General features: G+C 40.4%; 55 protein-coding genes (1 of these 55 running past the window's edge). 24 read left to right on the top strand and 31 right to left on the bottom strand.

Going from position 1 to position 57,671, the window contains the following annotated elements; genetic code table 11:
- A protein-coding gene (locus A6E03_RS17445) for a sporulation protein (RefSeq protein WP_065594576.1) crosses the window boundary here: on the bottom strand, positions 1-145 show its start. The gene continues 644 nt to the left of window position 1, outside the view; only the first 145 of its 789 coding nucleotides appear in the window; its start codon is at positions 143-145; its stop codon lies beyond the left edge, outside the window.
- Positions 146-394: 249 nt separating this feature from the next.
- Between A6E03_RS17445 and A6E03_RS20145 the strand changes: the two genes are divergently transcribed.
- From A6E03_RS20145 to A6E03_RS17425, 5 genes are all read left to right on the top strand, one after another.
- The gene (locus A6E03_RS20145; RefSeq protein WP_176703502.1) at positions 395-553 is read left to right on the top strand and encodes a hypothetical protein; all 159 of its coding nucleotides are present in this window, start codon (positions 395-397) and stop codon (positions 551-553) included.
- A gap of 117 nt (positions 554-670) precedes the next feature.
- Positions 671-934 carry a YihD family protein gene (locus A6E03_RS17440; protein ID WP_065594575.1) on the top strand — a complete coding sequence of 88 codons (264 nt, stop codon included), beginning with the start codon at positions 671-673 and terminating at the stop codon, positions 932-934.
- A gap of 264 nt (positions 935-1,198) precedes the next feature.
- A complete protein-coding gene (ccoG, locus tag A6E03_RS17435) occupies positions 1,199-2,617 on the top strand; it encodes a cytochrome c oxidase accessory protein CcoG (RefSeq protein ID WP_065601403.1) in 1,419 nt (472 codons plus the stop codon).
- 57 nt (positions 2,618-2,674) lie between these two features.
- Entirely contained in the window at positions 2,675-3,658 is a 984-nt protein-coding gene (locus A6E03_RS17430) for a serine/threonine protein kinase (protein WP_065594573.1), read from the top strand.
- A gap of 52 nt (positions 3,659-3,710) precedes the next feature.
- On the top strand, positions 3,711-4,310 hold the full coding sequence (locus A6E03_RS17425; protein ID WP_176703504.1) for a thiol:disulfide interchange protein DsbA/DsbL: 600 nt from the start codon (positions 3,711-3,713) through the stop codon (positions 4,308-4,310).
- Positions 4,311-4,383: 73 nt separating this feature from the next.
- Here the strand turns inward: A6E03_RS17425 and A6E03_RS17420 are convergent, their stop codons facing one another.
- Together A6E03_RS17420 and A6E03_RS17415 are read right to left on the bottom strand one after the other, a co-directional pair.
- The gene (locus A6E03_RS17420) at positions 4,384-5,241 is read right to left on the bottom strand and encodes an acyltransferase (RefSeq protein WP_176703503.1); all 858 of its coding nucleotides are present in this window, start codon (positions 5,239-5,241) and stop codon (positions 4,384-4,386) included.
- Positions 5,242-5,340: 99 nt separating this feature from the next.
- Positions 5,341-6,867, bottom strand: a complete 1,527-nt coding sequence (locus A6E03_RS17415) for a YifB family Mg chelatase-like AAA ATPase (protein WP_065594570.1) — start codon at positions 6,865-6,867, stop codon at positions 5,341-5,343.
- A 404-nt stretch (positions 6,868-7,271) separates the two neighbouring features.
- Between A6E03_RS17415 and ilvG the strand changes: the two genes are divergently transcribed.
- The 5 genes from ilvG (at position 7,272) to A6E03_RS17390 (ending at position 13,069) form a co-directional block, all read left to right on the top strand.
- On the top strand, positions 7,272-8,918 hold the full coding sequence (ilvG, locus tag A6E03_RS17410) for an acetolactate synthase 2 catalytic subunit (RefSeq protein WP_065601402.1): 1,647 nt from the start codon (positions 7,272-7,274) through the stop codon (positions 8,916-8,918).
- Entirely contained in the window at positions 8,918-9,163 is a 246-nt protein-coding gene (gene ilvM / locus A6E03_RS17405; RefSeq protein WP_065601401.1) for an acetolactate synthase 2 small subunit, read from the top strand. Before ilvG ends, ilvM begins: the two co-directional genes overlap by 1 nt.
- Before the next feature lie 25 nt (positions 9,164-9,188).
- Positions 9,189-11,045: a dihydroxy-acid dehydratase gene (gene ilvD / locus A6E03_RS17400; protein WP_065601400.1), complete on the top strand. Its 1,857-nt coding sequence runs from the start codon at positions 9,189-9,191 to the stop codon at positions 11,043-11,045.
- Between the two features lie 4 nt (positions 11,046-11,049).
- A complete protein-coding gene (gene ilvA, locus A6E03_RS17395; protein ID WP_065601399.1) occupies positions 11,050-12,582 on the top strand; it encodes a threonine ammonia-lyase, biosynthetic in 1,533 nt (510 codons plus the stop codon).
- Positions 12,583-12,859: 277 nt separating this feature from the next.
- Positions 12,860-13,069 carry a cold-shock protein gene (locus A6E03_RS17390; protein WP_060993481.1) on the top strand — a complete coding sequence of 70 codons (210 nt, stop codon included), beginning with the start codon at positions 12,860-12,862 and terminating at the stop codon, positions 13,067-13,069.
- 153 nt (positions 13,070-13,222) lie between these two features.
- Here A6E03_RS17390 and glmU read toward each other — a convergent pair whose 3' ends face one another.
- From glmU to A6E03_RS17280, 23 genes are all read right to left on the bottom strand, one after another.
- Entirely contained in the window at positions 13,223-14,581 is a 1,359-nt protein-coding gene (glmU, locus tag A6E03_RS17385) for a bifunctional UDP-N-acetylglucosamine diphosphorylase/glucosamine-1-phosphate N-acetyltransferase GlmU (RefSeq protein WP_065594565.1), read from the bottom strand.
- A gap of 231 nt (positions 14,582-14,812) precedes the next feature.
- Positions 14,813-15,235, bottom strand: a complete 423-nt coding sequence (locus A6E03_RS17380) for a F0F1 ATP synthase subunit epsilon (protein WP_065594564.1) — start codon at positions 15,233-15,235, stop codon at positions 14,813-14,815.
- 18 nt (positions 15,236-15,253) lie between these two features.
- The gene (gene atpD / locus A6E03_RS17375) at positions 15,254-16,657 is read right to left on the bottom strand and encodes a F0F1 ATP synthase subunit beta (protein ID WP_065594563.1); all 1,404 of its coding nucleotides are present in this window, start codon (positions 16,655-16,657) and stop codon (positions 15,254-15,256) included.
- A gap of 33 nt (positions 16,658-16,690) precedes the next feature.
- Positions 16,691-17,557: a F0F1 ATP synthase subunit gamma gene (gene atpG, locus A6E03_RS17370; protein WP_065594562.1), complete on the bottom strand. Its 867-nt coding sequence runs from the start codon at positions 17,555-17,557 to the stop codon at positions 16,691-16,693.
- A gap of 45 nt (positions 17,558-17,602) precedes the next feature.
- Complete coding sequence (atpA, locus tag A6E03_RS17365; protein WP_065594561.1) at positions 17,603-19,144, bottom strand: F0F1 ATP synthase subunit alpha; 1,542 nt, start codon at positions 19,142-19,144, stop codon at positions 17,603-17,605.
- Between the two features lie 13 nt (positions 19,145-19,157).
- Positions 19,158-19,691 carry a F0F1 ATP synthase subunit delta gene (gene atpH, locus A6E03_RS17360; protein WP_065601398.1) on the bottom strand — a complete coding sequence of 178 codons (534 nt, stop codon included), beginning with the start codon at positions 19,689-19,691 and terminating at the stop codon, positions 19,158-19,160.
- Between the two features lie 17 nt (positions 19,692-19,708).
- A complete protein-coding gene (atpF, locus tag A6E03_RS17355; RefSeq protein ID WP_065594559.1) occupies positions 19,709-20,179 on the bottom strand; it encodes a F0F1 ATP synthase subunit B in 471 nt (156 codons plus the stop codon).
- A 56-nt stretch (positions 20,180-20,235) separates the two neighbouring features.
- Entirely contained in the window at positions 20,236-20,493 is a 258-nt protein-coding gene (gene atpE / locus A6E03_RS17350) for a F0F1 ATP synthase subunit C (protein ID WP_004411110.1), read from the bottom strand.
- A 46-nt stretch (positions 20,494-20,539) separates the two neighbouring features.
- Positions 20,540-21,337: a F0F1 ATP synthase subunit A gene (gene atpB, locus A6E03_RS17345; protein WP_065594558.1), complete on the bottom strand. Its 798-nt coding sequence runs from the start codon at positions 21,335-21,337 to the stop codon at positions 20,540-20,542.
- Positions 21,338-21,345: 8 nt separating this feature from the next.
- On the bottom strand, positions 21,346-21,735 hold the full coding sequence (locus tag A6E03_RS17340; RefSeq protein WP_065594557.1) for a F0F1 ATP synthase subunit I: 390 nt from the start codon (positions 21,733-21,735) through the stop codon (positions 21,346-21,348).
- A gap of 183 nt (positions 21,736-21,918) precedes the next feature.
- Complete coding sequence (locus A6E03_RS17335) at positions 21,919-22,809, bottom strand: ParB/RepB/Spo0J family partition protein (protein ID WP_065594556.1); 891 nt, start codon at positions 22,807-22,809, stop codon at positions 21,919-21,921.
- Positions 22,802-23,599 (bottom strand): ParA family protein, encoded by a 798-nt coding sequence (locus A6E03_RS17330; RefSeq protein WP_065594555.1) that lies wholly within the window; start codon positions 23,597-23,599, stop codon positions 22,802-22,804. The genes A6E03_RS17335 and A6E03_RS17330 overlap by 8 nt, the downstream gene beginning before the upstream one ends.
- 15 nt (positions 23,600-23,614) lie before the next feature.
- Positions 23,615-24,244, bottom strand: a complete 630-nt coding sequence (rsmG, locus tag A6E03_RS17325; protein WP_065594554.1) for a 16S rRNA (guanine(527)-N(7))-methyltransferase RsmG — start codon at positions 24,242-24,244, stop codon at positions 23,615-23,617.
- Position 24,245: 1 nt separating this feature from the next.
- Positions 24,246-26,135 carry a tRNA uridine-5-carboxymethylaminomethyl(34) synthesis enzyme MnmG gene (gene mnmG, locus A6E03_RS17320; protein ID WP_065594553.1) on the bottom strand — a complete coding sequence of 630 codons (1,890 nt, stop codon included), beginning with the start codon at positions 26,133-26,135 and terminating at the stop codon, positions 24,246-24,248.
- 422 nt (positions 26,136-26,557) lie between these two features.
- Positions 26,558-26,992 (bottom strand): FMN-binding protein MioC, encoded by a 435-nt coding sequence (gene mioC, locus A6E03_RS17315; protein WP_065594552.1) that lies wholly within the window; start codon positions 26,990-26,992, stop codon positions 26,558-26,560.
- A gap of 58 nt (positions 26,993-27,050) precedes the next feature.
- Positions 27,051-28,418, bottom strand: coding sequence for a tRNA uridine-5-carboxymethylaminomethyl(34) synthesis GTPase MnmE (mnmE, locus tag A6E03_RS17310; protein WP_065601397.1), 1,368 nt, complete (start codon positions 28,416-28,418; stop codon positions 27,051-27,053).
- 98 nt (positions 28,419-28,516) lie between these two features.
- On the bottom strand, positions 28,517-30,142 hold the full coding sequence (yidC, locus tag A6E03_RS17305; protein ID WP_017020783.1) for a membrane protein insertase YidC: 1,626 nt from the start codon (positions 30,140-30,142) through the stop codon (positions 28,517-28,519).
- A 2-nt stretch (positions 30,143-30,144) separates the two neighbouring features.
- On the bottom strand, positions 30,145-30,402 hold the full coding sequence (yidD, locus tag A6E03_RS19915; RefSeq protein ID WP_081091604.1) for a membrane protein insertion efficiency factor YidD: 258 nt from the start codon (positions 30,400-30,402) through the stop codon (positions 30,145-30,147).
- Positions 30,369-30,722: a ribonuclease P protein component gene (gene rnpA, locus A6E03_RS17300; protein ID WP_083201875.1), complete on the bottom strand. Its 354-nt coding sequence runs from the start codon at positions 30,720-30,722 to the stop codon at positions 30,369-30,371. Before rnpA ends, yidD begins: the two co-directional genes overlap by 34 nt.
- Positions 30,723-30,738: 16 nt before the next feature.
- Positions 30,739-30,873, bottom strand: coding sequence for a 50S ribosomal protein L34 (gene rpmH, locus A6E03_RS17295; protein WP_065594549.1), 135 nt, complete (start codon positions 30,871-30,873; stop codon positions 30,739-30,741).
- A gap of 186 nt (positions 30,874-31,059) precedes the next feature.
- Positions 31,060-31,797, bottom strand: a complete 738-nt coding sequence (locus A6E03_RS17290; RefSeq protein ID WP_065594548.1) for an amino acid ABC transporter ATP-binding protein — start codon at positions 31,795-31,797, stop codon at positions 31,060-31,062.
- The gene (locus A6E03_RS17285) at positions 31,794-32,465 is read right to left on the bottom strand and encodes an amino acid ABC transporter permease (protein WP_065601395.1); all 672 of its coding nucleotides are present in this window, start codon (positions 32,463-32,465) and stop codon (positions 31,794-31,796) included. Before A6E03_RS17285 ends, A6E03_RS17290 begins: the two co-directional genes overlap by 4 nt.
- Positions 32,466-32,609: 144 nt before the next feature.
- Positions 32,610-33,362: an amino acid ABC transporter substrate-binding protein gene (locus tag A6E03_RS17280; protein WP_065594546.1), complete on the bottom strand. Its 753-nt coding sequence runs from the start codon at positions 33,360-33,362 to the stop codon at positions 32,610-32,612.
- 294 nt (positions 33,363-33,656) lie between these two features.
- Here A6E03_RS17280 and dnaA point away from each other — a divergent pair, with 294 nt between their 5' ends.
- From dnaA to ibpA, 5 genes are all read left to right on the top strand, one after another.
- Entirely contained in the window at positions 33,657-35,063 is a 1,407-nt protein-coding gene (gene dnaA, locus A6E03_RS17275; protein WP_065594545.1) for a chromosomal replication initiator protein DnaA, read from the top strand.
- 31 nt (positions 35,064-35,094) lie between these two features.
- The gene (gene dnaN / locus A6E03_RS17270; protein ID WP_065594544.1) at positions 35,095-36,195 is read left to right on the top strand and encodes a DNA polymerase III subunit beta; all 1,101 of its coding nucleotides are present in this window, start codon (positions 35,095-35,097) and stop codon (positions 36,193-36,195) included.
- A gap of 13 nt (positions 36,196-36,208) precedes the next feature.
- Positions 36,209-37,288 carry a DNA replication/repair protein RecF gene (gene recF / locus A6E03_RS17265; RefSeq protein WP_065594543.1) on the top strand — a complete coding sequence of 360 codons (1,080 nt, stop codon included), beginning with the start codon at positions 36,209-36,211 and terminating at the stop codon, positions 37,286-37,288.
- Between the two features lie 17 nt (positions 37,289-37,305).
- A complete protein-coding gene (gene gyrB / locus A6E03_RS17260) occupies positions 37,306-39,723 on the top strand; it encodes a DNA topoisomerase (ATP-hydrolyzing) subunit B (RefSeq protein WP_065594542.1) in 2,418 nt (805 codons plus the stop codon).
- 421 nt (positions 39,724-40,144) lie between these two features.
- Complete coding sequence (gene ibpA, locus A6E03_RS17255; RefSeq protein WP_023604444.1) at positions 40,145-40,579, top strand: small heat shock chaperone IbpA; 435 nt, start codon at positions 40,145-40,147, stop codon at positions 40,577-40,579.
- 329 nt (positions 40,580-40,908) lie between these two features.
- Here the strand turns inward: ibpA and A6E03_RS17250 are convergent, their stop codons facing one another.
- The gene (locus tag A6E03_RS17250; RefSeq protein WP_065601394.1) at positions 40,909-42,156 is read right to left on the bottom strand and encodes a valine--pyruvate transaminase; all 1,248 of its coding nucleotides are present in this window, start codon (positions 42,154-42,156) and stop codon (positions 40,909-40,911) included.
- A gap of 218 nt (positions 42,157-42,374) precedes the next feature.
- Between A6E03_RS17250 and glyQ the strand changes: the two genes are divergently transcribed.
- From glyQ to A6E03_RS17230, 4 genes are all read left to right on the top strand, one after another.
- Complete coding sequence (gene glyQ / locus A6E03_RS17245) at positions 42,375-43,307, top strand: glycine--tRNA ligase subunit alpha (RefSeq protein WP_023604442.1); 933 nt, start codon at positions 42,375-42,377, stop codon at positions 43,305-43,307.
- Between the two features lie 2 nt (positions 43,308-43,309).
- A complete protein-coding gene (gene glyS / locus A6E03_RS17240) occupies positions 43,310-45,376 on the top strand; it encodes a glycine--tRNA ligase subunit beta (RefSeq protein WP_065594539.1) in 2,067 nt (688 codons plus the stop codon).
- A gap of 143 nt (positions 45,377-45,519) precedes the next feature.
- Positions 45,520-47,157, top strand: a complete 1,638-nt coding sequence (locus A6E03_RS17235; protein ID WP_065601393.1) for an alpha-amylase — start codon at positions 45,520-45,522, stop codon at positions 47,155-47,157.
- Between the two features lie 151 nt (positions 47,158-47,308).
- Positions 47,309-47,569 (top strand): hypothetical protein, encoded by a 261-nt coding sequence (locus tag A6E03_RS17230; RefSeq protein ID WP_065594537.1) that lies wholly within the window; start codon positions 47,309-47,311, stop codon positions 47,567-47,569.
- 54 nt (positions 47,570-47,623) lie between these two features.
- Here the strand turns inward: A6E03_RS17230 and tusA are convergent, their stop codons facing one another.
- Complete coding sequence (gene tusA / locus A6E03_RS17225; RefSeq protein WP_065594536.1) at positions 47,624-47,875, bottom strand: sulfurtransferase TusA; 252 nt, start codon at positions 47,873-47,875, stop codon at positions 47,624-47,626.
- A gap of 171 nt (positions 47,876-48,046) precedes the next feature.
- Here tusA and A6E03_RS17220 point away from each other — a divergent pair, with 171 nt between their 5' ends.
- Positions 48,047-48,235, top strand: a complete 189-nt coding sequence (locus A6E03_RS17220; protein WP_065594535.1) for a hypothetical protein — start codon at positions 48,047-48,049, stop codon at positions 48,233-48,235.
- A 164-nt stretch (positions 48,236-48,399) separates the two neighbouring features.
- Positions 48,400-49,341 carry a LysR family transcriptional regulator gene (locus A6E03_RS17215; RefSeq protein ID WP_065594534.1) on the top strand — a complete coding sequence of 314 codons (942 nt, stop codon included), beginning with the start codon at positions 48,400-48,402 and terminating at the stop codon, positions 49,339-49,341.
- Between the two features lie 117 nt (positions 49,342-49,458).
- On the opposite strand, the gene A6E03_RS17210 is transcribed toward A6E03_RS17215, so the two are convergent.
- The 3 genes from A6E03_RS17210 to fadB all read right to left on the bottom strand — a co-directional run bounded on the left by A6E03_RS17210 (position 49,459) and on the right by fadB (position 54,567).
- Positions 49,459-50,439: an MDR family oxidoreductase gene (locus A6E03_RS17210; protein WP_065601392.1), complete on the bottom strand. Its 981-nt coding sequence runs from the start codon at positions 50,437-50,439 to the stop codon at positions 49,459-49,461.
- A gap of 776 nt (positions 50,440-51,215) precedes the next feature.
- Positions 51,216-52,379, bottom strand: coding sequence for an acetyl-CoA C-acyltransferase FadA (gene fadA, locus A6E03_RS17205; protein ID WP_065594532.1), 1,164 nt, complete (start codon positions 52,377-52,379; stop codon positions 51,216-51,218).
- A 13-nt stretch (positions 52,380-52,392) separates the two neighbouring features.
- Complete coding sequence (fadB, locus tag A6E03_RS17200; protein WP_065601391.1) at positions 52,393-54,567, bottom strand: fatty acid oxidation complex subunit alpha FadB; 2,175 nt, start codon at positions 54,565-54,567, stop codon at positions 52,393-52,395.
- A 242-nt stretch (positions 54,568-54,809) separates the two neighbouring features.
- On the opposite strand from fadB, the gene A6E03_RS17195 reads away from it, so the two are divergent.
- The 3 genes from A6E03_RS17195 to hemG are packed head-to-tail and all read left to right on the top strand — an operon-like array spanning position 54,810 to position 57,492.
- Complete coding sequence (locus A6E03_RS17195; RefSeq protein WP_065594530.1) at positions 54,810-55,424, top strand: YigZ family protein; 615 nt, start codon at positions 54,810-54,812, stop codon at positions 55,422-55,424.
- Positions 55,425-55,477: 53 nt separating this feature from the next.
- Entirely contained in the window at positions 55,478-56,935 is a 1,458-nt protein-coding gene (locus A6E03_RS17190) for a TrkH family potassium uptake protein (protein ID WP_065594529.1), read from the top strand.
- A gap of 32 nt (positions 56,936-56,967) precedes the next feature.
- On the top strand, positions 56,968-57,492 hold the full coding sequence (gene hemG / locus A6E03_RS17185) for a menaquinone-dependent protoporphyrinogen IX dehydrogenase (RefSeq protein ID WP_065594528.1): 525 nt from the start codon (positions 56,968-56,970) through the stop codon (positions 57,490-57,492).
- Positions 57,493-57,671: the final 179 nt, after the last annotated feature.

The raw sequence follows: 57,671 nt of genomic DNA, 5'->3' as shown, positions 1-57,671 counted from the left end.
CGATTTGTTGGGGTGAAGATCCACCAGTGACTTCAATCGTAATCTGCATTTTTTGCCCAGGAATTAATACTTCATGGTGAATGACCGTATCAACATTTGCAGATCCAATGCCTAATGACGCCAACGTTTTCTTAAAAAAAGACATTTTTACCTCCTAACTCATCCATGTTTTATACTGTTATTATTAACTAGATCGTAAAAATGCGTTGAGATGCATCTCGACTAATTGACAGTTTATGATACCCTTACTGGGTGTTTTTTAAACACATAATCCTGACTATTTATTTGGATTGCGAAAGCTAGAAACGAGTTCCATTTTGATGTAACTCATAAATAGTTAGGTCATTAATTTGGCCAAGGAAGTGCCTGGCTATAGAGATCGACAATGCGTCCTATGACTGTCAGGTTCTCACGCTCTGCTTCAACGCACAGCGTGGATCGTCGTCGCAGCCACTTTGTAAAAGTTGCTGTAACGAAAAAGAACGTCCCTGAAATGACTTTAATAGTTTCAGAAAAACCAGAAACTCTAAAAGAAATTTCATTCGCGGCATAATTAAAAAGCGTGACCTATTGGTTGCGCTTTTTTTTTCTGAAAACAACCGTTACATCCCACTTAACATCTTTTATAACTTAGATATACTAACCCTAATAATTATAGGGAGAATGCTCAATGAAATGCCACCGTGTTAATGAATTAATCGAATTAATCCATCCTGAATGGAAAAAAGAACCAGAACTAAATCTAATGCAGTTTATTATAAAGCTAGCAGAAGAAACTAGGTACGAAGGCAAACTTGAAGATCTAACTGATGATGTTCTTATTTATCATTTAAAAATGAGAAACAGTGAGAAAACAGAGATGATCCCAGGCCTTGCTAAAGACCAAGAAGATGATTTCAAAACCGCAATTTTAAGAGCTCGTGGACTGTTATAAGCCATAAAGACCTTAATACCAACTTCATACCCAAGTAATATTCAGAACTCGCGTCAACAATATTTACTTGGGTAGTTCAATAAATACATACGTTATCCTGCCACAAATAAAATACACTTTTTTAACTAAATTTGAACCTTCTTACGAATTCAACCTACTCATCAGGCTATAATTGAGCCGCAATGTCTTAATATCACCAACAAATAAGTGGTTACGCTCAATAAACCACGTTGGGATACCTCATAAAAATAATTAGGAAGAATAATGAGTCAGGATAAGATCGACATCAAAGATGTGACTCCAAAGCAGTTTAACCCCAAAACACATAAATCCAGCAGTGATCGCTTTAACCCAAATTCAGGTATTTACGTTCGACAAAGTAAAGGCACCTTCCAAAAATTACGTCGTTATGGCGGTTGGTTTTTATTAGCTCTTTTTGTTTTAACACCTTGGGTATCATTTGATGATCGCCAAGCTATTTTATTAGATATCGGCCACCAACAATTTAACTTTTTTGGTACTACGCTATTCCCTCAAGATCTCACCTTACTTGCTCTTCTTTTTGTTATTGCCGCCTTCGGACTCTTCTTTATTACCACCTTTTTAGGCCGAGTATGGTGTGGGTATCTTTGCCCTCAAACTGTTTGGACATTTATGTATATCTGGTTTGAGGAAAAATTAGAAGGCTCAGCCAATAAGCGACGCAAGCAAGATCAAATGCCTATGACCTCTAATTTATTGGTTAGAAAAATAATCAAACACATCGCATGGGTCGCTATAGCTATCGCTACAGGGCTCACATTCGTTGGTTATTTCGTTCCAGTAAAAGAGTTAGTCCTCGATTTTTTCACTTTCAGCAGTGACTTCTTACCCGCATTTTGGATTCTATTTTTTGCTGCCTGTACCTATGGAAACGCGGGTTGGATGCGATCTATCGTTTGTTTACATATGTGCCCTTATGCTCGATTCCAATCAGCAATGTTTGATAAAGATACCTACATCGTTGGTTACGACCCTAAACGAGGTGAGAGTCGAGGCCCAAGGTCTCGCAAGAAGGATCACAAAGAACTAGGCTTAGGCGATTGTATTGATTGCAACTTATGCGTCCAAGTCTGTCCTACAGGGATTGATATTCGTGATGGTCTTCAATACGAATGCATTAACTGTGGTGCTTGTATAGATGCATGTAATGAAACTATGGATAAAATGGGGTACGAAAAAGACCTTATTAGTTATACAACGGAGCATAAACTCGCCGGTAATAAAACTCATATAATGCGCCCAAAACTGATTGGTTATGGCTTGATCATGACATTAATGATGGGTTTGTTTTTTGCTCAAATAGCGACAGTAGACCCTATGGGGCTTGATGTATTACGAGATAGAAACCAGTTGTCCCGTATTAATAATGCTGGATTAGTGGAAAATACTTACACATTAAAAATCATTAATAAAACACAGCAGATACAACGTTATCAACTAACGGTCATTGGTCTAGAAGAGGTGACTTGGTATGGTTCAGAGAAGATAAGTGTCGAACCTGGAGAGGTATTTAGTTTGCCAATCAGTTTAGGGGTTAGCTCTGATAATTTAACAACAGCTATTACCACCATTATTTTTGAAATTAAAAATGATGACCAACAAGTGATAAAAGCAGAAAGCCGTTTCTTTAAACCGCTATAATCACACTATTATTGACTCAAAGGGCTCATAGTGAGTCCTTTTTATTTGAGAATGACCATGTCTGAACACGCCTTTAATTTCAGTACTCTTACCCCTGATATATTATGGAACGCTTTAGCTGATATTGGTGTTCGCGCTGAGTCTGGTTTTTTAGCTTTAAATAGCTACGAGAACAGAGTTTATCAATTTACTGATGAAGAAAAGCGTCGCTATGTCGTTAAGTTTTATCGCCCTCAACGTTGGTCTGAATTGCAAATATTAGAAGAGCACCTTTTTGCAAAACAACTAGTACAACAAGACATACCAATTGCCGCACCATTAGAAATAAATGGCAAAACACTCCATTTTGCTAACGGTTATTGGTTTGCATTATTTGATAGTTTAGGTGGACGCACATTTGAAGTGGATAATTTTGACCAACTTGAATGGGTAGGGCGATTCTTAGGCAGAATTCATAAAGTGGGAGAATCCGAATTATTCACTCACCGTCCAACACTTGGATTAGACGAATATCTATATCAACCTCGTAAATTATTAGAAAATAGCTCTTTTATTCCTTCATATTTAGAAAATAGCTTCTTCTCTGATCTTGATATGCTAATTAGTCGAATAGAAGATCATTGGCAACCAAGCAAAGCAATTCGCTTACATGGTGACTGTCACCCTAGTAATATCCTGTGGCGTGATGGTCCGCTGTTTGTTGATTTAGATGATGCGAGAAATGGTCCTGCCGCTCAAGATATTTGGATGCTATTAAATGGTGAACGACAAGATAAACTGGTTCAATTAGATATTCTGGTTGAGGCTTATTCTGAATATTGCGATTTTGACCACAACCAACTGAAACTAATAGAGCCTTTACGTGGTCTACGAATGGTACACTACATGGCATGGTTAGCTAAACGCTGGCAAGACCCGGCTTTTCCTGTTGCATTCCCATGGTTTGCCGACGCAAAATACTGGGAAGGTCAAGTTCTAAGTTTTAAAGAACAAATAGCGGCATTAAATGATGCCCCTTTAGAACTAATGCCACAGTGGTAATACCGCTAAAATAATAAAACAAACACAAATGGATTGGAGAAAGTTACACATGATGAAGAAAATGATGGCACTGTTTGGTGCTTTAGTACTAAGTTTTTCAGTTAATGCGGCAAATTTTACCGAAGGTGATTACTATAAAGTTCTAAACCTTCCTGAATCAAAAACACCAACTGTAAATGAATTTTTCTCTTTCTACTGCCCACACTGCAGCAGCTTTGAACCTCTAATTCAGGGATTAAAGAAAACACTGCCAGAAAATGCAACCTTTAAGAAAACTCACGTTTCTTTCATGGGTGGTAAAATGGGTTTATCAATGAGTAAAGCCTACGCAACAATGGTTTCTCTTGGCATTGAAGACAAAATGATTCCTGTTCTATTCAACCGTATTCATACAATGAACAAGCCACCACGTAACGATAAAGAACTTCGTCAAATCTTCCTAGATGAAGGTGTTAATGCTGATGAATTCGATGGGACTTACAATAGTTTTGCAATTAACTCTATGGTTAACCGTTTTGATAAAGCATTCCAAGACAGCGGTCTAACAGGGGTTCCTGCGGTTATCGTTAATAATAAATACCTTGTTGAAACAGCTAAAATTCAAAGCGCTGAAGAATACTACGAACTCGTTAACTGGTTACTTAAGAAATAATAAAACAGTCTAGTTTAAAAAAATAGATGCAAAAAGGGAGCGATAATTCGCTCCCTTTTTTATATTCCTAAATTCACTTTTTCAAAAGACCTTGCAGGTACTCATCTTTCTCTTTCCATAAATCATTTATCCACTTATGAAAGCTGCGTTTAAACGCTTTATCACCAAAGTAATCACCATTAACTCTTTCGTCATTTTCATGCAAGTTAATACGAACAACCACTTTAGTTAGTTTACCTTGAAGCATATCAATAAAAGGAGAGTCTTGATTGTTTGGGTATGCAAGAGTGACGTCCACAATACCATCAAATAATTCCCCCATAGCAGAAAGAGTAAATGCAACACCACCTATTTTTGGCTTAAATAGATGCTGATAAGGCGTACGAGCCTCTTTTAATTTTTCAGGTGTTGCACGTGTTCCTTCAACAAAGTTAACAACCGTTGTTGGTACCGCTCGAAAGTTTTCACACGATTTTTGAATCGCTTTAAAATCATCCTCACGGCGCTCAGGATCACGACGCATAAAAGGCATATCGGCTCCCCAGCACGCCAATCCCACAAAAGGGACATAAAGTAACTCATACTTCAAAAAGAATTTAGCCATTGGGATTTTATCTTTCATTACCGAAGACAAAATAACGATATCAGCCCAGCTAACGTGATTAGAAAGAAGCAAATACCAATTATCTTGGGATAATTCATCCCCACCATCAATAACCCACTCAATGTTGTTGTTCACATTCAACATCCAAAGGTTCAGCGTTGCCCATCCCCATAGTGTTTTATTTGCCATTGAAACAGTGATCTTTTTTATCACCGCAAAAGGGAGAATAAGCTTAATTACAGCAAAAAAACTGATAACCAAAGAGGTTAATGCCGTATTAAGCACAACAAGCAAAACACTGATAACCAGTCGAATATTAGCAAACATAGGATTCTTCATTTATTAGCAGGGTAGACATTAGTCATATCATAACAAGCCTCACTTTATTTTTGTAATCATCTTTATTTCTATCTAAATAAAAAGGCATTAAACAACTTGTGCGGACAGTTGTTTTAAAAGCCTATCCATTGCTCTATATCCCACCGCTTCAGCTAAATGAATTCTTTGGATGTGTTCTTCGCCAGCCAAATCAGCAATGGTTCTCGATACCTTAATAATACGATGATAAGCTCGGATAGAAAGACCAAGTTGATGAAGTGTATTTTCTAAAAATGCCGCATCTTCCTTTATTAATGGACAATATTTTTCAACCTCTCTACTACCTAATAATGCATTCACTTTATTACAACGTTCAAGCATTCTGGCACGAGCAACAAGAACTCTCGCCTTTACTTTCTCTGTAGATTCCCCTCTATCTCCTCCTTCTGTTAATGTTCCTTTAGGTAAGAGAGGTATCTCTAATGACATATCAAAACGGTCAAGTAATGGTCCTGAGATTCGATTAAGGTAACGAATAATTAATTGAGGATTAGTTCGCGTTTGATTCCCCTCATAATAGCCAGTAGGGCTGGGGTTTAATGCCCCTACTAATTGAAAACGTGCAGGGAATCGAGTCTTACTTGCTGCTCGAGAAATAACAATCTCTCCAGACTCTAATGGCTCTCTTAATGAGTCGAGTACTTTTCGCTCAAACTCAGGCATTTCATCTAAAAATAGAATGCCATTATGTGCTAATGATATTTCTCCCGGTCTAGGAATAGAACCACCACCAACCAACGCTGCCATAGAGCTGGAATGATGGGGAGAACGAAATGGGCGAGATCGCCAATTAGATTCATTAATATGTTGATGAGTAAGCGAAGCCACTGCGGCCGTTTCAAGTGCTTCATCATTAGTCATTTCAGGTAGTAAATCACTCATACGAGAAGCGAGCATCGTTTTACCTGTCCCAGGAGGTCCTAGGTACAATAAATTGTGTCCACCCGCCGCCGCTATTTCTAATGCTCTTTTTCCTTGTTGCTGGCCAATAATATCTTGTAGGTCACGTTCGAGGTACTTTACAGGCTCATCTATCACTGAAGATGTAAATAAACCAAGTTGTTGTTGCCCACATAAAAAAGCGCACACCGATAATAAATGAGGTGCAGATTTATGAATATCTTTACCCACCAGTGCCGCTTGATCCCCATTGTCATCAGGTACAATTAAACAACGGTTCGATTTTAGTGAAGCCAATGCTGCTGGTAATACTCCTTTAACTTTACGAAGCTCTCCAGACAAGGCTAGTTCACCGACAAATTCATGATCAGCTAACTTTTTTTCAGGGATCTGATCAGATGCTGCAAGAATTCCAAGAGCAATAGGGAGATCAAACCTCCCGCCTTCTTTGGGTAAATCAGCAGGCGCTAAATTTACCGTAATTCGTTTTGATGGAAATTCAAAGTTCGCATTAATTATCGCGCTTCTTACTCTGTCTTTTGCTTCTTTTACTGTGGTTTCTGGTAATCCAACCAAACTGAATCCCGGCATTCCATTACTAATATGCACTTCAACCGTGACTTCTGGAGCCTCTACACCTACGCATGCTCGACTATGTATGATAGCTAATCCCATTTTTTACCCAATTAGTTGTAAAGCGAGTATTTCGACGCTTTTTATTGATTTGTTATATATAAGCGCTAAATGAACGAGAATTGTGAATAAAATGAGAGTTTTTTCTTGTCATGGGAGCCATGTCTGTGTTACCACTAAGTTAATGTAACGAATTATCAAAAAAAATACGCTTACGGATAGATTAAATGACCTTTTTTGCTCAACTGAATATTCTAATTATTAACATTCTCGTGGTGATTCTGGTCACCGCGCGGGGATAAGTGAGCAAAAAGTAACAACAGCAACGCACACTTAAAACCCCCAAGCTTACAAGCAAGGGGGTTTTTTTATGGATTCAGGAAGAAATGGGAGCACATGATGTGCAAGAATAGAGAAGCAATCACTCACGCAGGGAGCGACAGTGTATGAATGGCTCACAGTTAGTAGTAAAAGCCTTAAGAGATGAAGGAATAAAAACAGTCTTTGGGTATCCGGGAGGCGCAATTATGCCTATCTATGACGCCCTATACGATGGTGGTGTAGAGCATATCCTCTGCCGTCATGAACAAGGTGCAGCCATGGCCGCCATTGGTATGGCTCGGTCAACGAAAGACGTTGCTGTTTGTTTAGCAACTTCCGGACCTGGAGCTACTAACCTTATTACTGGTCTTGCTGATGCAATGCTGGATTCCATTCCTCTTGTCGCCATCACAGGCCAAGTCGCCAGTCATTTAATAGGTACTGATGCCTTCCAAGAGATGGATGTGATTGGAATGTCCCTCTCTTGTACTAAACACAGCTACCTTGTTACCGACATCAATGAACTAGCCCCTGTAATTGCAGAAGCTTTTGAAGTAGCTAAAGCCGGTCGACCTGGCCCTGTGCTTATTGATATAGCTAAAGACGTACAAGTTGCTGAAGCACCAGTAACAACCCTCCCATATTTTGAACCACCAGCGATTCCTGTAGCCCCTCAAGAAAGTATTGAAGCCGCTGAAGCCATTCTAAAAAACAGCGTTAAACCTGTTCTATATGTCGGTGGTGGTGTGCAGCTTGCCCATGCTACGGATTCAGTTCGTGAGTTTTTACGTAATAACCCGATGCCATCAGTAAGTACACTCAAAGGTCTAGGTTCGATAGAAAGGCACGACCCACATTATTTAGGCATGGTAGGAATGCATGGAACAAAAGCCGCCAACCTTATCGTTCAAGAGTCAGATCTATTGATTGTGGTTGGCGCTCGTTTTGATGATCGTGTAACAGGAAAGCTAGAAAGTTTTGCACCACATGCCAAAGTCATTCATATCGATATTGATGCCGCCGAATTCAATAAACTTCGTCACGCTCACTCAACATTGCGCGGTGATATCAATGTTATTTTGCCTCAACTGAATGTAGATCAAGACCTAACTCCTTGGTTAAAACACGTATCATCGCTTCGTACTGAATTTAAGTGGTGCTACGATCATCCCGGAGACCTTATCTACGCCCCATTATTGCTTAAGCAATTATCAGATATGATGCCTGACAGCTCTATTGTTGCCACCGATGTTGGCCAACACCAAATGTGGGCTGCACAGCATATTCAGCCTCGCGCTCCAGAAAATTACCTCACCTCAGCAGGTCTTGGCACCATGGGTTTTGGCTTACCGGCTGCCATGGGCGCAAAAGTTGCTCGCCCAGATGATGAGGCTATTCTTATCACCGGAGATGGTTCGTTCATGATGAACGTTCAAGAACTAGGCACGCTAAAGCGCAAACAGATCCCCGTAAAAATGGTTTTATTAAACAACCAACGTTTAGGTATGGTACGCCAATGGCAATCCCTGTTTTTTGATGGACGACATAGCGAAACTATCTTAGACGACAACCCTGATTTTGTTGCATTAGCTGCCGCCTTTAATATTCCAGGAAAAACCATCACACGCAAAGAAGAAGTAGAGCCAGCACTAAAAGAGATGTTAGAAAGTAAAACCGCTTATATGTTGCACGTGCTTATTTCTGAAGAAGAAAATGTATGGCCGCTTGTTCCGCCAGGGGCTGCAAACCAAGACATGGTGGAGGGTGAATAATGCAACGTTATATTTTAGAAATTGAAGCAACTGATAAACCGGTATTATTAGAACGCGTATTGCGAGTGATCCGTCACCGTGGATTTGCAATCAAACAGGTACTTGCGACTCAAAACCAATCAAGTGGAATTGCTGCTATCGAAATTATTGTAGAAAGCGATCGTCCTATCAGCCTGCTTACGAATCAAATTGAAAAACTTTGGGATATTACCGCGGTTCATGTATCTACATTGAATCGCGCATAAGATAAAAATTTAAAGGATTAATGACATGCCTACATCACCTAAAAACAGATACCGTTCAGCCACCACAACTCATGGCCGTAACATGGCAGGAGCTCGCGCACTATGGCGTGCAACTGGCGTAAAAGAAGAAGATTTTGGTAAACCTATCATTGCCGTGGTTAACTCATTTACCCAATTTGTTCCGGGTCACGTTCATCTAAAAGACATGGGACAATTGGTTGCTGGTGAAATTGAAAAAGCAGGCGGTATCGCTAAAGAATTTAATACCATTGCAGTTGATGATGGCATTGCAATGGGTCACGGTGGCATGCTTTATTCTCTGCCATCACGTGAACTTATTGCTGATTCAGTTGAATACATGGTTAATGCGCACTGTGCTGATGCAATGGTATGTATCTCTAACTGTGACAAAATCACTCCAGGAATGATGATGGCAGCAATGCGTCTTAACATTCCAGTGATCTTTGTGTCTGGCGGCCCAATGGAAGCAGGTAAAACGAAGCTTTCAGATCAAATCATTAAACTTGATTTAGTTGATGCCATGATCCAAGGTGCTGATCCAACGGTTTCTGATGCACAAAGTGAGCAAATAGAACGTTCAGCGTGTCCAACTTGTGGTTCATGTTCTGGTATGTTTACCGCCAACTCAATGAACTGTTTAACCGAAGCATTAGGGTTATCTCAACCAGGTAACGGGTCAATGCTTGCTACTCACGCCGATCGTGAAGAACTATTTATCAATGCCGGCAAACGTATTGTTACTCTAACCAAACGTTATTACGAACAAGGCGATGATTCCGCTCTGCCACGCAATATTGCCAACAAAGCCGCATTTGAAAATGCAATGGCACTAGATATTGCGATGGGTGGTTCAAGTAATACGGTTCTTCACCTAATCGCATCCGCTCAAGAAGGCGAAATCGATTTTGATATGGATGATATTGATGAGATGTCTCGTCGAGTGCCTCATCTATGTAAAGTAGCCCCTTCAACACCTAAATATCACATGGAAGACGTTCACCGTGCAGGTGGAGTAATGGCTATCCTTGGCGAGTTAGATCGAGCAAACCTACTGAATAGTAATACCAATACCGTGCTTGGCTTAACGATGAAAGAGCAACTGGCTCAATACGACATTATGCAAACCGAAGATGAAGCGGTACTTAAATTTTTCCGTGCCGGTCCTGCAGGTATTCGAACCACTAAAGCGTTCTCACAAGATTGTCGTTGGGATCGTCTTGATGATGACCGTGAAAATGGCTGTATCCGAACAAAAGAGAATGCCTTTAGCCAAGAAGGTGGCCTAGCGGTTCTTTCTGGTAATATCGCGGTTGATGGTTGTATTGTAAAAACGGCGGGTGTTGACGAAGATAACCTTAAATTCCAAGGTCCAGCCATTGTATTTGAAAGCCAAGATACCGCAGTAGAAAGTATTTTAGCTGGCAAAGTAAAAGCAGGTAATGTGGTAGTTATTCGCTACGAAGGCCCTAAAGGCGGTCCGGGGATGCAAGAAATGTTGTACCCGACCACTTATCTAAAATCAATGGGACTTGGTAAAGCGTGTGCACTTCTAACTGATGGTCGTTTCTCTGGCGGTACATCAGGCCTGTCTATTGGTCACGTCTCACCAGAAGCAGCAAGTGGTGGCACAATAGGGCTCGTAAAAACAGGGGATATTATCACCATTGATATTCCAAGCCGCTCTATCACGCTTGATGTACCAGAAGCTGAATTAAGCGAGCGTCGAGCAGAACAAGATAAGTTAGGTTGGAAGCCTGTTAATCGTCAACGTGAAGTCTCTTTTGCACTAAAAGCCTATGCAATGATGGCGACGAGTGCAGATAAAGGTGCGGTGCGTGATAGATCTAAGTTAGAAGGGTAAATTTATGACAACACCTTCTTATCAAACTGGCGCAGAATACCTGCGTCAGATCTTACGGGCACCAGTCTATGATGTGGCGACAGTAACGCCGCTTCAAGACATGCCTCGTTTGTCTGAACGCATTCAAAACCGAGTTCAATTAAAACGAGAAGATCGTCAACCCGTTCACTCGTTTAAACTTCGCGGCGCTTACAATATGGTATCGAGCTTAACCGAAGAGCAACAGAAAGCAGGGGTTATCGCAGCCTCTGCCGGAAATCATGCGCAAGGAATGGCATTATCAGGCACTAAACTCGGAATTAAAACCACGATAGTTATGCCACGTACCACGCCTGATATAAAAGTAGAAGCGGTTAAAGGTTTTGGTGGCCAAGTCATCCTTCACGGCAGTAACTTTGATGAAGCCAAAGCCGAAGCAGAACGATTATCACAACTTCACGGTTATACGTTTGTTCCCCCATTTGACCATCCTTTAGTGATTGCTGGTCAGGGAACGATTGGAATGGAAATGCTGCAACAAAATGGGCATTTAGATTATATTTTTGTTCCGGTTGGTGGTGGTGGCTTAGCCGCAGGTGTTGCCGTTCTCATTAAGCAACTGATGCCTGAAATAAAAATTATCGCCGTAGAACCTGAAGATTCAGCTTGTTTAAAAGCTGCATTAGATGCCGGTGAGCCTGTAGTTCTCGATCAAGTGAGTATGTTTGCTGACGGTGTTGCCGTAAAGCGCATTGGTGATGAAACCTTCCGTTTATGCCAACAATATATTGATGGCCATGTTACCGTTTCTAGTGATGAGATTTGTGCAGCAGTCAAAGACATCTTTGAAGACACTCGAGCTATTGCTGAGCCATCAGGGGCACTCGCTTTAGCTGGATTAAAGAAATTCGCTGACCAGCATCAACTTAAAGACAAGCAACTAAGTACGGTGCTTTCAGGTGCAAATACTAATTTTCACGGGTTACGTTATGTATCAGAACGCTGTGAATTAGGCGAAAAACGAGAAGGGTTACTTGCCGTTACTATTCCAGAACGTCAGGGAGCATTCTTTGAGTTTTGCAACCTTATCGGCGGTCGAGCAGTGACTGAGTTTAACTATCGTTATAACGATGACAAACTAGCCAATATTTTTGTAGGTGTCCGACTTCTCGAGGGACAACAAGAGCTAGATAGTATAATCAGTGACTTACAACACGGTGATTATCCTGTAGTCGATCTCTCTGATAATGAAATGGCCAAACTTCATATTCGTTACATGATTGGGGGTAAACCATCAAAACCTCTGACAGAAAGATTGTATAGCTTTGAATTTCCAGAGTATCCCGGAGCACTCGTTAAATTTTTAAGCACTCTCGGTACCCATTGGAACATCAGCTTATTCAATTACCGTAATCACGGAGCCGATTATGGACGGGTCTTATGTGGTTTTGAATTGGATGACAGCGATCTTCTTAATTTTTCAAAGCATCTCAAAGAATTAGGTTATCAGTGGAAAGATGAAAGTAATAACCCTGCATATCAGTTCTTTTTATCTTAATAGCGTATGCCGTTTATAAGGCTAATTAGTTTTTAGCCTTATTTTCATTCATTTTTGAAATTATGCTATACAATCAGTTTAAAAATGCTATTATTTTTCTCGGCCTGTAAACAGACCTATTTATCTGTAATATTATGCTTTTGAAACCTTCGTTATACTGCTTTACCAGTTATGCTTGAAGCTTTTTATACATATGTTTTACCTCAAATAAATAATTCTTTATGGCTACAACTTCGCATTACGCGAATTATTTAATTAAAAAAATTAGGATATTATTATGTCTAAAACAACTGGTATCGTTAAGTGGTTTAACGAAGAGAAAGGTTTCGGCTTCATTACTCAAGATAACGGCGGCGCTGACGTATTCGTTCACTTCCGTGCTATCGCATCTGAAGGCTTCAAAACTCTGAAAGAAGGCCAAAAGGTTTCTTTCGAAGTAGAACAAGGCCAAAAAGGCCCACAAGCAGCTAACGTTGTTGGTGAGTAATTCGAACTTTCGAATTGAATTCTAAAAAATGCTGACTTCGGTCAGCATTTTTTTTATCTGTAATTTGAGCTGTACGATTAAAAGATCAAATTAGAGGCATAAAAAAAGAAGCCATAATAGCTTCTTTTTTATTATCAATAATATACGTGTAAATTATTTTTTAGTCGGACGTTGCCAATTCGCAATTCGACGCTCTTTCGCACGGCTAATGTAAAGTTCATTTTCACTAATGTCTTTAGTTACTGTTGAACCTGCACCGACTGTTGCACCATTAGCTATCGTAATTGGTGCGATAAGTTGACTGTCTGAGCCAACAAAAACATCATCGCCAATAACTGTTTTAAACTTATTTGCACCATCATAATTACAAGTAATTACACCAGCACCAACGTTCACTCGTTTACCAATCTCAGCATCACCAAGATAAGTAAGGTGGTTTGCTTTAGAACCTTCACCTAAGCGTACGTTTTTCACCTCAACAAAGTTACCTACGTGAGCGTCATTACACAGTTCGGCTCCTGGGCGTAAACGAGTAAATGGGCCAACGGTACAATCTTCACCAATGGTAGCACCTTCAATTACACTGTATGGGCGAACAATTGTATTGTCATCAATCTCACAATCTTTCAGCACACAACCAGCGCCAATAACAACATTATCACCCAAAGTTACATTACCTTCGATGATCACGTTTACGTCGATCTCAATATCCATACCACACTGCAATGATCCTCTTAGATCAAAACGGCTAGGATCGCGAAGCATAACACCTTGCTCTAATAATTTTTGTGCTTGTGCTAATTGAAATGCTCTTTCTAAACGCGCTAATTGTGCACGATCATTCACACCTTCAACTTCAATTGGGCTAACAGGGTGAACCGCTTCAACTGCACGACCTTCATCATGAGCTGCTGCAATGATATCTGTTAGATAATATTCACCTTGTGCATTTTCATTTTTAAGAGCAGATAACCAACGTTTTAAATCACCGCCCGTAGCAACCATTACACCCGTATTAATCTCTTTTATCAGCTTCTGTTCTTCTGTCGCGTCTTTTTGCTCTACAATCGCAATAACAGGGCCATTACGACGAATAATACGGCCATAACCCATAGGATTATCTAAAACAACGGTAAGTAAAGCGATGCCACCAGTAGGTTGAGCATCTAATAAATTCTCTACTGTCTCAGCACTAATTAGTGGAACATCACCATAAAGAATTAATACTTTTTCATCATCAGAAAATTCTGGTGATGCTTGATTAACCGCGTGACCGGTACCTAATTGCTCAGCTTGAAGAACCCACGTCACTCTTTCTTGACCTAACTCAGCTTGCATTTGATCACCACCGTGACCATAAACAAGATGAATATTTTTAGCTCCAAGACCTTCACATGTATCGATTACATGTTTAGCCATTGGTCTACCCGCTAAAGTATGAAGTACTTTAGGTTTATTTGAATACATGCGAGTGCCTTTACCCGCTGCCAGAATTACTGCACTGAAGTTCATAGAAAGCCTATTTTATTTTTATGCTGACTTAAATTGCCTAGCTCATTGATACAAAAATACTAAATCCATTATTTACTGCATTATTTTTATTAATAAATAACCAATGGGATTAATATTCGAACTAAATTATATGATAAAAGATACATTATAGGGTGAGATATTAGTAAGAATTACAACTTATATTAAAGAAAAGGCGACCATATAGGCCGCCTTCTTTCTAATGGTACTTGATTAACGCGAACGTTTTGTCAGTTCGATAACTCGAAGCTGTGCGATCGCTTTAGCCAAATCACCAGCCGCTTGAGCGAAGTTAATGTCGCCATGCTGATTACGGATATTCTCCTCAGCCTTGCGTTTAGCTTCTTCTGCCTTAGCTGCGTCTAGGTCAACTCCACGGATAGCAGCATCTGCAAGAACAGTTGCTGAACCAGGTTGAACCTCAACAATGCCACCAGAGACATAAATGTACTCTTCATGACCGTGCTGTTTAACAATACGCACCATACCAGGCGTGATAGCGGTCAGCAGCGGTGCGTGACCATGGAAAATACCAAGCTCACCCTCGCTACCGGTCACCTGCATCGTTTCTACTAGCCCTGAAAATAATTTCTTTTCAGCACTTACAACGTCCAGGTGAAAGGTCATTGCTGCCATATCGCCTCCTAATCAGCCTTATAGCTTCTTCGCATTCTCAAGCGCTTCTTCAATTTTACCGCAGTACATGAAGGCTTGCTCAGGAACGTCATCGTAATCACCAGCTAATAACCCTTTAAAGCCAGCTAATGTGTCTTTAAGTGGTACGTAAATACCTGGGTCGCCTGTGAATACTTCTGCTACGTGGTAAGGTTGAGTTAAGAACTTCTCAATCTTACGAGCACGAGATACAACTTGCTTATCTTCTTCAGATAGCTCGTCCATACCTAGGATAGCGATGATGTCTTTTAGCTCTTTATAGCGCTGTAATGTAGATTGTACATTACGTGCGATATCATAGTGCTCTTGACCAACAACAAGTGGATCAAGTTGACGAGATGTAGAATCTAACGGGTCAATCGCTGGGTATAAACCCATTGATGCGATATTACGGTTAAGTACAACTGTCGCATCTAAGTGAGCAAACGTTGTCGCAGGAGATGGATCCGTTAAGTCATCCGCAGGTACATATACCGCTTGAACTGAAGTGATAGAACCACTGCTAGTTGAAGTGATACGTTCCTGAAGAACCCCCATCTCTTCAGCAAGTGTAGGTTGGTAACCTACTGCTGATGGCATACGACCTAATAGAGCTGATACTTCAGTTCCCGCTAGTGTATAACGATAGATGTTATCAATGAACAATAGAACATCACGGCCTTCATCACGGAAGCGCTCAGCCATTGTTAGACCAGTCAAAGCAACACGTAGACGGTTACCTGGTGGCTCATTCATTTGACCGTAAACCATTGCTACTTTTGATTCTTCAGGATTCTCGATGTTTACAACACCAGCTTCCTGCATTTCAAAGTAGAAATCGTTACCTTCACGAGTACGCTCACCTACACCTGCAAACACAGATAGGCCAGAGTGTTGTAGTGCGATGTTGTTGATAAGTTCCATCATATTAACGGTCTTACCTACACCTGCACCACCAAATAGACCGATTTTACCACCCTTAGCGAATGGACAAATTAAGTCGATTACTTTAACACCTGTCTCTAGAAGAGATGTCGAGTTTGCCTGCTCTTCGTAGCTAGGCGCGGCACGGTGAATTGAATAATGCTCTTCAGCACCAATCTCGCCACACTCATCAATCGCGTCCCCAAGAACGTTCATGATACGACCTAATGTTTTAGTACCCACTGGAACTGTAATTGGCGCGCCAGTATTTTCTACTGTTAAGCCACGACGTAAACCATCTGAGCTACCCATTACGATTGCGCGAACAACGCCACCGCCAATTTGCTGTTGAACTTCAAGAACAAGACGTTCTTTTGCTTCAACAACATTCAGAGCATCGTATACACGAGGTACACTGCCTTGTGGGAACTCTACATCGACTACCGCACCGATGATCTGTACGATCTTACCTGTAGTCATCGTTAATCCTCTAAACTGTTTAAATACCTATGCTTAAACCGCTGATGCGCCTGAAACAATCTCAGAAAGCTCTTGTGTAATCGCCGATTGACGGGCTTTGTTATACACAAGTTGCAGTTCATCAATAATGTCACCAGCGTTATCAGTTGCCGCTTTCATCGCAATCATTCGCGCTACGTGTTCGCAGGCTAAATTCTCAACCACACCTTGATATACTTGTGATTCAACGTATCGAACCAGTAGTGCATCTAGTAATGGTTTAGGCTCGGGCTCATATATATAGTCCCAAGAGTGAGTGCGTTTCATTGCTTCATCTTCTGATTTAGGCAAAGGAAGTAATTGGTCAATTGTTGGCTTTTGTATCATTGTATTAATGAACTTATTGTTCACTACATACAAACGATCCAGTTGGCCTTCATCGTATTTCTTCAGCATCACACCAACGCTACCAATCAGTTCTTCAATACTAGGGCTATCGCCTAAGCCTGAATTCTGAGCAATAACATTACCGCCATAACTATTAAAGAATGCTGTTGCTTTAGAGCCGATAACGGCCAAATCAATTTCAACACCATCTTCAGACCATGTTTTCATTTCTGTCATGACTTTTTTAAACAAGTTAATGTTTAAGCCACCACACAAACCACGATCACTAGAAATAACAATGTAACCAACACGCTTAGCTTCACGTTCGTCAAGATACGGATGACGATACTCAAGGCTACCAAGCGCTAAATGACCGATTACTTTACGTATTGTGTCAGCATATGGACGAGACGCTGCCATCGACTCTTGCGAGCGACGCATTTTAGAAGCGGCTACCATTTCCATTGCTTTCGTGATCTTTTGAGTGCTTTTTACACTCCCGATCTTGTTACGAATCTCTTTCGCACCGGCCATCGTTACTCTCCGTTTTCGGGTGACCCATAACAGGCCACCAACGAATTACCAGGTCTGGGTTGCTTTGAAATCTTCAACCAGTTTCACGAACTGAGCTTCAATTTCTTTATTCCAAGCACCCGATGAGTCGATCTCTGTTGCTAGATCGGCAAATTGACCGTGAGCATACGACAGCAACGCTTCTTCGAAATCAGCAAGCTTAGAAAGCTCGATATCATTCAAGTAGCCTTTCTCAGCTGTAAAGATAACTAACGCTTGATCAAAAACAGACATTGGAGCGTACTGCTTTTGTTTCATAAGCTCAGTTACTTTCTCACCGTGATCAAGTTGCTTTTTAGTCGCGTCATCAAGATCAGATGAGAACTGAGCAAATGCTGCAAGTTCACGATACTGTGCAAGAGCAGTACGAATACCACCAGACAGTTTCTTAATGATCTTAGTTTGCGCAGCACCACCTACACGAGATACAGAGATACCTGGATCTACCGCAGGACGAACACCAGCAGTGAACAGTTCTGTTTGTAGGAAAATCTGACCATCAGTAATCGAGATTACATTGGTTGGTACGAATGCAGATACGTCACCAGCTTGAGTTTCGATGATAGGTAGAGCAGTTAAAGAACCTGTTTTACCTTTCACTTCACCATTAGTGAATTTCTCAACATACGCTTCGCTTACACGAGCAGCACGCTCTAGTAGACGGGAGTGTAAATAGAATACATCGCCAGGGAACGCTTCACGGCCCGGTGGACGTTTCAATAGTAGAGAAATCTGACGATAAGCTACTGCTTGCTTAGATAGATCATCATAAACAATCAGAGCATCTTCACCGCGGTCACGGAAGTATTCACCCATCGCACAACCTGAGTACGGTGCAAGATATTGCAGCGCAGCAGATTCAGAAGCAGAAGCAACAACAACGATAGTATTAGCTAACGCACCGTGCTCTTCTAATTTGCGTACTACGTTAGCAATTGTTGATGCCTTTTGGCCAATCGCAACATAGATAGAGTAAATACCAGAATTTTTCTGGTTAATGATCGCATCGATCGCCATTGCTGTTTTACCAGTCTGACGGTCACCGATGATTAGCTCACGCTGACCACGGCCGATTGGGATCATTGAATCGACTGATTTGTAACCAGTTTGTAATGGTTGGTCTACTGATTTACGATCGATTACACCAGGTGCAATCACTTCTACTGGAGAAGTTAATTTAGCATCAATAGGACCTTTACCATCAATAGGCTCACCAAGTGTGTTTACAACACGACCTAGCATCTCAGGGCCTACTGGTACCTCAAGGATACGACCAGTACTTGTTACCTTCATGCCTTCCTGTAGGTTGACATATGGTCCCATTACAACTGCACCCACTGAGTCACGCTCAAGGTTAAGTGCTAGCGCATAAAGGCCACCTGGTAATTCAATCATTTCGCCTTGCATAACATCTGCTAGGCCGTGTATACGAATAATACCGTCACTTACTGAAACGATAGTACCTTCATTACGAGCTTCACTTACAACGTTAAACTTTTCAATACGTTGCTTGATTAGATCGCTAATTTCCGTGGAATTAAGTTGCATGCTCCATTCCCCATCAAGACTGCAATGTTTCACTCAGACGGCTCAAACGGCTACGTACTGAGTTATCAATGACTAGGTCTCCGGCTCGAATTATGACCCCAGCTAACAGGGCCTCATCTACGCTACAATTCAGCTTCACTTTACGCTCTAAACGAGCTTCAAGTTTGGCACTAATGTCAGCTTTTTGCTGTTCTGTCAGTTCAATTGCTGAAGTAACTTCAGCATCAATTTCTTTTTCAAGCTCATGCTTTAAAAAGATAAATTGCTCTAACACACTAGGTAAAATCTTCAAACGACCATTTTCAGCCATTACATGAATTAGATTTTTTCCAAACTCGTTCAGTTGTTCACCACAAATTGAAATAAAGATTTCTGACAGTTTTTCAGATGCGATTGCACCATCTAGTAACTGAGCAAAATCTTCATTCTTTGTGACTTCTGAACAAAAAGTTAGCATTTGAACCCATTGGTTCAATTCGCCTTTTTCGACCGCAAAGTCAAAAGCTGCTTTCGCGTAGGGGCGTGCGATGGTTGTCATTGTTGACATATCTTTGCCCCTTTTACTTACAATTTCGCAGTGATGGTATCAAGAATATCTTTCTGCGCTTCTACATCAATAGAACGCTCTAAGATCTTCTCAGCCCCAATCACAGCCAGAGTTGCAACTTGTTTACGCAGTTCATCGCGAGTGCGTTTACGTTCAGATTCAAGTTCAGCTTCACCTTGTGTAAGAATCTTCTGACGTTCAGTCAGAGCTTCTTCACGAGCTTCTTCTAAAATTTGACCTTTGCGCTTATTCGCTTGTTCGATGATCTCAGTTGCAGCGCGTTTTGCTTCTTTCAGTTGATCAGAAGCATTGGCTTGTGCCAAATCAAGGTCTTTAGCTGCGCGTTCAGCGGCAGATAAGCCGTCAGCAATTTTCTTCTGACGTTCCTCGATCGCTTCCATGATTGGTGGCCATACATATTTCATGCAGAACCAAACAAACAGTGCGAAAGCAATTGCTTGACCAAGCAGAGTTGCGTTCATATTCACAACAGCTACCCCTCGTTAAGAATCAGCTACAAAAATTCAATTAGCAAATGGCTAGATTAGCCTGCTAGTTGACCAACAAATGGGTTAGCAAATGTGAATAGTAGCGCGATAACGATACCGATCATTGGAACCGCATCCAATAGACCAGCGATGATGAACATCTTAACTTGTAGCATTGGAGCCATTTCAGGTTGACGAGCTGCGCCTTCCAAAAACTTACCACCAAGAATAGCAAAACCAATTGCTGTACCAACAGCACAAAGACCAACAATAATAGCTACTGCGATAGCTGAAAAACTAAGAACGGTTTCCATTTATATTCTCCAATTGAATAGATAGAGTTGTATTAAAAATTAAAAATTAATGATCGCCATCTTCATGAGCCATTGACATATAAACGATTGTCAACATCATGAAAACAAATGCTTGGATTAAGATAACCAAAATATGGAAAATAGCCCAAGGTAACGCACCGACCCATTGTAAATACCACGGTAACATTGCAGCAATTAGTATAAATACCACTTCACCAGCAAACATGTTACCAAACAAACGCATGCCTAAAGAAAGAGGTTTAGCTAATAGCGAAACAACTTCAATAAGTAGGTTGAATGGGATCATGATCCAATGATTAAATGGATGTAATGCTAATTCTTTTGCAAAACCACCTAGGCCTTTTACTTTAATGCTGTAATAAATCATCAAAGCAAACACACCAAGAGCCATCGCCATAGTAATGTTTACATCAGCTGTTGGAACCACTTTAAGATAAGGGATGCCTAGCAAATGTTCAGCAGAGTAAGGAATGAAATCAATAGGAACTAAATCCATGACATTCATTATAATTACCCAACAAAATATGGTTAAAGCTAATGGAGCAACCAAAGGATTTCTGCCGTGGAAAGTCTCTTTTACGTTACCATCAACGAATTCAACTACCATTTCGACGAAACACTGTAATTTACCTGGTACTCCAGTCGTTGATTTCTTAGCTACAGAACGAAATACCCAAAGGAATAACACACCTGTTAGCACAGAAAAAAACAAACTGTCTATATGCACATTCCAAAAACTTAATTCATCAACAATGCCTAACTTCCCTAAAGAGAGATTCTGCAAGTGATGATTAATATATTCAGTAGGCGTTGACGCAGACATAACTTTTCCTATTTCCTGTTGTTAATAAAGAAAACTGGTGCAAAGATATTACTACCCAGTACCAGCAAATAGGTTAGTTTGAGGGGAACAAGTTCCACCTCCGTATACACGTAAACAATAGAAAATAAGACAATTGTTATAAGAATTTTAAGCACTTCACCCAAATAGAAAAAAGCCGCAACCATTTTAGCCGCTCTTGCTCCACTGAACATAAATGCACATTTTGAAAACACTGTATTAGCGATAATAAAAATACTACCCCCAACCAATGCAGACATTCCCCAACTAGCACTAATGGCTATGCTCATCCCTATTGCCATAACTGTAGTAACACTAAGCTGAATCAATAACAATCGCTTAGCAAGCAAACGCCCAGGTTTAGCCAGCGTAACTACCATGTATTCTTCCTTTTAAAGCATCTTCGCTTTGATATAAATCAACATAAAGCGAAGATTTTGCAAAAATTATACGTCGGACCAATATGAATGCAATCAAATAGCATTAAAAAGTTACATTTATGAGAACAAAGCAGTAACTTTTACTCCGTAAAATGCAATTTTGCTTTTAAACACCATTTTATATCACACTTCGCTTTCTAGTTTTGCGATAAGTTGTTCCAATTTGTGAACCTCATCAAAGGTAATCGTTAACTTCCCTTTACCTGATGAATTTCTATTAATCACAACTTTAGAACCAAGCATTGCAGATAATTTATCTGACATCTCGATCATTTCTACATCTTGTTTTATTAATTTTTCTTCTTTTTTAGGTGCTAAAAGAGCTTTAACTTGCTGTTCTGTTTGACGAACAGTTAGTTTCTTTTTTATCACTAAATGAGCAAGATTAATTTGAGAATCAGCATCTAATGCTAACAATGCTCTCGCATGACCCATTTCTAACAATTTATTTTCAACAAGAGCTTTAACTTCATCCGAAAGCGCATTTAAACGCAGTAAATTAGTAACTGTCGTTCTAGATTTACCAATAACGTCAGAGATCTGTTGATGAGTTAATTCAAACTCTTGCTGTAAACGTTCTAACGCTTGTGCTTCTTCTATCGCATTAAGGTCTTCACGTTGGATATTTTCAATGATAGCCATTGCTATTACTGCTTTATCTTCAACGACTTTAACGACACATGGAACATGCTTTAATCCTGCTTTCTTAGCAGCTCTAAAACGTCTTTCACCTGCGATAATTTCATATTGTTGATGAGAAATTTGACGTACAACGATAGGCTGAATAATACCTTGAGAACGAATAGAAGCCGATAATTCATTTAATGCTTCTTCTTCCATTGTTTTTCTTGGTTGGTATTGACCTGCATTTAATTGATGTATTCCCAATTCAATTAATTGCGTCTCCTTTGAAATAGATTCACTTTGTTCTGCTGCCGCTTGTTTTTCACGAGCTAGCGAGCTTGTTGCTAATAGGGCGTCTAATCCTTTACCTAAACCACGTTTGTTACCCATGAATTTCTGTTTCCCTTTCTTTTTCAACTTCGTCACGGCGAATTATCTCTCCGGCAAGGGCTAAATAGGCCTTTGCACCATTTGAGTATTTATCATAATACATTGCAGGTTTACCATGACTTGGAGCTTCTGCTAAACGCACATTCCGAGGGATCACAGTGCGATACACTTTATCTCCGAAATGTTTTTTTAATTGATCCGATACATCATTAGCTAAGCGATTGCGAGGATCAAACATGGTTCTTAATAACCCTTCGATCTTTAAATCGGCATTCACTACAGCCGCTAATTTACTAATTGTATCAATCAAAGCGGTTAATCCCTCGAGTGCATAATACTCACACTGCATAGGGACAAGAACAGAATCAGACGCAGCCATGGCGTTAATTGTAAGGAGGTTTAATGCGGGAGGGCAATCAATAAAGATGAAATCATAGTTACCACGAATTGGGTAGATCATATTGCGTAAACGAACTTCACGCGCAAAGATCTGCATTAATTTAATTTCAGCTGCGGTGATATCACCGTTTGCTGCAATTAAATCATAGCCTCCAGACGTTTTCTCTATTACTACCTTTTCAAAAGGTACTTCATCAACCAACAACTCATAAGCAGTTGCATCTACATCGTACTTATCTACGCCACTGGCCATAGTTGCATTACCTTGAGCATCTAAGTCAATCAATAATACTTTACGATTTGTTGCAGCCATTGAAGCGGCAAGGTTCACCGCTGTCGTTGTTTTTCCTACGCCACCTTTTTGGTTCGCAATAGAGATAACTCTTCCCACATTAACCTCATTCCATTATTTTTTTCCGGTTAAGGTGACTAAATGTCTTTCACCTTCTAACTCCGGAACGATCAATGCCACTACATCTCTGACTGAACACCATTCAGGAAGATCATTTGCTTCATCTTCTGAGTAGATCCCTTTTAATGCCAAAAATACACCATCTTCTTTTGGTAGATGATGACACCAATTCACCATGTCTGTCATTGATGCAAAGGCACGACTTAGGACTGCATCAAACTTTTCTTCAGGCTGAAACTCTTCTACACGACTTTGAATAGCCATAACATTGTGAATTTTTAGCTCATGAATTACTTGTTTGATAAAGCGAATTCGTTTACCTAAGCTATCAAGCAGTGTAAATGATTTTTCAGGGTTCATGATAGCTAATGGTACTCCTGGTAAACCAGGCCCTGTACCAACATCAATAAAACGCTCACCAGATAACTTTGGACTAACCACTATGCTATCCAAGATATGTTTTATTATCATTTCACTTGGGTTTCTTACCGATGTTAAGTTATACGCTTTGTTCCATTTATGAAGCAGAGCTACATAACCTAATAGCTGTTCTTTTTGTAATTCAGAGACAGTTAAATCGGTTTGAGCAATCAAACGATCGAATTGTTGAGATAAATCGGTCACGTTACTCACCTTTTTTTAATAAACCGTGTTTCTTTAAATGTACTAATAAAATTGAAATTGCTGCTGGCGTAATACCTGAAATACGAGAAGCAATCCCTAAAGTCTCAGGTTTTGCATCACTTAATTTAGCAACGACTTCATTTGAAAGGCCTTTGACTTTACTGTAATCCAAATCTAACGGCAGTTTGGTATTTTCATGACGTAATGATTTTTCGATTTCATCACGTTGACGCTGAATATAACCTGCGTATTTCACTTGAATTTCAACTTGCTCAGCCGCTTGACGATCATCAATAGCCGGTCCAAAGTTTTCAAGAGAAATCAACGATGAATAAGTCACTTCAGGACGACGAAGAAGATCTTCTCCATTTGCTTCACGAACGATCGGAGTTTTTAAGATCGAGTTTATTTGATCAATATTTTCAGACTTAGGATTAACCCAAATATCTTTTAAACGTTGATTTTCTTTCTCAATATTTTCTACTTTTTCACTGAAACGAGCCCAACGGACATCATCAACTAGACCAAGAGCACGCCCCTGTTCTGTTAAACGTAAGTCGGCATTATCTTCACGTAAAGACAATCGATATTCGGCACGAGAAGTAAACATACGGTAAGGTTCTTTAGTACCAAGTGTTGATAAATCATCAATCAATACCCCCATATATGCTTCATCACGTCGTGGGCTCCAACCTTCTTTGCCCTGAGAAAATAGACTTGCGTTTAAGCCAGCCATTAAACCTTGAGCGGCCGCTTCTTCATATCCGGTTGTGCCATTGATTTGACCTGCGAAGAATAAACCTTCAATAAACTTAGTTTCATACGTTGATTTTAAATCACGAGGATCAAAGAAATCATACTCAATCGCGTAACCTGGACGCACGATGTGTGCATTTTCGAAGCCTTTCATTGATTGAACAATTTGTAATTGAACATCGAATGGTAAGCTGGTTGAAATCCCATTTGGGTATAATTCGTGTGTTGTTAAGCCTTCAGGCTCAATAAAGATTTGGTGGCTATCTTTGTCTGCAAAGCGCATTACTTTATCTTCAATTGAAGGGCAGTAACGAGGACCAATTCCTTCAATAACACCCGCATACATTGGACTACGATCAAGGTTTTTACGGATTACATCATGCGTTTTTTCATTGGTATGAGTAATAAAACAATTTACTTGTTTAGGGTGTTGAGTTCGATTACCTAAAAATGAAAATACAGGGGTTGGGTTGTCACCTGGTTGAGCTTCTAATACTGAAAAATCAACAGTACGAGCATCAATACGAGGAGGTGTACCTGTTTTTAAACGGCCGATCCTAAATGGACGATCTCGTAAACGTTGCGCTAAAGTGATCGAAGAAGGATCTCCTGCACGACCTCCTGAGAAGTTTTCCATACCAATATGTATCTGACCCCCTAAAAAGGTTCCAGCGGTCAATACAACCGATTTAGCACGGAATTTAAGGCCCATTTGAGTAACGGCACCGATAACTTTATCATTTTCAATGATCAAATCATCAACTGCTTGTTGAAATAAGGTTAGATTTGGTTGGTTTTCTAATACTGAACGGACAAATGCTTTATACAATGCTCTATCAGCTTGAGCTCGAGTTGCTCGAACTGCTGGACCTTTTGATGCGTTCAGAGTTCTAAATTGAATACCACCGTGATCAATGGCTTGTGCCATTAATCCACCTAAGGCATCAACTTCTTTTACCAGATGGCCTTTGCCGATCCCACCAATCGCTGGGTTACACGACATTTGACCTAATGTGTCAATGTTATGAGTGAGTAGAAGTGTCTTTTGCCCAGTTCTTGCTGCAGCAAGTGCTGCTTCAGTACCCGCATGACCACCGCCAATAACAATGACATCAAAGTTTTCTTGGTAAAACATGATTAGACCTTAGGTGTAATGGAAAGAGTTAGAAGAATTTAACTTAAGAGATCTATTTTACCCTTTTTCTAGCTTGGAAAGAAACGAAAAAGTGATGAAGTTCAAAAAAGAAAGATCATTAATATATTTAAGATCTTTTAAAGAGATCTCTTATTAGATCTATTATATAGATCGTCGATCTCTGTGGATAAGTGATAAATGATCAATTGGATCATAGACTTTAGATCGATCGAAACTTGTTACTTTTCTTTGATCTTCGATCGGATGACCTGAGGATAAAAGGATAGGTTATCCACAAGGGGGGAGTGAGGTAGATCTTATTCAATGGATAACTATAACTTGATCACTGGATCTATCTATAGTTATCCACATATTAGGTGTTTCCTATTTAATAACTTTTACTTACCTTAATAAACGAGTTGTTAACAAATATGCTCTTTTAGCCACAACTCTGCAGGTTCTTCAGGGATACTATGTTGAGTGACATCTATCTCTAAAAGTGGAAATTCTTCAATACAACCTAATTCTAAGAGGGTATTTTGTAATGATTTACCAGCCGCACAGAAAGTGTCGTAACTTGAATCACCAATCGCAACGACAGCAAACCTTACTTTTGATGTGTTTAAGGTGTCTTTTGTGAGTTGTTGGATAAAAGGTTTGATGTTGTCTGGATAATCCCCAGCTCCATGAGTGGAAATAATAAGAATCCAAAGACTATTATTGTCTATTTCATCTAAATTAGGCTGGTTATGGATGTCCGTAATAAAGTCCATATCTTCTAGTAAATCGGCAAGATGATCACCAACGTACTCGGCACCACCAAGAGTGCTTCCTGTAATAATAGATACGTTTTTCATGAATTTTTCCTATAAAAAATGGGCCTTAATAGCCCATTATTGTTTGTATTATTTAGTGTTACTTACCTATGCAAAAAGAGGTAAATATGCGACCGAGTAAATCGTCAGAGGTGAATTCACCAGTAATTTCACTTAGATGTTGTTGGGCGATTCTTAATTCTTCTGCAAGAATTTCACCTGCCATATAGCCTTCAAGTTGTTGCTGACCGATATCAAGGTGTTCAGATGCCTTTTCTAATGCTTCGAGATGACGTCTGCGTGCCATAAAGCCACCTTCTTGATTACCAGAAAACCCCATGCATTCTTTTAGATGGTTACGTAATGCATCTACTCCTTCACCCGTTTTTGCAGATAAGCGAATAAGAGTCGGATCATTTACATGGCAAATACCAAGATCTTCGCCTGTTTGATCGGCTTTATTTCTGATCACGGTCATACCCATGCTCTCAGGTAAACGATCAAGAAATTCTGGCCAGATAATTTTAGGGTCAGTGGCATCGGTTGTTGTACCGTCTACCATAAATAAAACGCGATCAGCTTGGGCTATTTCTTGCCAAGCTCGTTCAATACCAATACGTTCTACTTCATCTGACGCTTCTCGAAGACCTGCGGTATCAATAATATGCAATGGCATACCATCAATGTGAATATGCTCTCTCAAGACATCACGGGTTGTGCCTGCGATATCAGTAACGATAGCGCTGTCTTTGCCTGATAATGCGTTCAGAAGGCTCGATTTACCTGCGTTTGGGCGACCTGCAATAACTACCTTCATACCTTCACGCATAATGGCACCTTGATTCGCTTCTTGGCGAACCGCGTTAAGGTTATCAATAATGCCTTGTAAGTCACCACTCACTTTGCCATCCGCCAGAAAGTCGATTTCTTCTTCTGGGAAATCTATCGCAGCTTCAACGTAGATACGCAGATAAATAAGTGATTCAACTAAGGTGTTTATTTTTCTAGAGAAAACACCTTGTAATGAATTAAGTGCTGATTTTGCTGCTTCTTCTGAACTTGCATCAATTAAATCGGCAATGGCTTCTGCTTGGGCTAAATCCATTTTATCGTTCAAAAAAGCTCTTTCTGAGAACTCTCCTGGGCGAGCCGTTCGGATCCCTTCAATTTTTAAGATGCGTTTAATCAACATATCCATAACGACAGGACCGCCATGTCCTTGAAGCTCTAGAACATCTTCACCAGTAAAAGAATGTGGATTCGGAAAATACAGGGCGATACCTTGATCAAGTTCTAAACCATTATCATCTTTAAATGGCGTGTACTCAGCGTAACGCGGCTTAAGTGTCTTTCCTACGACTTCTAGGGCGACTTGTTGAGCTTTAGGACCTGATACTCGAATGATGCCTACGCCGCCTCGTCCAGGGGCTGTTGCTTGTGCAACGATGGTGTCTGTATGTAATGTCATGATTATTCTTAATGTCTATTGCTTGAGCATATTGTAAGCCGATAAAACAAAAAAGGCGACCAATGGCCGCCTTTTGTTTATTTCTTTAGAAAGTTAACTTACTTAGAATGTAAGCCTTTTTTCTCAAGTGCACGATAAATCAGAGTTTGCTGAATTAACGTTACGACGTTTGATACTAACCAGTAAAGAACTAGGCCAGCAGGGAACCATAAGAAGAACACGGTGAACATAACAGGCATGAATGTCATGATCTTCTGTTGCATTGGATCCGTTACTGTTGTAGGGCTCATTTTCTGGATTAAGAACATACTCGCACCCATTAACAACGGCAGGATGTAGTACGGGTCTTGTGCTGATAAATCCGTGATCCAACCAAAGAATGGTGCATGACGAAGTTCAACGGATTCCATTAGTGCCCAATATAGCGAAATAAAGATTGGCATTTGAAGAACGATAGGTAAACAACCACCTAGTGGGTTTACTTTTTCTTTCTTATAAAGCTCCATCATTTCTTGGCTCATGCGTTGACGGTCATCGCCAATGCGTTCACGCATTGCTGCCAACTTAGGTTGAAGCATGCGCATTTTAGCCATTGATGTATATTGTGCTTTCGTTAGCGGGTACATTGCACCACGAACGATGAACGTTAGGATCATAATTGCTAGACCCCAGTTTCCAACGATGCTTTGAATGAAAGACAATAGTTTGTGAAGTGGAGAAGCGATGAACCATAACCAACCGTAATCAACACTTAAATCTAAGTATTTAGCAGTCGCTGCCATTTGTGGTTGAAGTTTTGGACCTGTCCAAAGCGTAGCAGTCAACGTATCTTCTTGACCTGCAGGAATCGTTACTGAAGGCATACGAACGCCAATGTAACCGTAATCACCAGCAACACGAGTCGTCAGTGTTGCGTCATTAACGTTACGAGGGATCCAAGCGGATGCAAAATAATGTTGCAACATACCAGCCCAACCTTGACCATTTGTCATGTCGATAGATAAGTTCTTATCTTCCATGTCATCAAAGCTGTATTTTTTATAGCGAGTGTCTTCAGTTGAATAAGCACCACCACGGTACGTAGGCATTGTTAAACTGCCACCGTCATCCAATAAGTTTTGCTTTAAGTTTGCGTACATTTCTACTGTCGCTGGTGCTGAAGATTGGTTGTTCACCGTATATTCAACATCAATTGCGTAGCTGTCACGCTTAACGATTAGAGTTTTAGTATAAGTAATACCGTTTTTCTCTAATGTTAAAGGAATGCGTAATTCGTTTTGGCCATCAGCTAAAACGTAATCTGTTTTTTTAGCCGTAAATTGTGCACGGCCGGTATTTGAATCAATACCTTGAGGACCGATCAAACCACTTTGAGCAATATAGCTATGATCAGCATCATTCTTAAGAAGAACGAATTTTGCTTTAGAGTCTAATTCAGCATCGTATTTATTAAGAACAGATTCAATAATGTCACCGCCTAATGTATCTACTTTTAAAGTAAGCACATCAGTCGTAATTGTGATCAGTTTATCAGATTGAGCTGAATCCACTGGTGCATCACTGTTTGCTGTTGACGAAGTTGGAACATCACCGTTCTTGTGTGTCTGTTGAACGGTACTAACTGTAGCTGGTTGCTGCGGATTAGTTTCTACTTGCCATTGTTGGAAAAGTAAAAAAGAAACTAAAGCCAGTGCAAGCAACAGAATATTACGTTGGGTATCCATCGTTATTGTTCTCTGTCTTTATGCTGCTTGGGTGGGACGGGGTCATAGCCCCCATCATTCAAAGGATGACATTTTAATAGACGTTTGCCAGTTAGCCAACACCCTTTTACTAAACCGTGTGACTTTAGTGCGTCAATTGCATAATGTGAACACGTTGGAGTAAATCGACAGCGAGGTCCAATCATTGGACTGATGACGAGTTGATAAAAACGGATAAGACCGATTGCTATCCACGAGAAGGGCGAGACAGGCGATGCCATAATTTATCTAGTAGCTTGTTAAAGTCTTCGTTACTCAATTCTTGAGCACTCTTTTTAGCGATAACCACAAAGTCTTTCGCAGGTAAGGAATATTGCTTATTGCGGAAACTTTCACGTGTAATACGTTTGAACTTATTGCGACCAACAGCAGTTTTAATTTGCTTCTTAGGAACAGCAAGACCTAAACGAGGGTGTGATAGTGAGTTTTCTCTGGCAAGAATGGTGAAGTGAGGTGAGCCTGCTCGGTGAGCTTGCTTGAAAACTGATTTGTAATCTTCGGGAGTTAACAAGCGTAACTCCCGAGAGAAGTCGTAATTCATCAAAATAATCTGGTGATTACTTAGATAGACGCTTACGGCCTTTAGCACGACGAGCGTTAATTGTGTTACGACCGTTCTTAGTTGCCATGCGAGCACGGAAACCGTGAGAACGTTTACGTTTAAGAACTGTAGGTTGGAAAGTGCGTTTCATTGGTATTACCTTATTACTGATCAGTAGTTTTTAGGTTTAATTTAAACCCGGCGTGGGACGTACATTCCGACGCCTCTCAACAAAGAGGCGGAATTGTAATCATTGGCAGAAAAATAGTCAATAAGAGGTTCCACGTATTTTCCGGACGATGAATTATACTTTTTGTGAGAGAGAGCGCAAGGATCTTTATGCGATCCCTACTTGATTCAAGAATTTCTGCAATTTTAGATCCTGTGGATAACCAAAAATTTGCTCTGGTGTTCCTTGTTCTACGATTTTTCCATCAGCCATATAGATAACTCTGTCGGCGACTTCTTTCGCAAATTGCATCTCATGGGTAACCACTAACATCGTTTGGTGCTGTGTTGCCAGTTTTTTCATTAATGCTAGCACTTCATTGACCCACTCAGGATCGAGTGCTGACGTGGGTTCATCAAATAATAGTAGCTCAGCTTCTAATGCCATTGCTCTGCCAATACCGACACGTTGTTGTTGCCCTCCAGAGAGTGCTGCAGGGTAACTATCGCCTTTATCACTAAGGCCTATATCGTCTAATATTTGTTGGGCTCTTTTCAGTGCATCAGCCGTTTTCCACTTGTGGACAGTTATTAAGCCCTCCGCAATATTTTGTCGTGCGGTTAAATGAGAGAATAAGGCATAGTTTTGGAAGATAAAGCCTGTTTTTCGTCGTAAAGCTAATATTTCTGCTTTGGTATTTTTTTCACTATCAACGCTGACATCACCAATAGTGATGGTTCCTTTGTCTGCAGCTTCAAGAAAATTCACACATCTTAATAGAGTTGACTTACCTGTGCCACTGGATCCGATTACAGCAATTATCTCTCCTTTATTGATCGTTAAATCGATGCCGGAGAGGACCTCTGTGTCACCAAAGCTTTTATGTAGATTCGTTATTTTTATCATCGTACATAGGCCTTATTTAGTTTAGTTTCAGCCCAAGTTTGTACTCGGGTAAGAATAATAACGACACCCCAATAAATAAGGGCGACAGCTAAGAATGCTTCAAAGAACTTAAAGCTGGAAGACGCTTCCATTTGCGCTTTTGCCATGATTTCAGACACACCAAGCGTAAAGGCTAATGAGGTGGATTTAATCATATCAATGAAGTAATTCATTAATGAAGGTAGGGCAACTCTTGTCGCTTGAGGAAGAATAATACGACGCATTGCTTGAGAGGTTGTCATGCCTATCGATAAGCTCGCTTCCATCTGGCTGCGATCAACCCCAATGATAGCGGCACGAATACTTTCTGCCATATACGCAGCAAAATGTAGTGTTAGACCAATAACGGCAGCACTGAATGCATCCAGTCCCACAAAAATAGGGAACACTTGAGGCAAGCCGTAATAAAGGAGGAATAATTGAACAAGCAGAGGTGTTCCACGGAAAAAACTAATATAAAGTTGACTGAGTTGATCTAATACCGGAACTTTAAACACTCTTAAATTCGCTAATACTAGCGCCAGAGCTAATGCAAAGAATAATCCCCATACCGCCATTTCTAATGTCGTACCTAAATACTTAAGCAGTATCGGTAAGAGTTCAATCATATACGCAAAATCAAATCCCATAATGTATCTCTATGTATTAAGAAAAAGTAACTGTGAACAGTGTTGAATAAATAAATGAGATAAGCAATAAACACAAAACCCACTACAGTGATAGTGGGTTTTGATTGCTCTACCGAAGTGAACGCTTACTTAATACACTATAGGTTATTTTGTTACGTCAGTATCAAACCATTTCTGAGATATTTCAGCCAAGGTACCGTCAGTACGCATTTCTGACAGAGCTTTATTTACTTCTTGTTGAAGTTTTTGACCTTTTTCATTTTTCACAAACGGCCAAGCGTTTTCAATGGTTTCAAAAGGTTCGCCAGCAAGTTGTAGGGGCAAGCCTGATTTTTTAATCAATTGTGCAGCAGATAAACGATCCATCACGAAAGCGTCTGAACGACCTAAAGCAACATCATGTTCAATACCCGTATCATAAGTTTTGATGTTAATTTGATTCGATTTGTCGTTATCTCGCAACAACTTCTCAAAATTAGAGCCTAAATTCACAGCTACTGTTTTACCAGCTAAGTCATCAATACCTTTAATGCTGTCATTACCTTTACGGACGGTAATTTGAGCGCCATCGACAACATAAGGGTCAGCAAAAAGATACTTTGCTTCACGTGCTTCTGTTTTTGTTATTTGATTTGAAATGGTATCAATACGACCCGTTTCTAATAAACCAAATAGGCCAGAAAAGCTCGCAGTAACATATTCTACTTTGTAGTCATTACGACGACCAATTTCATCCCATAAATCAACTTCAAAACCTTGCAGTTTGTCCAACTTAACAAAGGTAAATGGGAAATAACGACCTGACATCCCTACTTTTACTTCTGTGGCTGCTTGTGCAAATTGTGTAGCAGCTAAAGTTAACGCTAATCCAGTAAGGATATTTTTTGTCCATTTCATGATTGATACTCCCATTATTCATCTGTGGGTTTATCATACTTTTTTTGCGATTCACGTCTAAATACTCTCTAGTTATTTGTAATAACCAAATGCTCAATAACGTATTTTTTTTAATCATTGTTGATTAATATGGGTATAACTCGGGTAAAAAGTGTGTTGATCTAGGTAAAAAACCGTGATCGGTGTGAATAACTTCGATCTTATTCACCGGATCAACGATCTAACACTGGCACAATAGTTATCCACAGTATAAAATCGACAACCTTTTAAAATTAATTATGAGTGGGGTTGTCCGTGTCTTCATCGCTTTGGCTGCAGTGTTTACAGCGCCTTCAAGAAGAATTACCTTCCGCAGAATTCAGCATGTGGGTTAGACCACTGCAAGCTGAATTAAATGACAATACCCTTACGCTATTTGCGCCGAACCGCTTCGTATTGGATTGGGTGCGTGATAAATACCTAAATAGCATTAACTCGTTATTAAATGAGTTCTGCGGTAGCGATGTTCCTACATTACGTTTTGAAGTGGGAAGCAAGCCTATATCTGCACCACCTGCACCTAAAAGAACCGCTGCAGATGTTGCTGCTTCTACATCAGCGCCTGCACAACTTCAAGCTCGACAATCAGTGCATAAGCCATGGGAATCAAGAGGACCAGAGCCTGTTGATGATCTAAATCACCGCTCAAACGTGAACCCTAAGCATAAATTTACGAATTTTGTAGAAGGTAAATCAAACCAACTTGGTTTGGCTGCTGCTCGTCAGGTTTCTGATAATCCAGGAACGGCGTATAACCCACTTTTCTTATACGGTGGGACAGGCTTAGGTAAAACCCATTTATTGCAAGCCGTAGGTAATGCGATTCTTGAACGTAAACCAGATGCGAAAGTGGTATACATGCATTCTGAACGTTTTGTACAAGATATGGTTAAAGCTCTACAAAATAATGCGATTGAAGAATTTAAACGTTATTACCGTAGTGTCGATGCATTATTAATCGATGATATTCAATTTTTTGCAAATAAAGAACGTTCTCAAGAAGAATTCTTTCATACCTTCAATGCGTTATTGGAAGGTAATCAACAAATCATTTTGACTTCGGATAAGTACCCAAGAGAAATTAACGGCGTAGAAGATCGTCTTAAGTCTCGTTTTGGTTGGGGTCTTACCGTTGCGATTGAGCCGCCAGAATTAGAAACTCGGGTTGCTATCTTAATGAAGAAAGCAGAAGATCATCAGATTCACCTAGCAGATGAAGTTGCCTTCTTTATAGCAAAACGTTTACGTTCTAATGTACGTGAATTAGAAGGTGCTCTTAACCGTGTTATTGCTAATGCAAACTTTACTGGTCGTGCAATTACGATTGATTTTGTGCGAGAAGCCCTACGAGATTTATTAGCGCTTCAAGAAAAGCTAGTGACGATTGATAATATTCAAAAAACCGTAGCGGAATACTACAAAATTAAGATGGCGGATTTATTATCTAAACGTCGTTCTCGCTCGGTTGCTCGTCCACGCCAACTTGCAATGGCGCTATCAAAAGAGTTAACTAACCATAGCTTACCCGAGATCGGTGATGCATTTGGTGGCCGAGACCATACAACGGTACTTCACGCTTGTCGAAAAATAGCTCAGCTTCGTGAAGAGAGTCATGATATAAAAGAAGACTATTCCAACTTGATTCGAACTTTGTCATCGTAAGTCATTATCTACTTTTAAATAAACGAGTATTATGAAATTTTCTATTGAACGCAGCTTGCTATTAAAGCCACTGCAACAAGTATCTGGTGCCCTTGGTGGCCGTCCATCATTGCCAATTTTAGGTAATATCTTACTTCAGGTAGAAAATGGTCAGTTGTCTATGACCGCAACCGATTTAGAAGTAGAATTGATCAGTAAAATCACATTAGAAGGGGATTTTGAAGCCGGTACAATTACGGTTCCTTCTCGTAAGTTCCTTGATATTTGTCGCGGGTTACCTGATAGCGCAAATATTACGATCGCATTAGAAGGCGATCGTGTTTTAGTGCGTTCGGGTCGTAGCCGATTCACATTGGCGACCTTACCTGCGAATGATTTCCCTAATATTGAAGGTTGGCAGAGTGAAGTTGAGATCACGCTATCTCAAGCTCAACTGCGTAAGCTAATAGAAAGTACACAGTTTTCGATGGCGAACCAAGATGTTCGTTATTACCTTAATGGTATGATGTTTGAAACTCAAGGTAATATTTTCCGTTCAGTAGCGACAGATGGCCATCGAATGGCAGTATGTAATATGCCCGTTGAGTCAGAACTACCTGAACAACAAGTGATCATGCCACGCAAAGGTATTCAAGAGCTAGTTCGTCTTCTTGACTCGCCAGAACAGAGTGTTACGTTACAGTTTGGTAATTCAAATGTGCGTGCTGAAGTAAATAATTTTGTATTTACGTCTAAGCTTGTAGATGGTCGTTTTCCTGATTATCGCCGTGTAATGCCGCAAAGTAGTAATAAAACACTAGAAGCCGATTGTGACGAATTGCGTCAAGCGTTTGCTCGTGCTGCTATTTTATCGAATGAAAAATTCCGAGGTGTTCGTGTTAATTTGGCAAACAACCAAATGCGTATTACAGCGAACAACCCAGAGCAAGAAGAAGCGGAAGAAATTTTAGATGTCGATTTCCAAGGTGAAGACATTGAAATTGGTTTTAACGTTAGCTATGTACTAGATGTACTTAATACGTTGAAATGTGAACGAGTACGAATTTCGATGACAACCGCAAATGCGAGTGCATTAGTGGAAGATTGTGCGAATGATGAAGCGCAATATGTTGTTATGCCAATTCGTCTGTAAAAGACAAAAATAGATGCCGTTATCACGTTTAATTATTAATGATTTTCGCAATATTGAAACGTGTGATATTCAATTATCTACCGGCTTTAATTTTGTTATCGGTCCTAATGGAAGTGGGAAAACCAGTGTCCTTGAAGCGATATACTTGCTCGGACACGGGCGTTCTTTTAAAAGCTCGTTAACAGGTCGAATTATTCGAAATAGCTGTGACGAGCTTTTTATTCATGGTCGATTTACTACGCCAGAACAGTTTGAATTGCCAATAGGCATAAATAAACAGAGAGATGGCACAACTGAAGTAAAAATAGGCGGAGAAAGTGGACAAAAACTGGCACAATTAGCCAAGGTTTTACCACTTCAACTTATTCACCCTGAGGGGTTTGAATTAGTTACCGATGGTCCTAAGTTTCGTCGTGCCTTTATTGATTGGGGAGTGTTTCACGTGGAACCTGCATTTTACGATGCATGGAGCCGGGTTAAACGGTTAACCAAACAACGAAATGCGTTATTAAAAACGGCACAAAGTTATCGAGAGTTGAGTTACTGGGATTTGGAACTTGCACAGCTAGCTGAGAAAATTGATCAGTGGCGAGTGGATTATATCAATCACATATCTGAAGCAACTCAACAAATATGTCAGGCATTCTTACCAGAATTCGACATAAAGCTGTCATACTACCGAGGTTGGGAGAGAGAGACTCCTTACGCGGAATTGCTTAAACGAAATTTTGAGCGAGATAAACAGCTGGGTTATACCGTCGGCGGCCCAAATAAAGCCGACTTACGAATTAAAGTTGCAGGCACTCCTGTTGAAGATGTGTTGTCCAGAGGTCAACTTAAGTTGATGGTATGCGCGTTACGATTAGCGCAAGGGCAGCATTTAACAGAAGCAACAGGAAAACAGTGCATCTATTTAATAGACGATTTTGCTTCTGAACTGGATAGTCACCGCCGTCAATTGTTAGCTCAATATTTGAAGCAGACAAAGGCTCAGGTGTTTATTAGTTCAATTACTGCTGAACAGATTGCAGATATGCATGATGAAGAAAGCAAGATGTTTGAGATAGAACATGGCAAAATAGCCCAAGGATAAAAACGCGAGAGTAACTCATGTCAGAAAATTATGATTCATCGAGTATTAAAGTACTAAAAGGTCTGGATGCAGTACGTAAGCGTCCGGGTATGTATATCGGCGACACCGACGACGGTACTGGTCTTCACCACATGGTGTTTGAGGTTGTCGATAACTCAATCGATGAAGCTCTTGCTGGTCACTGTAGCGACATCATAGTTACGATTCATGAAGATAACTCTGTTTCTGTAAGTGATGACGGTCGTGGTATACCAACTGAAATTCACGAAGAAGAAGGCGTATCTGCTGCAGAAGTTATCATGACGGTACTTCACGCTGGTGGTAAGTTTGATGATAACTCATACAAAGTATCGGGTGGCCTTCACGGTGTTGGTGTTTCAGTTGTAAACGCATTATCAGAGAAAGTTGAGCTGACGATTAATCGTAAAGGCGAAGTTTTCCAACAAATTTATTGTCATGGTGTTCCTCAAGCGCCATTAGCCGTTATTGGTACAACTGATACTACGGGTACTAAAATCCGTTTTTGGCCTAGTGATCAAACGTTCGCAAACATTGAATTTGTGTATGACATTCTAGCGAAACGCTTACGTGAGCTTTCTTTCTTAAACTCTGGCGTATCTATCCGTCTGCAAGACATGCGTGAAGAAGATAAATCTGATCACTTCATGTTTGAAGGTGGCATTAAAGCGTTTGTTACTCATTTGAACCGTAACAAAACACCAGTACATCAGAAAATATTTTATTTTGATGCCGAGCGTAAAGAAGACGGTATTGTTGTTGAAGTAGCGATGCAGTGGAATGACTCTTACCAAGAGAACATTTTCTGTTATACCAATAACATCCCACAACGCGATGGTGGTGCTCACTTATCTGGCTTCCGTTCTGCGTTAACGCGTACTTTGAACTCGTTCATGGACAAAGAAGGCTTTTCTAAGAAAGCAAAATCATCAGCGTCAGGTGATGATGCTCGTGAAGGCCTAACAGCCGTTGTTTCTGTTAAAGTGCCTGATCCTAAGTTTTCAAGCCAAACTAAAGACAAACTGGTTTCTTCAGAAGTGAAGTCTGCGGTTGAATCAGCAATGAATGAAAAATTAGCTGAATTCTTAGCGGAAAACCCAGGCGAAGCTAAAATGGTTTGTTCTAAAATCATTGATGCGGCTCGTGCTCGTGAAGCCGCTCGTAAGGCTCGTGAAATGACTCGTCGTAAAGGCGCGTTAGATATCGCAGGTCTTCCTGGTAAGCTTGCTGATTGTCAGGAAAAAGATCCTGCACAATCTGAACTATACATAGTGGAAGGGGACTCTGCTGGCGGTTCAGCCAAGCAGGGACGTAACCGTAAAAACCAAGCGATCCTTCCGCTTAAAGGTAAAATTCTAAACGTAGAAAAAGCACGTTTTGATAAAATGATCTCTTCTCAAGAGGTTGGTACGCTAATTACTGCATTAGGTTGTGGTATTGGTCGTGACGAATACAATCCGGATAAACTGCGTTACCACAACATTATCATCATGACCGATGCCGATGTCGATGGTTCTCACATCCGTACTCTACTTTTGACTTTCTTCTACCGTCAAATGCCTGAGCTGATTGAACGTGGCTACATCTACATTGCTCAACCACCACTTTACAAAGTGAAAAAAGGTAAACAAGAGCAATATCTTAAAGATGAAGAAGCGAAGGGTGAATACCAAATTACACAAGCGTTAGACAATGCGGCGTTATTTGTTAATCCAGATGAATCGATCTTTGGTCAAGAGCTTGAGAATTTAATTCGTACATACAATGGTGTGGTTAAATTAATTGAGCGCATGAGTCGTCGTTACCCATCAGCGCTATTGAATCGTTTGATTTATACGCCTCGTCTAACTCAAGATGAGTGTGCTAATGAAGCGACAGTTCAAGCATGGACTGAAGCATTAGTGACTGAACTTAACGAGCATGAAGTCGGTGCAAGCCAATACAACGCAGCTCTAGACTTTAACGAAGAGTTAAATATTCATCAGCCTAAGCTTGTTGTTCGTACTCACGGTGTTCAACACGAACACATATTAAGTGCCGATCTGCTTAACTCGAAAGAGTACGGTCGTATCGCTGATTTATCAGAAATGCTTAATGGTCTGATTGAAGAAGGCGCTTACGCACAACGTGGTGAGCGTAAGCAACCAGTAGAAACATTGGATGAAGCGATTGCATGGTTAATTAAAGACTCTAGTCGTGGCGTTTACTTACAACGTTACAAAGGTCTAGGTGAGATGAACCCTGAGCAGCTTTGGGAAACAACGATGGATCCTGATTCTCGCCGTATGATGCAAGTAACGATTAATGACGCAGTAAGTGCGGATGAGTTGTTTACTACGCTAATGGGTGATCATGTTGAGCCGCGTCGTAACTTCATTGAAGAAAACGCACTACGCGTTGCTAACTTAGACGTCTAAGCTGAGTAAATATTTGCTGTAATCACTAATTTCTGCGTCGAAGGTGCTCGCTTATATTCATAAGCTCCGCGCCTTCTCCTTGAACTAAGCGATTACAGCGGCAATTTATCTCAACTTAGAATTTAGAGTTATTAGAAAGCACTGCTGTTGGCGGTGCTTTTTTTTGTCTGAAATTTGGGGTTTATTTTTATTTATTGTTCAGAGGGTTAGCGGTATTTTTGGTTTAAATCGAAAAATAAATAGCCAGCATCTCTTGAAAGTAAACCCACTGAGCCGCATATCTAGTTATGAAGAGGATGCCGAAAGGGTCTTTTGAAAATGACTTGTCCAAAATGGAAAGTCTTATAATTTGATAGAGTCAACTAAGGACCCATGTTAGGGGTAGTTGTACTCACTATTGCTTAAAGTAAAGGATAGTATTATGCGTAATGTAGATTTCACTCCACTGTACCGTTCAGCAATTGGTTTTGATCGTCTTTTCAATCTAATGGAAAATAACACGGCAAAAACAAATGGCGGTTACCCTCCGTACAACATCGAGCAAAAATCAGAACATAACTACCGTATAACCATGGCGGTGGCGGGTTTTGCTGAAGAACAAATCGATTTAACTCAACACGAAAATATGCTGATTGTACGTGGTGAACGTCCTGACGCTGATGAAACAAAAACCTACTTATACCAAGGTATTGCAGAGCGTAACTTTGAGCGCAAATTCCAATTAGCGGATTACGTGAAAGTGGTGGGCGCAACCATGGAAAATGGTTTACTGCATGTTGATTTAGAACGTGAAATTCCAGAAGCGATGCAACCACGTAAGATTGCGATTAACGGCAATAATTTACTGGAAAGCTAATCGTAGCTTGGTAAAAATTTGAAATGAAGGCGCTGTGATAGCGCCTTTTTTGTATTTGTTATTCGCTCAACTATGAATTAATGACTCATCGCTTTTCCATCACCAATAAATGGCATCGGTAGGAGTGGTTAATTTAGCGATGACAAACAGAATTGTTGACTCCAAAGCGACAACTCATTACCTAAGTTGATTAGATCATCGTATTAATGCCCTATTGCTTTTCCATCATCAATAGATGGCATTTGTAAGCGCTATTTATTTTATGATGACAAACAGAATTGCTGATTACAAAGCAATAAGTCATGAGTACACAACTCACCGCTTTTTATTTACTCTGAATACGCCTTCAGCACTTCTTCTGCAATAATATCGATGCCTTTTTGCATCATGACTTCATCTTGTACATAGTTCATACGTAAACATTGATGAGCATGATCCCAGCTGTCATCTTGGCCAATAAAGAAATATTCCCCAGGGACAATTAAGACACCGCGAGCTTTCAAGCGTTTGTACAGTTCCATGGTTGTGATTGGCAGTTCATCAAACCATAGCCACAAGAAAATCGCGCCTTCAGGTTTATGAATACGGAAACGAGGATCGGTAATCGCCGTTTGTAGCATCTTCACGGCAGCTTGAGATTTATGACGGTAGAAGGGTTGAATTACGTCTTCACTTAAACGCAATAAATCACCCGACTCAATCATGTGCAGACCAATAGCAGGTCCCATACTTCCAGGCGCTAAACTGATAATGCCGTTTAAATTGGTCATCGCTTCCGTCATTTTCTCATTGGCAATCACAATGCCGCAGCGTAAGCCCGGTAAACCTAATTTAGAAAGGCTCATACATAGAATGGTGTTTTCATTCCAAAATGGCGTAACTTCTTCAAAGATAATGTTTGGGAAAGGGGTGCCATAAGCATTATCGAGAATTAATGGAATATTATTTTCACGCGCTAGTTTATCCAGCTTAATTACTTCATCATCAGTAATTACATTGCCTGTTGGATTTGTAGGGCGAGAAATACAGATAGCGCCAACAGAATCATCAACGTCAAGCTGACTAAAATCGACATGGTATTTAAACAAACCGTTGTCGAGCAATTCAATCTCTGGACGATAAGAAATGAAGCTATCAACTTCTAATTCAGAATCCGCATAACCAATGTATTCAGGCGCAAGAGGCAATAAAATTTTCTTTTTAGAGCCATCAGCATAAGTACCCGCTAATAAATTGAATAAGCTAAAAAATGCACTTTGAGAACCATTGGTTAGGCTGATATTTTTAGAGCTAATATCCCAACCGTAGGTTTCTTTAAGTAGGCTAGCTAGCGCTTTCACAAAGCTGTCTTTACCTTGTGGACCATCGTAATTGGCCATTGCTGCCACCAATTCACCTGAATCGAGCATTTTTTGTGAGGCGTCTTTAAAGTAGTCGAGCATGGCGGGAATGCCTGCTGGGTTACCGCCACCGAGCATGATTGCGCCTGGGGTGCGTAGGCCATCATTTAGGTCATCCATTAGTTGGGTGATCCCGCTGTAACGAGTAAATTTTTCGCCAAATTGAGTAAACTTCATTACGACTACCGTGATAATTAGAGAGTGGATGTACTGATTGTTTTAACAACATACCTCAACACCAAACAGAGATAAAGAGCCAAGATAAGCCCTTATTTCACTCCTTAGGCCGTAAACTGAAAGTGATTTTCCATAAAGTGCTTATTTTTGCTACTCCCAAAGGGGTCAGCGAGGTATACTTCTTGGTTATATTTATCAACCATCGCGCGAATTAAATTATGCAAAAATACGATATCAAAACCTTCCAGGGAATGATCCTCGCGCTGCAGGATTATTGGGCACAACAAGGTTGTACGATTGTACAGCCATTAGATATGGAAGTGGGTGCAGGTACATCTCATCCAATGACATGTCTGCGTGCACTTGGCCCAGAGCCAATGGCAACCGCTTATGTTCAACCATCTCGTCGTCCTACGGATGGCCGTTATGGTGAAAACCCTAACCGTCTGCAGCACTACTATCAATTTCAGGTAGCGTTAAAGCCTTCTCCAGATAATATTCAAGAGCTGTACTTAGGTTCTTTAGAAGTGCTTGGTATCGATCCGCTTGTTCATGATATTCGTTTCGTAGAAGACAACTGGGAAAACCCAACATTGGGCGCTTGGGGTCTAGGCTGGGAAATCTGGCTAAACGGCATGGAAGTAACGCAATTTACTTACTTCCAACAAGTGGGTGGTCTTGAGTGTAAACCTGTTACTGGTGAAATCACTTACGGTATCGAACGTCTTGCTATGTACATTCAAGAAGTAGATTCGGTTTACGATCTTGTGTGGAACCATGGCCCTCAAGGCGTAGTTACTTACGGTGATATTTTCCACCAAAATGAAGTAGAGCAATCGACTTACAACTTTGAACACGCAGACGTTGATTTCCTATTTGGATTCTTCGATCAGTGTGAAAAAGAATGTAAAGAATTGCTTGAGCTTGAAAAGCCATTACCGCTTCCAGCGTACGAGCGCATTCTAAAAGCAGGCCATGCATTCAACCTGTTAGATGCTCGTAAAGCGATCTCTGTAACAGAGCGTCAGCGTTATATTCTTCGTATTCGCAACCTAACTAAATCGGTTGCAGAAGCATACTACGCATCACGTGAAGCGCTAGGCTTCCCAATGTGTCGCTCTACTAAACCAACAGCGACAGAGGAGAAGTAATCATGGCGAAGAATTTTTTAATCGAACTTGGTACGGAAGAGCTTCCACCGAAAGCGCTTCGTTCATTAGCGGAAGCGTTTGCTGCAAATTTTGAAGCTGGCCTTAAAGCTGAAAGTTTAGATCACGAAGGCATCAAATGGTACGCAACACCTCGTCGTTTAGCGCTTAAAGTGTCTAAATTGGCTGAAGGTCAAGCTGATAAGGTTGTTGAAAAACGCGGCCCTGCTATTGCTGCTGCGTTTGATGCTGACGGTAATCCAACCAAAGCAGCTCAAGGTTGGGCTCGCGGTAATGGTATTACGGTTGAACAAGCTGAGCGTCTAAAAACAGACAAAGGCGAATGGCTACTTCATAAAGAAGCCGTGAAAGGCAAACCAGTACAAGAGCTTGTTGTTGAATTAGCAGCAAAAGCATTAGCTGGCTTACCAATTCCTAAAGCAATGCGTTGGGGTAACTCAGACATTCAATTTATTCGTCCGGTGAAAACACTGACAATCCTATTGGGTGAAGAATTGATTGAAGGCACTATCTTAGGTGTTGCTTCTGCTCGTACTCTTCGTGGACACCGTTTCATGGGTGAAAGCGAGTTTACGATTGATTCTGCTGACCAATACCCTGCGATCTTAGAAGAACGCGGCAAAGTAATGGCTGATTACGATGCGCGTAAAGCGATCATCCTTGCTGGTGCTAAAAAAGCAGCAGAAGCGGTGGGTGGTATTGCGGATCTAGAAGATGATTTGGTTGAAGAAGTAACGTCTTTGGTTGAATGGCCAGTGGTATTAACCGCTAAGTTTGAACAAGAGTTTTTGAATGTTCCTTCTGAAGCGTTGGTTTACACAATGAAGGGCGATCAAAAGTACTTCCCTGTGTACGACCAAGAGAAGAACCTACTTCCTAACTTCATCTTTGTTACTAACATCGAATCTAAAGAACCTCGTCATATTATCGAAGGTAATGAGAAAGTGGTTCGCCCACGTCTTGCTGATGCTGAATTCTTCTTCAATACAGACCGTAAGCGTCCGCTTATCGACCGTCTACCTGAATTAGAGCAAGCTATCTTCCAAAAGCAATTGGGCACAATCAAAGACAAAACAGACCGTATCACTGAGCTTGCAGGCTACATCGCTGAGCAAATCGGTGCGGATGTTGAGAAATCTCAGCGTGCTGGTCTTTTAGCTAAGTGTGACTTAATGACATCAATGGTATTTGAATTTACAGATACTCAAGGTGTTATGGGTATGCACTATGCAACTCACGATGGTGAAGATGCACAAGTCGCATTAGCACTTTACGAGCAATACATGCCTCGTTTCGCGGGTGATGATCTACCAAGTACGGATGTGTCTGCATCAGTAGCAATGGCTGATAAGTTAGATACGCTTGTGGGTATCTTCGGTATTGGTCAAGCTCCTAAAGGTTCTGATCCATTTGCACTTCGTCGTGCCGCGTTGGGTATCCTACGTATCATCGTTGAAAAAGGGTACAACTTAGATTTAGTTGACCTTGTTGCTAAAGCACAATCTTTGTTTGGCGATAAATTAACGAATGCAAACGTAGACACTGATGTGATTGATTTCATGTTAGGCCGTTTCCGTGCATGGTACCAAGATGAAGGTTTCAGCGTAGACATCATTCAAGCGGTACTTGCTCGTCGTCCGACTAAGCCTGCTGATTTTGATCAACGTGTTAAAGCGGTATCTCACTTCCGTGAATTAGATGCGGCTGAGTCTCTAGCGGCAGCGAATAAGCGTGTAGGTAATATCCTTGCGAAATTCGATGGCGAACTGGCTCAAGAAATCGATCTTGCTCTTCTTCAAGAAGACGCAGAGAAAGTATTGGCTGAGAAAGTAGAGATCCTAGCGGAAGCACTAGAGCCAGTATTTATGGCTGGTAATTATCAAGAAGCATTAAGCCGCCTAGCTGAGCTACGTGAGCCTGTCGATGCGTTCTTTGATGGTGTAATGGTAATGGCTGACGATGAAGCACTTAAGCTTAACCGTTTAACGTTACTGAATAAGCTACGTAACTTATTCTTAGATATTGCTGATATTTCTCTTCTTCAAAAATAGAAATTCATATATCTGATGAAATACCTCGCTATGGCGGGGTATTTTTTTGTCTAAATATCGTGTTTTCGAAAGTTAGAGGTTAATTATATTGATAACGGTGACTACAATTAGCACCTTCTCTTTTATTTAGGCTGCTTATTTCGATGAAACTATCTGTTTGTGCAACATTCATCTCCCTTTCTCTTATGGTTGGATGTCAAAGTAATTCATTACCATCTACGGATAATGCCCATACCCCAACAACCATTGAGACGACTTCATCGAGCCAAGATATTTATAAAGAGACAGTATGTCCTTCATTAGGAATACAGCCAGTAACTGTGACGGTTTCTGAACTATGGCCTGAAGGCGAAGTGGTTACTGATGCTTACACCGGCAATATTGCTCAGGTAAAAAATGGGCAAATAACCTTAACCCCAAGTCGCCATAGTGGTGGTTTACTCTTATTAGAATCAAGATCCGTGTCGGAATCAAAAGTAGAGAAGGTTGATTTCGATTGGCAGAGCGCCACGTTTTATCATATCGTCACTGATCGTTTTTATAATGGTAATAGTTGGAATGATCACAGTTATGGCCGCCAAAGTTCAGAACAAGGTTTTAAAGGGGGAGATATTGCAGGGCTAACCCAAAAGTTAGATTATTTAGCTGAATTGGGCGTCGATGTTCTTTGGATTTCGACACCATTGGAACAAATTCATGGCTGGCTTCCGAGTAAAGATGGTAATACGCCAGAATACCCATATGCAGGCGGGGCAACGTTAGATTGGACTCAACTTGATACCAACATGGGTAGCGAGCAGGAAATGCAAACTTTTATTGATTCAGCACACCAACTGGGTATGCGAGTCGTGTGGAGTATTGATACTAAACCTTCTCAACCAAGCCTTTCTGATTTACAGCAATTGAACATTCAACTTCAAGATAAGAGTGTTTTACCAAGTTATTGGAATGACTGGCAGCCCAAAGAGGGTCAGAATTTAACGAATTATCTTGATGCCTTTAAAGATGAAAATGGTCAGATCCCACAATGGTGGTCATCTGATTGGTTTAGTTCAAACAGTGAAGGGTATATATCCACACCAGAGTTTTTCATAAATAAACCGATGACGAGTGTCGCTCAAGTTAGCAAAACTAAAGAAGACTTATTAACTCAATGGGTGAGTACATGGGTCGCTAAATTTGGCGTTGATGGTGTCGTGCTATCTGATTCAAGCTCTCAACTAGCAAGTAAAATTAAGAGTGGAGGAACGAGTGCGTTTGAATTATGGAAAAAACATAATCAATATAAAGTCTTAGAAGCATCTTCTTTTTTTGTTATGGCGCTAGATAGTCCTCAATTTTCAGTGGAAATGATAGCTCCTCAACAGGGGGAGGAAGTGTGTTTTAGTCAGTTGGCTCATTCTTCTTCTATAGCGAAAGAGGTTCCAACGATGAGTGCTATTAACTGGTTTGAAGAAAGAGGGTTAAGGGATTTTTCTGCGAGTAATGACGCTCAATATAAAGATGCCGCGTCGGCCTTGTTACTATCTAAGGGTGGTATCGCTGTTTGGTATGGTGATGAAAGTGCAAAATCGGGTGATGCGTATAGTTTTATGAATTGGAGTGAGATAACAGGAAGCCGTTTATCTTTGCAATCTCATTGGAAGAAATTATTAGCCTTCAGAACCAATCATTCGTCCATCTCACAAGGTGAGTATCAAGTGGTAAAAAAAGAGCCTTATTATGCCTTCATACGTAAGAATGAATCAGATAAAGTGATGATCGTTTATACGGGGGAGTAAGACGTTAAAGCTGAACCTTTAGTGTAATCAAAGTTTAATATTATCAGAATAAGAGTGTGATACTAGACACATAGGTTTTGATGTAGAGGTGATAATCTATAGTTAGAATTTAGTTGTATTGGTCGATGTTTCTTAAAGGAAGGAGCGTATCATGACTCGTTTTTTAGCTATATCACCCCAAAGTCAATGCTACTTATTTACGGTAGCATTAGCGCTTAATTTACTCGGAATGGTATTAACTGATATGTGGGTAGCGATGGTGGTTGGAGCCATAGTAACCACAGCCTTGTCTGTCGATGCTTGGGTTCGAGTTCACTATATCTTACCGATGAAAAAAGAAATGCGTAATTTGCAGCATGAAATTGAAGCTATCCAAAAGCAAGTGCGAGATATCAGTACACAAACTCAATAGTGACTCATTTATAATGAACATTAATATAAAGGCGACCACATTGGTCGCCTTTATTTATTTTGAAAGCCCTTTGCGGATTAAGAACCGATAAGGAAGAGAATTTGTATCTTCAGCTATAAGCTCATGGTCCATAAAGCGGCAAAAGCTTGGGATATCACGAGTTGTTGACGGGTCATCGGCTTTAATTAACAAGGTATCGCCATCTTGCATCTGTCGGATTGTTTTTCTAACCATCATGACAGGCTCTGGGCAGCGTAATCCTTCCGCTTCTAGTGTTTGTGTGGCTGTATCAAAATTGATGGTCATGGTTACATCTCTGTTACGTTGAAAGACGACAAGGATCATACTGCGGTAAAAAAAATAATCAATACGCGTTGGCAAAGAACTTAAAAGGGAGTAACTTTATTATTAACAACAGATTAACATAAGTTCTTAACTTGTTGTTTTAGATGTTCAAAAAACAGAAGGATCAACATTATGCTTACTCAAATAGATCGCCTAACTATTTATTGTATTCTTTGTTTTGTTACGATTTGTTCGTTAGTTCTAAGTACGCCAGAAAATATTAACCTCTTTCCTTTAATTAGCCTTGCTTCTGTGATGCTCGCACTTACGATCGAATTAAAAACATGGTCAGAAACGGAAGCAGAAGAACAAGATTATTAACCTAGAATTCATAAAATAAGATATCACACACTTTCCAGCTTTCCCGTCTCTTTATCATTCTTAACCTCAAATTAAGAAGTGAATAAATTGCGGGATTTTTTTTATTAAAAAAACCGTTACACTAATAAAAACCGGTCAGGTTATTTCAAACATAGGTTTAGATAATGGAATTAGAAGAAGTTTATCGCCGTGATTTAAATTTACTCATCGCATTAAAAGTATTGTTAGAAGAAAACAGTGTAAGCCAAGCGGCGATCCGATTGAATTTGAGCCAATCGGCAATGAGTCGTGTGTTGGGTCGACTGCGTGATTTACTTGGTGACCCATTATTTACTCGTCAGGGACAGCATTTAGTTCCCACACAAAAAGCATTGGAAATTAATGCTCAAATTAATCAACCGTTAGAGTCGCTTCGCCAACTGCTAACTCCAAGTGACTTTACACCGATGCATTGCGATCAGCATTTTTTGATTGCGACCACTGACTACGCAATGCAAACCATTTTACCTTATGCGCTCCCTAAGATTTATGAGCAAGCACCGAATATTTCATTGGAATTTACTTCTCTAAATCATGAGAATTTGTTTAAACAACTCAGTACTGAAAAGGTGGATATGGCGATCTGCCGTCCGATAGGATCTGTGTCTCCATTAAAACAGGACGTGTTAGGTCAAGTTGGAGTGCTGTGCTTACTTTCAAAAAATCATCCGCTTTCAGGATCTCGTTTAACCTTAGATGATTACTTATCGTTGCCTCACGCAATGATTGCAATTAGTGATGGTGTAAAAGCGTTATTAGATAGTGCATTGCTAGGTCAAAGAGAAAGAAGACAGGTCTTGAGGGCGTATCATTTAGAAGCGGCATTAGCGATCGTTGATAAAATGCCTTTGGTGATCACCGTCCCCGCCGATCTTGCTTATTTAATGGCTGATCGTTATGACTTAGTGATTAAACCTTTACCGTTTGAATTTACCCCGTTTGATTATTCTTTAATTTGGCATTCTCGTTGTGATTCTTCACCAGCTCAAACCTGGCTTCGACGCGTAGTAAAAGAAGAGTGCGGTAAGTTAATTGAAAAGCGTATCGAAGATATTGGGTTTGTTTAATTTATTGTTGTTTAGATAAGAAAAAAGGCAGCGATTAGGCTGCCTTGGTTTACTGATGTTTTCACATTAATACTAAGCTAGGTAGGGCTTAGTATTAAATTATTTTAGTGGGTAATACTAAATTTTAATTACCACACGACCCGTAATTTGGCCATTAGTAATATCTTCCGCTGCTTGAATCGCATCGTCTAATGCTACTTCTTTTGTTGCTTGAGCGTAGAACGACTCAGGTAGAAGTTCAGCCAATTGTTCCCATGCTTTGATGCGTTTTTCACGAGGACACATCACTGAATCTACACCTTGTAGGCGAACATTACGTAGAATGAATGGCATTACCGTTGTTGGTAAATCAAAGCCACCCGCAAGACCACATATTGCTACTGCGCCGTTGTAATCAATTTGCGCTAAGACTTTAGCCAGTACCTTGCTACCAACGGTATCAATTGCGCCAGCCCATAGTTGTTTTTCTAATGGTTTTGCTGGTTCTTCTAGTTCACTACGCTCAACAATGCGTGATGCACCTAGTGATTTAAGCAGTTCACCATTTGAAGAAGCTCGGCCTGTTACCGCTGCAACTTTATAACCAAGTTGATTAAGAAGAGTGATAGATACGCTACCTACACCACCGCTTGCGCCAGTGACTAGGATCTCGCCATCTTCTGGTTTGATCCCTGCATCAACAATCGCTTGAACACATAACATAGCGGTGAAGCCAGCAGTACCAATCGACATTACTTTTTTAGCATCTAAGCCTTTTGGCATAGGCACTAACCAGTCACCATTTAGGCTTGCTTTTTCAGCCATGCCGCCCCAATGACCTTCACCAACACCCCAACCAGTAAGAACAACGTCATCACCGGCTTTATAACGAGGATCATCTGATTGAGATACAACACCGGCTAAATCAATACCAGGTACCATAGGGAAGTTACGAACAATGCGCCCTTTACCAGTAATCGCTAAGCCATCTTTGTAGTTTAAAGAAGAATAACTTACATCAATTTTCACATTGCCTTCAGGAAGTTGAGATTCATCGATCTCAGTAATTGCAGCAATAGTGTTTCTTTCTTCTTGATTTAAAACGAGTGCTTTAAACATAATAAACTCCAATAATATTAAATAGAGAATCAAACTGCGTATTTGATTGATGAGTTAAGTATAGGCTTGTAGTTTTCAGAAAAAAAATGATACTTAAACATGGAAACTATGCATTTTGTGCATAGTTCATTGTATGAAATAAAATCGAAAAGAGTAAATAAGATCTTTACTTTTTTTTGGATCGTGTTATTTTGCTCACTTGCTCTGATGTACAGAGTTATTAATACAAGCAATAAGTACAAGTCAAACCCTCAGAAAAATATCTTCGAAAAAGCTATTATCTCCGTGTTTCATTTCACTTTTCCAATCATTAATAATTGAACATTTCAGCAGATCGTTAGCAACGAATAAGCCTAACTGGATCTATTTATAATGTAATATGACCGTGTGCTATCGAAGTTGTGAAATGCGTTGGCTTTATACCTAATATCGTTATTAGGCTACCTGCTTAATTTTAAATTAAGTAGATGGAAAAGGTAAAGAACGTACAACTTCTCTATGTATAAATTACATAAGATAAATATCTCTTCTCAGGCTAAACAAGCGCATCGTATTGATGCATGTTTATACTAAAGTTAAGAAGGATATCTCATGTCTAAATCAACAGGCAGAAAGCGTTTTTGGTTCCACCAAGCGCGTGATACAAAAATCATCTCAAAAAAATAAGATGATAAAAGCGATACCAAATTAGGTATCAACTCGAAAAAAGTCGCCCAAGAAGGCGACTTTTTTAGTTTCTAGCGTTTGAATAATGACTTATTCAGATTGTATGTTTTTTAAGGTCGTTCAAATACCGTAGCGATACCCTGGCCTAAACCTATACACATTGTAGCTACACCAAGTTTAGCGCCTGTACGCTCCATGTTATTGATTAATGTGGTGGAAATACGAGATCCTGAACAGCCAAGTGGGTGACCTAAGGCAATTGCTCCACCATTCAAGTTAACCTTCTCCTCCATGACATCAAGTAAACCTAAATCTTTAATACAAGGTAAAGATTGAGCAGCAAACGCTTCATTCAATTCAAACAAATCAATCTCATCAATCGATAAACCTGCTCGCTTTAGTGCTTTATGGGTAGCAGGAACTGGCCCGTAACCCATGATGGAAGGATCGCATCCAGATACTGCCATTGAACGAACTTTAGCCCGAATGGTTAAGCCTAATTCGTTGGCTTTTTCTTCACTCATTATTAGCATTGCTGATGCGCCATCTGATAATGCAGATGAGGTGCCCGCAGTTACGGTGCCATTCGCAGGATCGAACGCAGGACGAAGCGCGGCTAACCCTTCTAGTGTGGTTTCAGGGCGAATGACTTCATCGTGTTTTACCAAGGTGAGTGCACCATTTTCATCGTGACCTTCAATCGGTAAAATTTCAGAGTCGAAGTGACCTTCAATCGTTGCTCTATGTGCTTTTTGGTGTGAAGCAAGCGCAAAAGCATCTTGTTGTTCACGAGTAATGCCGTGCATTTTTCCTAGCATTTCAGCGGTTAATCCCATCATGCCAGAGGCTTTGGCTACACTCTTTGATAATCCTGAGTGAAAGTCGACACCATGATTCATTGGAACATGTCCCATGTGCTCAACACCGCCAATAATACAAATGTCTGCATCACCCACCATGATGGCGCGAGAGGCATCATGCAGTGCTTGCATAGATGAGCCACATAAACGGTTAACTGTGGTTGCTGCGATAGATTTTGGTAATCCCGCGAGTAAAGAGGCATTACGTGCAATATTGAAGCCTTGCTCCAACGTTTGTTGAACACAGCCCCAATAAATATCCTCAATTTGAGTTGGATCGACTTTTGGGTTTCGTTCGAGTAAGCCCTTCATTAAATGTGCAGATAAATCTTCCGCACGAGTATGACGAAATACGCCATTTTTAGAACGTCCCATCGGCGTACGAATACAATCAACAATAACGACATTTTTCATGATAAATTCTTCCTTAAACCGATGCAGATGATGCTTTAGGCGCTGGGTAATAACATTCGCCAGCCGCTGCTTTTTGTTTAATGCTTTCTGGTACTTGGTAAACAGCACCTAATTGCTCAAACTCTTTTGTCATTTCTAAATAGGTTGGTAACCCAATAGAATCAAGATAACGGAACACACCTCCTTTAAATGGAGGGAAGCCTAGGCCGTAAACAAGTGCCATGTCAGCCTCTGCTGGTGAGGCAATAATGCCTTCATCCAAACAACGAATAACCTCATTTATCATTGGGATCATCATTCGAGCACTGATTTGCTCTGAGGTATAAGGTTGAGTTGTGTCTGTTACTGTTGCGATGATTGAGTGAGTGTTTTCATCCACATTTTTCTTTGGTTTACCTTTTCTATCTACGGCATAAGCATAGAATCCAGTGCCATTTTTCTGGCCATAGCGATTTTCATCAAACATCGCATCAATTACATCACGACCGTTTTTAGCCATGCGTTCAGGGAACCCTTGTGCCATCACTGCTTGAGCATGATGAGCCGTATCAATACCAACCACATCAAGTAAGTAAGCAGGTCCCATTGGCCAGCCAAATTCTTTTTCCATTACTTTATCTATTTGTTGGTAATCTCCGCCGTCACGAAGTAATAAACTAAAGCCCGCAAAATAAGGGAAAAGAACACGATTTACAAAGAAGCCTGGACAGTCATTAACAACAATAGGGGTTTTACCCATTTGAGAGGCGTAAGCAACGACACGATCAATGGTTTGTTGTGACGTTTTTTCACCACGGATAACTTCGACAAGCGGCATACGATGCACAGGGTTGAAGAAATGCATACCACAGAAATTTTCAGGACGTTTTAGTGATTTTGCTAATAGTGAAATTGGAATAGTTGAAGTATTCGACGCTAAGATCGCATTTTCGTTAACTTCATTTTCAACTTCCGCTAATACTGCCGCTTTAATTGTTGGATTTTCAACAACCGCTTCAACAATAACGTCTTTGCTATCTATACCACCGTAGTTTAAAGAGGGAGTAATAGAAGAGAGTACCTGAGCCATTTTCAAACCAGATAAACGCCCACGCTCTAACTGCTTATTCAGTAGTTTAGAGGCTTCATTCATACCTAAATCTAACGACGGTTGAGCAATGTCTTTCATTAAAACAGGTACGCCCTTTGATGCCGATTGATAAGCGATACCACCGCCCATGATCCCGGCACCTAAAACCGCAGCACTTGTTACGGGTTCACTATTTTTAATTGCTTGTTTTGCTTTACTCTTAACGAATTGATCGTTTAAGAAAATACCAACCAATGATTTTGCTACTTCGGTGCGAGTTAGAGCAACAAAGTTTTTGTTCTCAATCGCCAGTGCTTCATCGCGGTTCATTCCGGCGGTTTGCTCGATTGATTTAACCGCGGTGATTGGCGCAGGGTAATGTTTACCTGCCATTTTCATTATCATGCCTTTAGCGACATTAAATGACATTGCGGCTTCTAATGGGGATAGCTGTAATGGCGATTTCTTTTGTTCACGACGTTGTTGCCAATTCAATTCACCTGCAATTGCTTGCTTAAGCATAGAAATAGACGCGTCTATCAAGGTTTCACGTGAAACAACCCCATCAACCATGCCTAATGCAAGCGCATCTTTTGCTCGTTTAGGTTTCCCCGTTGTGATCACTTCCATTGCAGGATCGGCACCGATTAAGCGAGGTAAACGAACAGAGCCACCCCAACCAGGCATAATGCCAAGCTGTGTTTCTGGTAAACCGATGGATGCGGTTTCATCTGCTAAGCGGAAATCGGTAGCAAGGACACATTCACAACCACCGCCTAGAGCAAAGCCGGTAATCGCCGTTAGTGTTGGTACGGGGAGGTCTTCTAGTTTATTAAAGATAACGTTGGCTTGATGAAGCCAATCGCTTAGTTCTTCTGGTGGAATATCAAACAACCCTAGAAACTCAGTAATATCCGCCCCCACAATAAAAGCACTTTTTCCTGATGAAACCAGGAGGGCTTGTAAATCCTCTTGTTTATAAAGCGCATCAATAGCTTCGCCAAGAGAATGTACGGTGGCAAGGTTGAGCTTATTCACATTGCCTGTCGCATTAAACACTAGGTGAGCAATGCCTGATTCGATGTAGTCTACAGAGAGGTTTTCACCTTGATAAATCATTTTCTATCTCCATGAAATAAGAACCAGATCCGAGTATTCGTTATTATGATAATCTGGTTTGACCAGTTAATAGTGATGCTAAAGTAAACAGATATCAAATTAAATTTAACATTTTGTTTACGTTTATATTGTTTGATCACAAATTTACTTTCTTCGTTTGGCGAATAAATTCAGCTTAGAAAGCGTAAATGTCATTAGAAGTGATACACTTTAAAGTTCCATTTTTACTAACAGTGTAGTCTATGAGTGATCAACCATATCAAGTACCAAAAGCGATGGCGGTATTTGAAGAAGAGATCAAAAAGAGTGTCTTTATTACCTACCTCGCTAGAACGGCATCAATTGATGAAGCCAAAGCGTTTGTCGCTGAAATAAAAACAAAGCATTCTGATGCAAGGCATAACTGTTGGGGATTTGTTGCAGGAAGGCCTGAAGATTCTATGAAATGGGGTTTTAGCGATGATGGTGAACCATCAGGTACTGCAGGCAAACCAATACTTGCTCAACTCAGTGGCAGTGGTATTGGGGAAATCACCGCAGTGGTGACTCGCTACTCTGGTGGGATAAAGCTAGGAACGGGTGGTCTTGTTAAAGCGTATGGTGGTGGAGTTCAGCAAGCTCTTAAATTGATAGAAACAGAAGAAAAACGCATTACAACTCATATTATTTTGCATTGTGACTATAACTTAGTGAGTTTGGTCGAAACATTATTGCACCAATATGAAGGACAACAGGTGGCAGCGGATTATAGTGATAAGGTTGTAATGACATTAGAACTAGAGAAACGTGTCATTACTGAATTTCAAACCGCGGTGATTAATAAAAGCGGTGCCAAAATTGAATTTCCAACAGAGTAATTCAATTCATATAAACCATTAGAATGCGAGTGACGCAAAGCGTTAAATAAATCATGCAGTTTCGTTCAATTATTCGAATCGTGGGTACATTACTCGCGGTTTTTAGTTTTTTCATGTTAGCCCCAGCTCTTGTCGCGTTTATTTATCGTGATGGTGCGGGTGTGCCTTTTGTTATTACCTTTTTTTTATTATTAGCAGGAGGTGGTGCACTTTGGTTCCCTAACCGTGAACATAAACAAGAGTTAAAATCTCGAGATGGCTTTCTCATCGTGGTTTTGTTTTGGATGGTAATCGGTAGTGCTGGTGCGCTTCCATTTTTGCTATCAGGAACACCTGATATTTCGATAACCAATGCCTTTTTTGAATCATTTTCTGGGTTAACGACAACAGGTGCTACGGTTCTTACGGGATTAGACCATTTGCCAAAAGCGATTCTATTTTATCGCCAGCTTCTTCAATGGTTTGGTGGTATGGGGATCATCGTTTTAGCGGTGGCAATTTTACCAGTGTTGGGTATTGGTGGTATGCAGCTGTATCGAGCTGAGATCCCTGGGCCGGTTAAAGATTCCAAAATGACGCCACGAATTGCAGAAACCGCAAAAGTACTTTGGTATATATATCTTACTTTAACCATTGCGTGTGCTTTGGCATTTTGGGCAGCAGGAATGGATTGGTTTGATGCCATCTCTCACAGCTTTTCAACGATAGCTATTGGTGGTTTCTCTACTTATGATGCGAGTATGGGGCATTTTAATAGTCCTATAATTAACGCTATCACGGTGGTCTTTTTACTTATTTCTGCCTGTAATTTCTCATTGCACTTTGCTGCATTCGCCTCCGGCGGTGTTCATCCTAAATATTATTGGAAAGACCCTGAGTTTAGAGCGTTTATTTTTATCCAAGTATTATTGTTTTTAGTTACTTTCTTATTGTTACTAAAGCACAGTACTTATGACTCAATTGGTGCTGCGGCAGATCAAGCTTTGTTCCAGACGGTATCAATTTCAACGACGGCAGGTTTTACGACAACCAGTTTTTCTGAGTGGCCATTGTTTTTACCTGTTTTATTGCTGTTTTCTTCGTTCATTGGTGGTTGTGCTGGGTCAACCGGTGGCGGGATGAAGGTTATCCGTATATTGTTACTTTCTCTGCAGGGGATGCGTGAACTAAAGCGCCTTATTCACCCAAGAGCTATTTTTACGATTAAGATTGGGACAAAAGCCTTACCTCAACGAGTGGTTGATGCAGTGTGGGGGTTTTTCTCTGCTTATGCATTGGTGTTCGTTGTTTGTATGCTGGCATTAATTGCGACTGGCATTGATGAATTAACCGCGTTTTCAGCGGTTGCTGCAACACTAAATAACTTAGGTCCGGGGTTGGGGGAGGTTGCGGTGCATTTTGGAGAGGTAAATGATTCAGCAAAATGGATTTTAATTATCTCAATGCTATTTGGTCGTTTGGAAGTTTTTACCTTACTTATTTTGTTTACGCCGACGTTTTGGCGTAGTTAGTTTTTAGTATTAGAAAGATAAAAGGGTTTACTGTGGAAAGAGTATTACTTCTTCACTCAAGTCGTGAAGGTCAAACCATTAAGATATTGGATTATATTGCGACTAAGTTAGGGAGTGATGTCCAATGTGAATTAGTGGATTTACATCAGCCGTTAACGGTTTCGTTTTCAGATTATGATCGTGTTGTGATTGGTGCTTCTATCCGTTACGGTCACTTGAATAAGAAGTTGTATCAATTTATCTCTCAACATCAAGTGGCTTTGGAGCAAGCGAAGTCTGCATTTTTTATTGTGAATCTGACTGCTCGTAAAGAGGGTAAAGATACCCCAGAAACCAGTGCGTATTTTAAGAAGTTTTTATTGAAGTCTTCTTGGGTGCCTGCTTTGCAAGATACGTTTGCTGGTGCGTTATTTTACCCTCGTTATAATTTCTTTGATCGTTTTATGATTCAACTCATCATGAGAATGACGGGGGGGGAGACGGATCCAACTAAAGAAGTTGAATATACGAACTGGAAACGAGTCGATCAATTTGTTGATAAGATAAAACACGATTAAATTCTATTCGTTTTCGGAATAATAGTGCGATAGAAGTAGAATTTTTGTTTTAAATTCATATTTTTAGCGTTCAAAGTGTAGATTTTATTGTGGAAGTCATTACAATAGCACGCACAACAGGGGTGTAGCTCCAACTGGCAGAGCAGCGGATTCCAAATCCGCGTGTTGGGAGTTCGAAT

It is taken from the genome of Aliivibrio sp. 1S128 (assembly GCF_001691065.1).
Classification (GTDB): domain Bacteria; phylum Pseudomonadota; class Gammaproteobacteria; order Enterobacterales; family Vibrionaceae; genus Aliivibrio.
Note: the sequence above shows the minus strand (reverse complement) of the source record. Positions and strands in the feature narration are given on the sequence as shown.

What these genes read in the sequence shown, in the direction of transcription:
- A6E03_RS17220 (WP_065594535.1), top strand. Translation starts at nt 48,047, where the DNA reads ATGCTTACTCAAATAGATCGCCTAACTATTTATTGTATTCTTTGTTTT.
- A6E03_RS17285 (WP_065601395.1), bottom strand. Translation starts at nt 32,465, where the DNA reads ATGGGATTTGATTTTGCGTATATGATTGAACTCTTACCGATACTGCTT.
- A6E03_RS17430 (WP_065594573.1), top strand. Translation starts at nt 2,675, where the DNA reads ATGTCTGAACACGCCTTTAATTTCAGTACTCTTACCCCTGATATATTA.
- rpmH (WP_065594549.1), bottom strand. Translation starts at nt 30,873, where the DNA reads ATGAAACGCACTTTCCAACCTACAGTTCTTAAACGTAAACGTTCTCAC.
- mnmE (WP_065601397.1), bottom strand. Translation starts at nt 28,418, where the DNA reads ATGACATTACATACAGACACCATCGTTGCACAAGCAACAGCCCCTGGA.
- A6E03_RS17280 (WP_065594546.1), bottom strand. Translation starts at nt 33,362, where the DNA reads ATGAAATGGACAAAAAATATCCTTACTGGATTAGCGTTAACTTTAGCT.
- A6E03_RS20145 (WP_176703502.1), top strand. Translation starts at nt 395, where the DNA reads ATGACTGTCAGGTTCTCACGCTCTGCTTCAACGCACAGCGTGGATCGT.
- dnaN (WP_065594544.1), top strand. Translation starts at nt 35,095, where the DNA reads ATGAAATTTTCTATTGAACGCAGCTTGCTATTAAAGCCACTGCAACAA.
- glmU (WP_065594565.1), bottom strand. Translation starts at nt 14,581, where the DNA reads ATGAACTTCAGTGCAGTAATTCTGGCAGCGGGTAAAGGCACTCGCATG.
- mioC (WP_065594552.1), bottom strand. Translation starts at nt 26,992, where the DNA reads ATGAAAAACGTATCTATTATTACAGGAAGCACTCTTGGTGGTGCCGAG.
- A6E03_RS17440 (WP_065594575.1), top strand. Translation starts at nt 671, where the DNA reads ATGAAATGCCACCGTGTTAATGAATTAATCGAATTAATCCATCCTGAA.
- A6E03_RS17190 (WP_065594529.1), top strand. Translation starts at nt 55,478, where the DNA reads ATGCAGTTTCGTTCAATTATTCGAATCGTGGGTACATTACTCGCGGTT.
- A6E03_RS17420 (WP_176703503.1), bottom strand. Translation starts at nt 5,241, where the DNA reads ATGTTTGCTAATATTCGACTGGTTATCAGTGTTTTGCTTGTTGTGCTT.
- atpD (WP_065594563.1), bottom strand. Translation starts at nt 16,657, where the DNA reads ATGACTACAGGTAAGATCGTACAGATCATCGGTGCGGTAGTCGATGTA.
- A6E03_RS17290 (WP_065594548.1), bottom strand. Translation starts at nt 31,797, where the DNA reads ATGATAAAAATAACGAATCTACATAAAAGCTTTGGTGACACAGAGGTC.
- A6E03_RS17230 (WP_065594537.1), top strand. Translation starts at nt 47,309, where the DNA reads ATGACTCGTTTTTTAGCTATATCACCCCAAAGTCAATGCTACTTATTT.
- glyS (WP_065594539.1), top strand. Translation starts at nt 43,310, where the DNA reads ATGGCGAAGAATTTTTTAATCGAACTTGGTACGGAAGAGCTTCCACCG.
- A6E03_RS17215 (WP_065594534.1), top strand. Translation starts at nt 48,400, where the DNA reads ATGGAATTAGAAGAAGTTTATCGCCGTGATTTAAATTTACTCATCGCA.
- rnpA (WP_083201875.1), bottom strand. Translation starts at nt 30,722, where the DNA reads ATGAATTACGACTTCTCTCGGGAGTTACGCTTGTTAACTCCCGAAGAT.
- A6E03_RS17235 (WP_065601393.1), top strand. Translation starts at nt 45,520, where the DNA reads ATGAAACTATCTGTTTGTGCAACATTCATCTCCCTTTCTCTTATGGTT.
- recF (WP_065594543.1), top strand. Translation starts at nt 36,209, where the DNA reads ATGCCGTTATCACGTTTAATTATTAATGATTTTCGCAATATTGAAACG.
- ibpA (WP_023604444.1), top strand. Translation starts at nt 40,145, where the DNA reads ATGCGTAATGTAGATTTCACTCCACTGTACCGTTCAGCAATTGGTTTT.
- atpA (WP_065594561.1), bottom strand. Translation starts at nt 19,144, where the DNA reads ATGCAACTTAATTCCACGGAAATTAGCGATCTAATCAAGCAACGTATT.
- fadA (WP_065594532.1), bottom strand. Translation starts at nt 52,379, where the DNA reads ATGAAAAATGTCGTTATTGTTGATTGTATTCGTACGCCGATGGGACGT.
- A6E03_RS17390 (WP_060993481.1), top strand. Translation starts at nt 12,860, where the DNA reads ATGTCTAAAACAACTGGTATCGTTAAGTGGTTTAACGAAGAGAAAGGT.
- atpG (WP_065594562.1), bottom strand. Translation starts at nt 17,557, where the DNA reads ATGGCCGGTGCGAAAGAGATTCGTAACAAGATCGGGAGTGTAAAAAGC.
- atpE (WP_004411110.1), bottom strand. Translation starts at nt 20,493, where the DNA reads ATGGAAACCGTTCTTAGTTTTTCAGCTATCGCAGTAGCTATTATTGTT.
- yidD (WP_081091604.1), bottom strand. Translation starts at nt 30,402, where the DNA reads ATGGCATCGCCTGTCTCGCCCTTCTCGTGGATAGCAATCGGTCTTATC.
- A6E03_RS17340 (WP_065594557.1), bottom strand. Translation starts at nt 21,735, where the DNA reads ATGGTAGTTACGCTGGCTAAACCTGGGCGTTTGCTTGCTAAGCGATTG.
- glyQ (WP_023604442.1), top strand. Translation starts at nt 42,375, where the DNA reads ATGCAAAAATACGATATCAAAACCTTCCAGGGAATGATCCTCGCGCTG.
- A6E03_RS17415 (WP_065594570.1), bottom strand. Translation starts at nt 6,867, where the DNA reads ATGGGATTAGCTATCATACATAGTCGAGCATGCGTAGGTGTAGAGGCT.
- ccoG (WP_065601403.1), top strand. Translation starts at nt 1,199, where the DNA reads ATGAGTCAGGATAAGATCGACATCAAAGATGTGACTCCAAAGCAGTTT.
- ilvM (WP_065601401.1), top strand. Translation starts at nt 8,918, where the DNA reads ATGCAACGTTATATTTTAGAAATTGAAGCAACTGATAAACCGGTATTA.
- fadB (WP_065601391.1), bottom strand. Translation starts at nt 54,567, where the DNA reads ATGATTTATCAAGGTGAAAACCTCTCTGTAGACTACATCGAATCAGGC.
- tusA (WP_065594536.1), bottom strand. Translation starts at nt 47,875, where the DNA reads ATGACCATCAATTTTGATACAGCCACACAAACACTAGAAGCGGAAGGA.
- A6E03_RS17250 (WP_065601394.1), bottom strand. Translation starts at nt 42,156, where the DNA reads ATGAAGTTTACTCAATTTGGCGAAAAATTTACTCGTTACAGCGGGATC.
- ilvA (WP_065601399.1), top strand. Translation starts at nt 11,050, where the DNA reads ATGACAACACCTTCTTATCAAACTGGCGCAGAATACCTGCGTCAGATC.
- A6E03_RS17380 (WP_065594564.1), bottom strand. Translation starts at nt 15,235, where the DNA reads ATGGCAGCAATGACCTTTCACCTGGACGTTGTAAGTGCTGAAAAGAAA.
- atpB (WP_065594558.1), bottom strand. Translation starts at nt 21,337, where the DNA reads ATGTCTGCGTCAACGCCTACTGAATATATTAATCATCACTTGCAGAAT.
- A6E03_RS17195 (WP_065594530.1), top strand. Translation starts at nt 54,810, where the DNA reads ATGAGTGATCAACCATATCAAGTACCAAAAGCGATGGCGGTATTTGAA.
- yidC (WP_017020783.1), bottom strand. Translation starts at nt 30,142, where the DNA reads ATGGATACCCAACGTAATATTCTGTTGCTTGCACTGGCTTTAGTTTCT.
- mnmG (WP_065594553.1), bottom strand. Translation starts at nt 26,135, where the DNA reads ATGTTTTACCAAGAAAACTTTGATGTCATTGTTATTGGCGGTGGTCAT.
- A6E03_RS17335 (WP_065594556.1), bottom strand. Translation starts at nt 22,809, where the DNA reads ATGGGTAACAAACGTGGTTTAGGTAAAGGATTAGACGCCCTATTAGCA.
- atpH (WP_065601398.1), bottom strand. Translation starts at nt 19,691, where the DNA reads ATGTCAACAATGACAACCATCGCACGCCCCTACGCGAAAGCAGCTTTT.
- ilvD (WP_065601400.1), top strand. Translation starts at nt 9,189, where the DNA reads ATGCCTACATCACCTAAAAACAGATACCGTTCAGCCACCACAACTCAT.
- ilvG (WP_065601402.1), top strand. Translation starts at nt 7,272, where the DNA reads ATGAATGGCTCACAGTTAGTAGTAAAAGCCTTAAGAGATGAAGGAATA.
- A6E03_RS17425 (WP_176703504.1), top strand. Translation starts at nt 3,711, where the DNA reads ATGAAGAAAATGATGGCACTGTTTGGTGCTTTAGTACTAAGTTTTTCA.
- gyrB (WP_065594542.1), top strand. Translation starts at nt 37,306, where the DNA reads ATGTCAGAAAATTATGATTCATCGAGTATTAAAGTACTAAAAGGTCTG.
- A6E03_RS17210 (WP_065601392.1), bottom strand. Translation starts at nt 50,439, where the DNA reads ATGTTTAAAGCACTCGTTTTAAATCAAGAAGAAAGAAACACTATTGCT.